The 57,671-nt window shown below is 65.8% G+C and carries 42 protein-coding genes, 1 other RNA gene and 1 pseudogene (2 of these 44 running past the window's edge); 17 read left to right on the forward strand and 27 right to left on the reverse strand.

What is annotated here, in order from left to right; all coding sequences use genetic code 11:
• The 3 genes from AC1POX_RS20845 to AC1POX_RS20855 form a co-directional block, all read left to right on the forward strand.
• Nucleotides 1-322, forward strand: the 3' end of a protein-coding gene (locus tag AC1POX_RS20845; protein ID WP_173427076.1) for a glycoside hydrolase family 43 protein. Its footprint begins 1,349 nt before the window's first position; only the last 322 of its 1,671 coding nucleotides appear in the window; its start codon lies beyond the left edge, outside the window; its stop codon occupies nt 320-322.
• Nucleotides 323-324: 2 nt separating this feature from the next.
• Nucleotides 325-3,033 (forward strand): glycoside hydrolase family 3 protein, encoded by a 2,709-nt coding sequence (locus tag AC1POX_RS20850; RefSeq protein WP_372356561.1) that lies wholly within the window; start codon nt 325-327, stop codon nt 3,031-3,033.
• Between the two features lie 148 nt (nt 3,034-3,181).
• The gene (locus tag AC1POX_RS20855) at nt 3,182-4,654 is read left to right on the forward strand and encodes a mannitol dehydrogenase family protein (protein WP_372356562.1); all 1,473 of its coding nucleotides are present in this window, start codon (nt 3,182-3,184) and stop codon (nt 4,652-4,654) included.
• An 81-nt stretch (nt 4,655-4,735) separates the two neighbouring features.
• On the opposite strand, the gene AC1POX_RS20860 is transcribed toward AC1POX_RS20855, so the two are convergent.
• On the reverse strand, nt 4,736-5,125 hold the full coding sequence (locus AC1POX_RS20860; protein ID WP_011349093.1) for a bleomycin resistance protein: 390 nt from the start codon (nt 5,123-5,125) through the stop codon (nt 4,736-4,738).
• A gap of 108 nt (nt 5,126-5,233) precedes the next feature.
• Nucleotides 5,234-5,644, reverse strand: a complete 411-nt coding sequence (locus AC1POX_RS20865) for a hypothetical protein (protein ID WP_065613382.1) — start codon at nt 5,642-5,644, stop codon at nt 5,234-5,236.
• A gap of 239 nt (nt 5,645-5,883) precedes the next feature.
• Between AC1POX_RS20865 and AC1POX_RS20870 the strand changes: the two genes are divergently transcribed.
• The 3 genes from AC1POX_RS20870 (at nt 5,884) to AC1POX_RS20880 (ending at nt 8,375) form a co-directional block, all read left to right on the forward strand.
• Nucleotides 5,884-6,042, forward strand: coding sequence for a DUF2256 domain-containing protein (locus AC1POX_RS20870; protein ID WP_011349095.1), 159 nt, complete (start codon nt 5,884-5,886; stop codon nt 6,040-6,042).
• A gap of 224 nt (nt 6,043-6,266) precedes the next feature.
• Nucleotides 6,267-6,800 carry a hypothetical protein gene (locus AC1POX_RS20875; protein WP_057682275.1) on the forward strand — a complete coding sequence of 178 codons (534 nt, stop codon included), beginning with the start codon at nt 6,267-6,269 and terminating at the stop codon, nt 6,798-6,800.
• A 552-nt stretch (nt 6,801-7,352) separates the two neighbouring features.
• Complete coding sequence (locus AC1POX_RS20880) at nt 7,353-8,375, forward strand: Kelch repeat-containing protein (protein WP_218557839.1); 1,023 nt, start codon at nt 7,353-7,355, stop codon at nt 8,373-8,375.
• A 132-nt stretch (nt 8,376-8,507) separates the two neighbouring features.
• Here the strand turns inward: AC1POX_RS20880 and AC1POX_RS20885 are convergent, their stop codons facing one another.
• The 16 genes from AC1POX_RS20885 to AC1POX_RS20960 form a co-directional block, all read right to left on the reverse strand.
• Nucleotides 8,508-9,254: a TetR/AcrR family transcriptional regulator gene (locus AC1POX_RS20885; protein WP_029820776.1), complete on the reverse strand. Its 747-nt coding sequence runs from the start codon at nt 9,252-9,254 to the stop codon at nt 8,508-8,510.
• A gap of 211 nt (nt 9,255-9,465) precedes the next feature.
• On the reverse strand, nt 9,466-10,902 hold the full coding sequence (locus AC1POX_RS20890) for an aldehyde dehydrogenase family protein (RefSeq protein WP_372356563.1): 1,437 nt from the start codon (nt 10,900-10,902) through the stop codon (nt 9,466-9,468).
• A 102-nt stretch (nt 10,903-11,004) separates the two neighbouring features.
• The gene (locus tag AC1POX_RS20895) at nt 11,005-12,144 is read right to left on the reverse strand and encodes an MFS transporter (protein ID WP_031424913.1); all 1,140 of its coding nucleotides are present in this window, start codon (nt 12,142-12,144) and stop codon (nt 11,005-11,007) included.
• 78 nt (nt 12,145-12,222) lie between these two features.
• Nucleotides 12,223-12,864: a hypothetical protein gene (locus AC1POX_RS20900; protein ID WP_031424914.1), complete on the reverse strand. Its 642-nt coding sequence runs from the start codon at nt 12,862-12,864 to the stop codon at nt 12,223-12,225.
• Between the two features lie 4 nt (nt 12,865-12,868).
• A complete protein-coding gene (locus AC1POX_RS20905) occupies nt 12,869-14,317 on the reverse strand; it encodes an aspartate aminotransferase family protein (RefSeq protein ID WP_031424915.1) in 1,449 nt (482 codons plus the stop codon).
• A gap of 11 nt (nt 14,318-14,328) precedes the next feature.
• On the reverse strand, nt 14,329-15,009 hold the full coding sequence (locus AC1POX_RS20910) for a class II aldolase/adducin family protein (protein WP_338334376.1): 681 nt from the start codon (nt 15,007-15,009) through the stop codon (nt 14,329-14,331).
• Complete coding sequence (locus AC1POX_RS20915) at nt 14,996-16,642, reverse strand: xylulokinase (protein ID WP_008573852.1); 1,647 nt, start codon at nt 16,640-16,642, stop codon at nt 14,996-14,998. Before AC1POX_RS20915 ends, AC1POX_RS20910 begins: the two co-directional genes overlap by 14 nt.
• Entirely contained in the window at nt 16,642-17,559 is a 918-nt protein-coding gene (locus AC1POX_RS20920; protein WP_372356564.1) for a TorF family putative porin, read from the reverse strand. The genes AC1POX_RS20915 and AC1POX_RS20920 overlap by 1 nt, the downstream gene beginning before the upstream one ends.
• 82 nt (nt 17,560-17,641) lie before the next feature.
• On the reverse strand, nt 17,642-18,088 hold the full coding sequence (locus tag AC1POX_RS20925) for a DUF2147 domain-containing protein (protein ID WP_008573850.1): 447 nt from the start codon (nt 18,086-18,088) through the stop codon (nt 17,642-17,644).
• 511 nt (nt 18,089-18,599) lie between these two features.
• Nucleotides 18,600-19,637, reverse strand: a complete 1,038-nt coding sequence (locus AC1POX_RS20930) for an SMP-30/gluconolactonase/LRE family protein (RefSeq protein ID WP_029820783.1) — start codon at nt 19,635-19,637, stop codon at nt 18,600-18,602.
• A gap of 211 nt (nt 19,638-19,848) precedes the next feature.
• Nucleotides 19,849-21,033, reverse strand: coding sequence for an endo-1,4-beta-xylanase (locus AC1POX_RS20935; RefSeq protein WP_014091488.1), 1,185 nt, complete (start codon nt 21,031-21,033; stop codon nt 19,849-19,851).
• 47 nt (nt 21,034-21,080) lie between these two features.
• Entirely contained in the window at nt 21,081-23,852 is a 2,772-nt protein-coding gene (gene galB, locus AC1POX_RS20940) for a beta-galactosidase GalB (protein WP_372356565.1), read from the reverse strand.
• Between the two features lie 84 nt (nt 23,853-23,936).
• Nucleotides 23,937-25,355: a glucuronate isomerase gene (uxaC, locus tag AC1POX_RS20945; protein WP_338334378.1), complete on the reverse strand. Its 1,419-nt coding sequence runs from the start codon at nt 25,353-25,355 to the stop codon at nt 23,937-23,939.
• Nucleotides 25,356-25,395: 40 nt separating this feature from the next.
• Nucleotides 25,396-26,373 (reverse strand): endo-1,4-beta-xylanase, encoded by a 978-nt coding sequence (locus tag AC1POX_RS20950; protein ID WP_008573839.1) that lies wholly within the window; start codon nt 26,371-26,373, stop codon nt 25,396-25,398.
• 477 nt (nt 26,374-26,850) lie between these two features.
• Nucleotides 26,851-27,843 carry an endo-1,4-beta-xylanase gene (locus AC1POX_RS20955; protein WP_338334379.1) on the reverse strand — a complete coding sequence of 331 codons (993 nt, stop codon included), beginning with the start codon at nt 27,841-27,843 and terminating at the stop codon, nt 26,851-26,853.
• Nucleotides 27,844-27,852: 9 nt separating this feature from the next.
• Entirely contained in the window at nt 27,853-29,166 is a 1,314-nt protein-coding gene (locus AC1POX_RS20960; RefSeq protein WP_011349110.1) for an MFS transporter, read from the reverse strand.
• A 460-nt stretch (nt 29,167-29,626) separates the two neighbouring features.
• On the opposite strand from AC1POX_RS20960, the gene AC1POX_RS20965 reads away from it, so the two are divergent.
• From AC1POX_RS20965 to AC1POX_RS20980, 4 genes are all read left to right on the forward strand, one after another.
• Nucleotides 29,627-32,560, forward strand: a complete 2,934-nt coding sequence (locus tag AC1POX_RS20965) for a TonB-dependent receptor (protein ID WP_031424923.1) — start codon at nt 29,627-29,629, stop codon at nt 32,558-32,560.
• 98 nt (nt 32,561-32,658) lie between these two features.
• Complete coding sequence (locus AC1POX_RS20970; protein ID WP_014091494.1) at nt 32,659-34,146, forward strand: MFS transporter; 1,488 nt, start codon at nt 32,659-32,661, stop codon at nt 34,144-34,146.
• A 32-nt stretch (nt 34,147-34,178) separates the two neighbouring features.
• Nucleotides 34,179-35,213 (forward strand): glycoside hydrolase family 43 protein, encoded by a 1,035-nt coding sequence (locus AC1POX_RS20975; protein WP_029820794.1) that lies wholly within the window; start codon nt 34,179-34,181, stop codon nt 35,211-35,213.
• Nucleotides 35,214-35,551: 338 nt separating this feature from the next.
• A complete protein-coding gene (locus tag AC1POX_RS20980) occupies nt 35,552-36,085 on the forward strand; it encodes a lipocalin family protein (RefSeq protein ID WP_184423226.1) in 534 nt (177 codons plus the stop codon).
• Between the two features lie 58 nt (nt 36,086-36,143).
• On the opposite strand, the gene AC1POX_RS20985 is transcribed toward AC1POX_RS20980, so the two are convergent.
• From AC1POX_RS20985 to AC1POX_RS20995, 3 genes are all read right to left on the reverse strand, one after another.
• Nucleotides 36,144-36,497 (reverse strand): ribonuclease E inhibitor RraB, encoded by a 354-nt coding sequence (locus AC1POX_RS20985; RefSeq protein WP_011349114.1) that lies wholly within the window; start codon nt 36,495-36,497, stop codon nt 36,144-36,146.
• Nucleotides 36,498-36,710: 213 nt separating this feature from the next.
• Entirely contained in the window at nt 36,711-37,109 is a 399-nt protein-coding gene (locus AC1POX_RS20990; protein WP_372356566.1) for a DUF5076 domain-containing protein, read from the reverse strand.
• A gap of 57 nt (nt 37,110-37,166) precedes the next feature.
• Complete coding sequence (locus tag AC1POX_RS20995; RefSeq protein WP_008573822.1) at nt 37,167-37,739, reverse strand: hypothetical protein; 573 nt, start codon at nt 37,737-37,739, stop codon at nt 37,167-37,169.
• 152 nt (nt 37,740-37,891) lie between these two features.
• On the opposite strand from AC1POX_RS20995, the gene AC1POX_RS21000 reads away from it, so the two are divergent.
• A complete protein-coding gene (locus AC1POX_RS21000) occupies nt 37,892-38,095 on the forward strand; it encodes a YdcH family protein (protein WP_008573820.1) in 204 nt (67 codons plus the stop codon).
• Nucleotides 38,096-38,721: 626 nt separating this feature from the next.
• Here AC1POX_RS21000 and AC1POX_RS21005 read toward each other — a convergent pair.
• A pseudogene (locus AC1POX_RS21005) lies at nt 38,722-39,703 on the reverse strand (zinc-binding dehydrogenase).
• Between the two features lie 259 nt (nt 39,704-39,962).
• On the opposite strand from AC1POX_RS21005, the gene AC1POX_RS21010 reads away from it, so the two are divergent.
• Nucleotides 39,963-40,038, forward strand: a non-coding RNA gene (locus AC1POX_RS21010) — sX9 sRNA.
• 4 nt (nt 40,039-40,042) lie between these two features.
• Here AC1POX_RS21010 and plsB read toward each other — a convergent pair.
• Both plsB and AC1POX_RS21020 read right to left on the reverse strand, forming a co-directional pair.
• Nucleotides 40,043-42,709 carry a glycerol-3-phosphate 1-O-acyltransferase PlsB gene (plsB, locus tag AC1POX_RS21015; protein ID WP_218492956.1) on the reverse strand — a complete coding sequence of 889 codons (2,667 nt, stop codon included), beginning with the start codon at nt 42,707-42,709 and terminating at the stop codon, nt 40,043-40,045.
• Complete coding sequence (locus AC1POX_RS21020) at nt 42,709-43,680, reverse strand: hypothetical protein (protein ID WP_031424928.1); 972 nt, start codon at nt 43,678-43,680, stop codon at nt 42,709-42,711. The genes plsB and AC1POX_RS21020 overlap by 1 nt, the downstream gene beginning before the upstream one ends.
• 411 nt (nt 43,681-44,091) lie before the next feature.
• Between AC1POX_RS21020 and AC1POX_RS21025 the strand changes: the two genes are divergently transcribed.
• The 4 genes from AC1POX_RS21025 to AC1POX_RS21040 all read left to right on the forward strand — a co-directional run bounded on the left by AC1POX_RS21025 (nt 44,092) and on the right by AC1POX_RS21040 (nt 53,327).
• Nucleotides 44,092-45,144, forward strand: coding sequence for a LacI family DNA-binding transcriptional regulator (locus tag AC1POX_RS21025; protein WP_209262057.1), 1,053 nt, complete (start codon nt 44,092-44,094; stop codon nt 45,142-45,144).
• Nucleotides 45,145-45,310: 166 nt separating this feature from the next.
• Nucleotides 45,311-48,349: a TonB-dependent receptor gene (locus AC1POX_RS21030; RefSeq protein WP_008571911.1), complete on the forward strand. Its 3,039-nt coding sequence runs from the start codon at nt 45,311-45,313 to the stop codon at nt 48,347-48,349.
• A gap of 316 nt (nt 48,350-48,665) precedes the next feature.
• Nucleotides 48,666-51,701: a TonB-dependent receptor domain-containing protein gene (locus tag AC1POX_RS21035; protein ID WP_008571912.1), complete on the forward strand. Its 3,036-nt coding sequence runs from the start codon at nt 48,666-48,668 to the stop codon at nt 51,699-51,701.
• A gap of 105 nt (nt 51,702-51,806) precedes the next feature.
• Nucleotides 51,807-53,327, forward strand: a complete 1,521-nt coding sequence (locus AC1POX_RS21040; protein WP_372356567.1) for a tryptophan halogenase family protein — start codon at nt 51,807-51,809, stop codon at nt 53,325-53,327.
• 408 nt (nt 53,328-53,735) lie between these two features.
• Here AC1POX_RS21040 and pyrF read toward each other — a convergent pair whose 3' ends face one another.
• Both pyrF and AC1POX_RS21050 read right to left on the reverse strand, forming a co-directional pair.
• Nucleotides 53,736-54,467 (reverse strand): orotidine-5'-phosphate decarboxylase, encoded by a 732-nt coding sequence (gene pyrF, locus AC1POX_RS21045; RefSeq protein WP_218197013.1) that lies wholly within the window; start codon nt 54,465-54,467, stop codon nt 53,736-53,738.
• Nucleotides 54,464-55,423, reverse strand: a complete 960-nt coding sequence (locus AC1POX_RS21050) for a 5'-nucleotidase, lipoprotein e(P4) family (RefSeq protein ID WP_039418441.1) — start codon at nt 55,421-55,423, stop codon at nt 54,464-54,466. Before AC1POX_RS21050 ends, pyrF begins: the two co-directional genes overlap by 4 nt.
• Before the next feature lie 331 nt (nt 55,424-55,754).
• Here AC1POX_RS21050 and AC1POX_RS21055 point away from each other — a divergent pair, with 331 nt between their 5' ends.
• Complete coding sequence (locus AC1POX_RS21055; RefSeq protein ID WP_014091506.1) at nt 55,755-56,423, forward strand: YceH family protein; 669 nt, start codon at nt 55,755-55,757, stop codon at nt 56,421-56,423.
• Nucleotides 56,424-56,700: 277 nt separating this feature from the next.
• On the opposite strand, the gene AC1POX_RS21060 is transcribed toward AC1POX_RS21055, so the two are convergent.
• Nucleotides 56,701-57,671, reverse strand: partial view of a DUF4272 domain-containing protein gene (locus AC1POX_RS21060; RefSeq protein ID WP_372356568.1) — the 3' portion only. It continues 64 nt past the right edge of the window; the window shows 971 of its 1,035 coding nt (coding positions 65-1,035); the start codon falls outside the window, past its right edge — the gene reads right to left on this strand; the stop codon is at nt 56,701-56,703.

Here is a 57,671-nt window from a genome sequence, read left to right on the forward strand (position 1 = left end):
ATTTCAGAATTCGACCGCGTGGTATGCACTCGGCGCCCGTCGCGATGGCGATGCCGTCCAGGTGTTTCTGGACAAGCGCGAGGGCGCGGCCACCACCACGCTGGCGCAGACCCGCATCCCGGCCACTGCACAGCTGCGGCTGCAGATCAGCGGCGATGGTGGTGCGTATAGCTTCGCCTTCGATGCCGATGGCCGCGGCTGGCAATGGCTACGCCGCAACGACGACGCCAGCTTTCTCAGCACCGAAAAGGCCGGCGGCTTCGTCGGCAGCGTGATCGGGCCATTCGCCCAATCGCATCCCGACCGCCCTTCACAGGACTGACCATGCCTTCGCATCCGCCCGCCCCGTTTCGTTCGCTCGCGCATGGTGTCCTGCTCGCACTGGCATGTACCGCAGGCGCTGCCCATGCAGCGACACCGCCGCCGTATCTGGATACCCAACGCAGTTTCGAACAACGCGCGGCCGATCTGGTGTCGCGCATGACGCTGGAAGAAAAGGCCGCGCAGATGCAGAACGCTGCGCCGGCGATTCCGCGCCTGGGGGTGCCGGCCTACGATTGGTGGAACGAGGCCCTGCATGGCGTGGCGCGCGCCGGCGGGGCGACGGTGTTCCCGCAGGCGATCGGCATGGCCGCCACCTTCGACCTGCCGCTGATGCACGAGGTGGCCACCGCCATCAGCGACGAGGCGCGTGCCAAGCATCATCAGTTCCTGCGCCAGAACCAGCACGCGCGCTATCAGGGGCTGACCTTCTGGTCGCCGAACATCAATATCTTCCGCGATCCACGCTGGGGCCGCGGGCAGGAGACCTACGGCGAGGATCCCTTCCTCACCGCGCGCATGGGCGTGACCTTCGTGCAGGGCCTGCAGGGCGAAGGCGCCGACGCACCGAAGAACGCGCAAGGTGAGCCGTACCGCAAGCTCGACGCCACCGCCAAGCATTTCGCCGTGCACAGCGGCCCGGAAGCCGACCGTCACCACTTCGATGCGCGCCCCTCCCAGCGCGACCTGTACGAGACCTACCTGCCGGCGTTCGAGGCACTGGTCAAGGACGGCAAGGTGGATGCGGTGATGGGTGCCTACAACCGCGTGTACGGCGAGTCGGCCAGTGCCAGCAAGTTCCTGCTGCAGGATGTGCTGCGCCAGCAATGGGGCTTCAAGGGCTACGTGGTGTCCGATTGCTGGGCAATCGTGGATATCTGGAAGCACCACAAGATCGTCGCCACCCGCGAACAAGCCGCCGCGCTGGCAGTCAAGCACGGCACCGAACTGGAATGCGGAGAGGAGTATTCCACCCTGCCGGCGGCGGTCCGCCAGGGTCTGATCGACGAGGCGCAGATCGACACCGCGTTGAAGACCTTGATGACCGCGCGCATGCGCCTGGGCATGTTCGATCCGCCCGGGCAGTTGCCGTGGTCGACGATTCCCGCCTCGGTCAACCAGTCGCCGGCGCACGATGCGCTGGCGCGGCGCACCGCGCGCGAATCGCTGGTGCTGCTGAAGAACGATGGCCTGTTGCCGTTGTCGCGGGCCAAGCTCAAGCGCATCGCGGTGATCGGCCCCACCGCCGATGACACCATGGCACTGCTCGGCAACTATTACGGCACGCCGGCCGCGCCGGTCACCGTACTGCAAGGCATCCGCGCCGCGGCCCCGAATGCGCAGGTGCTGTACGCGCGCGGCGCTGACCTGGTCGAGGGGCGCGACGACCCCGCCGCCACGCCGCTGATCGAACCGCAATACCTGCGGCCGTCGGCCAACTCGCCCGAACGCGGTTTGCGGGGCGAGTATTTTCGCAACCGCGATTTGTCCGGCACGCCGGCCCTGGTGCGCGTGGATGCGCAAATCGGCTTCAAATGGGACCGCGGTTCGCCGACCGACAATCTGCTGGCGCGTGGCGAGGCTGGCCCGAGCGAGGCGGTGCCGGCGGACAACTTCAGCATCCGCTGGAGCGGCCAGCTGGTTCCGCCGACCACCGGCACCTACCACCTGGAAGCAGCCGCCGACGACGGCGTGCGCCTGTACCTGGACGGCAAGCCGGTGATCGACCGTTGGAGCACCAGCGACCGCCTGCACGCCGATGGCGTCGACGTGCAGCTGCAGGCCGGCCGTGCCTACCAGGTGCGGCTGGAATACTTCGAAGGCGAGCGCGATGCCGCCGTGCGCCTGGCCTGGCGGCAACCCGGGGCCAAGCCGCCCTTGCAGGAGGCGCTGGACGTGGCGCGCAGCGCCGATGTGGTGGTCTTCGTCGGTGGCCTGACCGGCGATGTCGAAGGCGAAGAGATGAAGGTGAACTACCCCGGATTTGCCGGCGGCGACCGCACCGACCTGCGCCTGCCCAAGCCGCAGCGCGACCTGCTCGAAGCCTTGCAGGCCACCGGCAAGCCGGTGGTGGCGGTGCTGACCACCGGCTCGGCGCTGGCCATCGATTGGGCGCAGCAGCACCTGCCGGCGATCCTGCTGGCCTGGTATCCCGGCCAGCGCGGCGGCACCGCGGTGGCCGACACGCTGTTCGGCGATGCCAACCCGGGCGGCCGCTTGCCGGTGACGTTCTACAAGGAAAGCGAAACCCTGCCGGCGTTCGACGACTACGCCATGCGCGGCCGCACCTACCGCTACTTCGGCGGCACGCCGCTGTATCCGTTCGGCCACGGCCTGTCGTACACGCAGTTCGCCTATTCCGGCCTGCGCCTGGACCGCACCACCATCGCAGCCGATGGCTCGCTTACTGCCACCGTCACGGTGAAGAACACCGGCCAACGCGCAGGCGATGAGGTAGTGCAGCTGTATCTGCATCCGCTCACCCCGCAACGCGAACGTGCCGGCAAGGAATTGCACGGATTTCAACGTATCGCCCTGCAGCCGGGCGAGCAGCGCGCGTTGCATTTCACCCTCGACGCAAAGAACGCGCTGCGCATCTACGACGCGCAGCGCAAGGCGTATGCGGTGGACCCTGGCGCCTATGAAGTGCAGATCGGCGCCTCCAGTGCAGATATCCGCGCCAGGCAGCGCTTTACCGTGACCGACAAGTAACAGCCGCCCACACTCTCGCCATGCGGCCGTGGCAAGCAATCGCTTCGGCCGCGATTGCTGTAAATCCCCTTTCCTTGCGGGAAAGGGGTTGGGGGTGAGGGTTCGGCACAGCTCCTCCTCCAAGCACTCCTACCTCACAGGCGACACGATGCAAGCACCACGTCTTTCGCTCGACACCCTGGCCACATTGCCGCCGGTGGTTTCAAGGCCCAGCTATGACCTGGCAAGAACCACCATCGGCATCGTGCATCTCGGCGCAGGCGCCTTCCACCGTGCTCACCAGGCCGTCTATATCGACGACCTGCTTGCCGAAGACCCCAGCTGGGCCATCAGCGCCGTCTCGCTGCATCGCCCGCACGTGCGCGATGCCTTGCGCCCACAGCATGGTCTGTACACCCTCGCCCTGCTCGACGAACACCCGCAGCTGCGCGTCATCGGTGCCATCCGCGAAGTACTGTGCGCCGCAGACGAACACGCCGCCGTGCTCGCGCGCCTTGCAGACCCGGCAGTGCGCCTGGTCACGCTGACCATCACCGAGAAAGGCTATTGCCTGGCCGGCGACACGCTCGACCTCTCGCATCCGGACATCGCCCACGACATCGCCCATCCCGCGAGTCCACGCAGTGCCATCGGCTACCTCGTCGCCGGCCTGCAGCGGCGCAGGCACAACGGCACCGCGCCGTTCACTGCGTTGAGCTGCGACAACCTCACCGACAACGGCACGCTGCTGCAGCGCGCGGTCGTGCGGCTTGCAGAACAGACCGACCCCGCGCTTGCGCAATGGATCACGCGGCACGCAGCCTTCCCGCGCTCGATGGTCGACAGCATCACGCCCGCCACCGATGACGCGCTGCGCACGCGCGTACACGATCAGCTTGGCGTGCACGATGCCTGGCCGATCCAGCGCGAGCGCTACAGCCAGTGGGTGATCGAAGACCGCTTCAGCAATGGTCGCCCCGCATTCGAGCACGCCGGCGTCACCCTGAGCGAAGACATCGCCGGCTACGCGCGCGCCAAGCTGCGCCTGCTCAACGCGCCGCACTCGGCGCTGGCCTATCTCGGCAGCCTGCTGGACCTGGAAACCGTGGCCGACGCCATGCGTCACCGCGAACTTGCCGCGTACCTGGAAACGTTGATGCGCGCGGAGATCGCCCCCACCCTGCAGGCCATGCAGGGCTTTGATGCGCAACGCTACAGCGACGCCATCCTTGCCCGTTTTCGCAATCCCGCCATTGGTCACCTGCTCGCCCAGATCGCCTGGGACGGCTCGCAGAAACTCCCGGTGCGCCTGCTCGGCACGATCGGCGACGCACTCGCTACCGGCCGACCGATCCAGCGCCTATGCCTGGCCGTTGCGGCGTGGCTGCATTTCGTCCGCAGGCAGGCGCACAACGGCGTTCCGCTGACCGACCCGTTGAACGATGTCCTCAGCGCGCTTGGCCGCAACGCGACTGGCGATGCAGGTCATGATGTCGCTGATTTTCTGACATTGGAGGCGGTGTTCGGATCGTTGCCCGCAGACGCACGTTTTCGTGCGTCCTTGCAGGCGGCTTATGCAGCGCTCGGCATGGCCACCCCTGCTGAAGTGACACACGCCCTTGGGTCGATGGGTGACGTGTAAGACGGTGCACAGCACCATCTCATTGGCGAGCGGTGGAATCAGGCGGGGCGAGCAGTGCAGTCGCCTCGCCCACGCAATGCATCACCCGGACGCGATCACCTGCCCGATCCGCAGCAGATTGCCGCTCTCATCGACGATGGCGAACTCACGCATGCCCCAGGGCTTGTCGCCAACCGGGTCGAGCCGTGGAATGCCTTGCTCGGGCAAGGCGGCAAGCTTCATCGCTGCGTGGACGGCATCCACATCGCCTACCCTGATGTAACAGCCCGCATAACAGCCGGCCGGATCCAGGTCCGGATGCGCGAAGAAGTGCAGCTCCACATCGCCACGTCGCAGGATTGCGTAACCTGCATCATGCGGATGCGCATCGCCGACAAAGCCCAGCTGCCGATAGAACGCCACCGTCTGCGGAATCGAACGGCTCGGCAGGGTCGGGATGGTTTGCGTTTCTACATTGATGCTGGTGTCCATGACCAACCTCCGTGTATCCAAGCTTCAGAAGCGCTTATGTGAGCAGCTCGATGGAAGTGACAGGCTCGCTCCCCACGCGCCTCAAAAGTCCTGGCGGCGGTTACGGTATCAAACCGTATTCGGTCGCGTGACGCCACGCGTCTCCGACAGACGCATCAGCACCACGATCACCAGGACCAGAAAGCTCAGCTCCCATACGTAGAAGGCTGCGCCTACCCGGTCGATCATCACTTCGTGTCCGGCTTCGTTTTTCAGATAGCGGGTGGCACGAAAGGTATCCATGCCGATCAGGCATGCCGACAGCAGCAGGCCCAATGCCGTCCTATCAGATTTGAAGAGGTAACAGAGCCACGCACTGAAGAACAGCAGGTTGCCTAACCAGGCGACGCATTGGCCGTCGAGCACCTGGATCCAGCCGAACAGGAGCAGGACAACGCCGCTCACGTGCTCGGCACCACCATGCAGTGCAGGAAGGCAGAGTGCGGCAACGTACAAAAGGGCCGACGCGACCAGCAACAATGTTTTCACGCACGTCCTTGTTTGAGAATGTGAGCGTGCCGCCTTGCGATGTCCGAGACGTGCCGCCAAACCGCTTCCTGCTAACTATAACAAAGCGTGCGCGCCGGTCTCCCCGCCCATGTACTGCTGTGTTCTGGGCAGCTGCCTGCATGAAGTCCGAGACGGCATTTTGCAGTGGACCTCGCTATGACATGCTTTGCACCCCCCTGCACCGACACGTGTCCCAGTCCTTCCAGCCTATGGCAACACGCAAAAAACAGGATCTACCGGAGAAGGTCTGCGTGCAATGCGGGCGGCCGTTTCGTTGGCGCAAGAAGTGGGAGCGTGTGTGGGACCAGGTGAAGTACTGCTCGGACCGATGCCGGGGCGACAGCAAGCGCCACCGCTCCACGGCTTAGTCGGCACTGCCTCGGACCGGGGGCATGCCGACAAGAGACGGGCCTGTGCCGCCGCACCTCCGAGCGCAGCATGCACAAACGCGCGTTAACGATACCGCTATTTCTTCCCTGCACGCTGTTTCGTGCCGCCGGACTTGGCCGCACGCTTGCTCGTGCTGCGCTTGCTGGCGACGGCCATGTTGTCCACCAGATTCGGATATGGGCGGCCTGCGGCTTTTGCGCGCTTGCGGGCCTGGGTCTTCTGCGATGCAGACAGTGGCTTGGAGCGCGAAGCGCTCTTTGGGCTGGACGTGCTCCAGGGCGCGGACGTCTTGCCTGCACGCTGTTTCGCAGCTGTGGAGGTGCTCTTCTTCTTGGCCGCAGTGCGCCTTGATGGCGCTTTCTTGGTCGCGCCTTTCTTCTCAGCCGCGCTGCTCCTTGCTGCAGCTTTCTTGCTTGCCTTGCTTGCCTTGCGTGCGACCTTGGACGATGCAGTCTTTCTGGCAGAGGCGCTTGCGGCCGCCGTTTTTTTCGTGGTGCGCTTATTCGGTGCGGTCTTTTTTGCGACTGTCTTTTTTGCTGACTTCTTGGTCGCCGTTTTTTTGGCTGCGGCTTGCCTGGTTGCACTCTTCTTTGCTTTAACCTTCTTTACAGCAGTCTTTTTCGAGCCATTTCCGCTGCTGGCGCCCTTCGTCGCGCTTGCCTGGTGCAGGCGCGCGTACACACGCGCTGCCCAGCGCTGGCCTGCATCGCCGCCCCAGAGCAGCCAGGCGATGTAGCCGGCCGATGGCGCCTTGGCATCCGCCCAACCCTTGCCGCTCTTGTCCACGCTGTGTCGCGCGAAGTACGCATGCATGCGTCCAATGGTCTGTGCAGACAGCGACGTTTGTGCGGAGAGATCGCGCGCACGCGCCACACCAACGGCGGTACCGCCACGGCCGTGCTGCTCGCGCAGGCGCAGTCCACGCGCCGCCGCAGCGGCGACGCTCTTGGGCGGCGTTGTCGCCGAACGGGAAGTTGTCGGGGAACGCGTCACGCAGGTCTCCTGTCATTGCGGTCGCGGTAGTGTTTGCATACGCGGTGCTGTCGGACGTGAAGAGCCGGCGTCTCCCCGGGCACTTGCAAGCAGCAAAGGCGCTGGGCTTGTTGAAGTGCGCTGCGTATCCGGCTGCAACACCGCAATCAGATGATCGACCACTGCCATCGTCAAGCGTGGTGGCAGCGCTGAACTGTCGCGGTCGCTACGTGCGTCGCGGCTCTGTCCGCTTTCTGCTATGGCGGTGCGTCGACAGGTAAGTAGACTGGCCGCTCTTTGCAACCAAGGAACACCGATGCATCGCTTGGCAACGTCTTTCTGCGCGGTGTTCCTGCTCGTGGTGGCCGCAAGCATGCCTGTCAGCGGGCAGGCCAATGACCTCGAACCAGCCGGATCGACCAGCAAGCGGCAATGGCGCGCGGTGCAGGCGCAGGGCGAGCCGCACGCACGCCACGAAAACAGCATGGCCGCCATTGGCGAGCGCCTGTATTTGCTCGGCGGTCGCGGCGAACGCCCGCTGGATATCTTCGATACCCGCACCCGGCGCTGGTCGCGCGGCAGCGCACCGCCATTGGCCGTCAACCACGCCCAGGCGGCGGTCTGGGCAGGCAAGCTCTATCTGGTGGGCGGGTTTACCGGCGACTATCCCAACGAAGTGGCGTTGACGCATCTGCTGATCTACGACCCGGCCACCGACCGCTGGCAGACGGGCGCGGAGATTCCTGCCGATCGCCGCCGCGGTTCGGCCGGTACCGTCGCGCACGACGGAGTGCTGTATCTGGTGGGTGGCAATACGCGTGGCCACAACAGCGGCTATGTGCCCTGGCTGGACGCCTTCGACACGCGGACCCAGCGCTGGACGCGCCTGCCCGATGCGCCGCATGCGCGCGATCACTTCCAGGCCGTGGTGCTCGACGGCAAGCTCTACGCGGGCGGCGGGCGCCGGTCTTCGCACGACACCGGCGACACGCTGTCGCAAACAATTCCGCAGCTGGATATCTACGATCTGCGGCAGGCCACCTGGTCGGTGGCCGATGCCACGCTGCCCACCCCGCGCGCGGGCGCGGCAACCGTCGCGCATCACGGCCGGGTCATGCTGTTGGGCGGCGAAAGCACGGCCCAGGTCGCCGGCCACGCGGAGGTGGAGTCCTACGACCCGGCCACCGCGCGGTGGGAGACCGGTCCGGCCTTGCCGCGCGGCAGGCACGGCACGCAGGCGGCACAGGTGGGCGAGGATCTGTACATCGCCGCAGGCAGCGGCAACCGCGGCGGCGGACCGGAACTGCAGGATCTGCTCGTGCTGCCGTCATTGCCCTGAGCGTTGCATGCGGCGCAGGTGTGCTTGCGGCATTCAGCGCCTGCGAGCAGCCGCATTGCACCTGCCAGATGCCTCGGTGCAGGGAAGGCGCGTCCTTCGCAGGCTCTGACGACCGCGCCCGCTGCCGGCCCATCACCCAGCGCGGTTTGAACGCCGTGCCGGTGGCGAACCTCGCCGGCGCTCCACAGCGCTGCCTTTCGGCACATCGGCCGTTGCATCGCGCAACTGCTCGACGTGGCCGGCGATCATCGTGCCGACTGTCTCGGCCACCGCACGGCTGCTCAGTCGCACATCGAACAGCAGCTCCACGGTCGCATAGATCAGGTCCACCACGATGCGGCTGACCAGACGCAGTTGGCGCGGGTCTGCATCGGGAAAGAATTCGGCGAGCATGCGCACCTGCGCCTTGGTGACCTGCGCGTGCGAGTCCAGGCGCACCTGCTGCAAGGCCGGCACCGCACGCAGCGCGCGCAGGATCCAGACACCGCCCTCGGTGGCCTTGGTCACCCGGTAGGTCTCCAGCACCAGGCCGGTCAGCGCCTGCTGCACCTGTTCGCGCGAACCGGACATCGCCTGCGGCGTGATCCACTTGGGCACCAGCGCGTTCTGCCGCTGCATCAGGCGCGTGCCGAGCTCGGACAACAAGGCATATTTGTTGGGAAAGTAGCGGTACAGCGCCGGTGGCGTCAGTCCGGCATGCGCACAGACCAGATTGGTGGACAGCCGTTCCACGCCGACATCGCCGAGCAATTGCGCGGTCACCGCCAGGATATGTTCGTAGGTCTCGGTCGCGCGATGCTGGGCCGGGAGCTTGTTGCCGGTCAGCCTGGGCGCGGGCGCCTTGAGCGGCGCGCGCGGACGGGACTTGGTCGTGGACATGGGCGGGGGATTCCTCGAACACGGAGTGATGCGTCGGCCAGACCACCGCGACTGCACCTGCGCCGTTGCGTCGCTGCTGCATCGCGCCGGCCAGGCGGCGTCCATCGTCTGCAGTAGCGCCATGCCACCGCCAAGCCATGCGCCTGCACGGCCGGTGTTTGCCAGAGCCACATCATACGCGCTGCGTCGCGGGCGATCTGTGCCGCGCGCGTCATCGGCGGGCCAGCCAGGCGGTCAATGCGGTGGCCACGCGGTGCTGCCAGCCCCGATACGGCGGAAAGAAGGCCCGCGCGGTCAGCAGGCGGCCGCCGCGCAATACCGCACGTTCGTGCGAAAACGCCTTGAATCCATGCAGGCCATGCGCGCTGCCGATCCCCGACTGGCCAATGCCGCCGAACGGCAAGCCGGTGTGCATGAATTGCTGCAGGCAGTGATTGACCACCACGCTGCCGGAGCTGCTGCGCGCCAGCACGCGGGCGACCTGTGCGGCATCGTTGCTCCACAGATACAGCGCCAACGGCTTGGCGGCGGCGTCGAGTCCGGCGAGCACGGTGTCGAGATGGTCGAAGGTCACCACCGGCAGCACCGGCCCGAAGATTTCTTCCTGCGCGATGCGCGCGTGTTCCGGAACATCGGCCAATACCGTCGGGGCGATGAAACGCTGCGCCACGTCATGCTCGCCGCCGGCCACCAGCTCGGCACCGGCAGCGCGCGCTTCATCGATCAGGGCCGCCAGGCGCGCCGCATGGCCGACATGGATCATGCGCGCCAGGTCGGGGCTGGCAGCCACCGCCGCCGCGCTGCTGCCGTAGCGCTGCGCCAGCAGTTCGCGGCACCGCTGCAGCAGTGCCGTGCGGACCTCGCGATGCACGAACAGCGTATCGGGCGCGATGCAGGTCTGCCCGGCATTGACCAGCTTGCCCCACACCAGCACCTGCGCGGCGCGTTCCAGGTTGGCGCTGCGGTCGACGATGGCCGGCGATTTGCCGCCCAGCTCCAGCGTCACCGAGGCCAGCTGGGCGGCAGCGGCGGCCATGACCTGCCGCCCCACTGCCGGTGAGCCGGTGAAGAACACATGGTCGAACGGGCAGGCCAGCAAGCGCTGCGCAGTGGCCACCCCGCCCTGCACCATCGCCACTTCGGAAGGGTCGAACGCCTCGGCCAGCAGCTCGCGCAGCACCGCGTTGACCTGCGGGGTGAATTCGGACGGCTTGAGGATGGCGGTGTTGCCTGCCGCCAGCGCCGAGACCAGCGGCCCCAGCACGGTGGCAACCGGATAATTCCATGGGCCGATGATCAGGCAGCGGCCCTTGGGCTGATAGCCGATCTGCGCGTGCGTGCCCAGCGTCAGCAAGGTGGGCGACACCTTGCGCGGGCGCATCCAGCGCGGCAGCCTGGCGATGGCGGCGGCGATTTCGTCGACCACCGGCAACAGCTCGCTCAGCTCCACTTCCAGTGCCGGCTTGCCGAAGTCGCCGGCAAAGGCGGCATACAGGGCCTGCCGCCGCGCCAGCAGCGCGCTGCGCAACGCGCGCAGGCGCTCGCGCCGCTGCGCGGCGGTGGAACTGCGCCAGGCCGCGGCCACCGGCTGCTGGGCGGCGAACACTGCCGCGATGTCCTCGGCGCAGACGTCCAGGTCAGCGTGCATGACGCGCACGCCCCTGCTGCAAGCGCAAACGCTGCAAACGCATCCGCGACCGGCGCGTTGGACACGCCGGCACGCTGCAGCCCATTCCGCACACGCTGTCGCTCATCGATCCCCCCTGTTCGGCTGCGCTCCGGCCGGCGCCCCGCGGCGCTGGTCGCGGCCGGCTGCCGCCGCCAGGACCGCCGCCAGCAGTGCGGCGGCCAGACTGAACGCCGGTACCGGAGCCGGATCATCGTGCTGCAGCAGCAGCGAAGCGAGCAAGGGGCCGGCTGCCGATCCCAGCAACTGCACCGCCGGCACCAGCACCGCCACCCGGCCATGCGCGTCGGCACCGAACGCCAGGCCCACGTGGAAGGGCATCAGGAACATCCAGACCAGGCCGAAGCCCACGCAGGCAACCGTGAACGCGGCAGTGCCGGCCGGCGCCGCACGCGCCATGATGGCCGCCACCGCTGCCAGCACCAGGCTGCCGACCACCAGGGTGCGCGCGTGACCGAGCCGGCGCACCCACCAGATCGCCGCCAGCGCGCCGACGATCTGCATCGCCAGCACCAGCGAGGTGTGCGCCTGCACCGCCCCGGCATCCAGGCCCGCGCGCAACCCCAACGGTTCCAGGTACGCCCACAGCGCGCCGGTCGCGGCCATCTGCACGAAGGCAATCAGCAAGGGCAACAGGGTTGTCGGCGACCAGCGCACGCGGCTGGCCGGCGCGGTTGCGCTCACCGCAGACAGGGTCGCCGGCAGCAACGGTGTCAGCAGGGCCGCGCACAGCGTCACCGCGCCCAGCGCCACGAAACCGCCTTTCCAGCCGGTGGACGGCAGCACCCACAATGCCAGCAGGTTCGCCAGTGCGATCTGCGCCACCGCCTGGGTCAGCATGAACACCGCGGTGACCCGATCCGGCTTGGCCGCGCGCACGATGGTCAGGGTCGCCACCCACAACAGCAGCCCCTCCGCCAGGCCGGCAGCTGCGCGTACCAGCACGAATGCGGTGTCGCCGACCGCCTGGGTGGTGGCCAGGTCCAGCAGTGCCGCCAACAGCGCCGCCAGCACGGCGACCTGGCGCTGCCAGCGGTGCGGCAACAGCGCATCGCCCAGCGCCACGCCCAGGCCCAGCGCGACGATCTCCCCCATTGCCACGATGCCCACGCCGGAGAGCGTGATCAGCTTCTGCTCGACCAATGTTCCCAGCAGGATCGGCTGTACGCCCAGGATGAGCAGGGCGATCGAACCGATCAACAAACCGGACGGCAACCCCTGCGAGGCGGGAACGGCCACGGCGGACAACGCGGATGGATGACTGCTGCGCATGAGATGCCCTCAGTAGGCCGTGCTTTCGGTGGGCAGGGCGCCATTGGCGAATGCGGCGCTCGCACGTACCTGGTCCTTGCGCAGACGCCCGTTGGCGATGCGACGCACCCACCACGGCAGCTGCCGGGTGGGTCCTCCGGTGGCCGCCGCCAGCACATACGCCTTGGCGCACTTTTCGAACAACGCGATGTTCAGCGCCAGGCGACGCGCACTGGTGCCCAGGCACAGCGGCCGCCGTGCCACCAGCACGGCATTGCCGATCGCCCCGGCCAGCGTGGCCGCCGCGTCGGCCGCGCGCACCGGCGGCGGCATCGGCCCCAGATGCCGCGCCTGTTCGTCGAACACCTGCGGCAACGCGCCGCCGCAGTCGGCCAGGCAGTGGCCGAAGGCACCGGCCGACCACGCCACCGCCCCCACATCGCCACGCTGCGCATAGACCTGCGCATGCAGGCGCTGCGCCGCATCCAGCGCGGCATCCTCGCGCCAGTCCAGCAGCAGCGGCGTTGACGCGGTGGCGCTGCCGATCCATATCTGCGTGGCGCCCGGGCAACGCAACGACAAGGCCGCGTCATCGTCGCCGAGCAAGTGGGAGGCCTGCAGCCGTTCGCGGGTCTGCAGCCAGGTGTCGCGCAGGGCATCGGTGGCGTTCATCGGCTCAGACCAGTGCAAAGACATCGTCGAAACGGTTCAGGGCCTCGTCGATCACCGCATCGGTGTCGGCCATGCTGGTGTAGATGCGGCTACCGGCCAGGGTGATCAGGCCATGCGCCGAATACGCCGCGCCCATCTCTTCCATCATGTGCTTGCGCGCCTTGGCTTCGTTGCGCACGCGCCAGAGTTTGTAGAGGTTGCCGGTGTCCAGCAGCAGCACGCCGGAGGTCTGCAGGTGCACGATCGAGCCCATGTTGTAGACCACGTACGGCAATCCGCGGCGCTGGATGATCGTCTCCAGACCCGCACGCAGGCGATCGCCGGCGCGACCGGCGCGGCCGGCGGCATCGTTCTGCTGCGCTTCCAGCAACGCGTAGTAGCCGGCCACGCAGGACAGCGGATTGGCCGAGAGCGTGCCGCCGACAAAGGCGCGCCGCGCGGTCGTGCCGATGCCGCCCACCAGGCTCATCATGACCTCGCGGCGGCCACCGATCGCCCCGGCCATCGGATAGCCGCCGGCCAGGCACTTGCCCAGCACGGTGATGTCCGGCGCAACGCCGAAGTAGCCTTGCGCACCGCCGGGGCCCAACCGGAAACCGGTGACCACTTCGTCGAAGATCAGCAGCGCCCCGAACTCGTCGCACAGCGCGCGCACCTGGCGGTTGTAGTCCGCATGCACCGGGCGGGTGCCGCTCTCCGGCCCCAGCGGTTCCAGCAGCACCGCCGCGGTGCCGCCGCGCAGGCGATTGAATTGCAGCTTGCGGCGCAACGCGTCCAGATCGTTGGGCAGGCATTCCTGGGTATGCGCGGTCGCCCCACGCGGAATGCCGATCGCTTCCATGCGGCCGGTGCCGGGCAGGCGCAGGCCGTACACCAACTGGTCGCTCCAGCCGTGATACGCACCGCCGATCTTGATGATCCAGCGCTTGCGGGTATACGCGCGCGCCAGGCGCACCGCGCCCATCACCGCCTCGGTTCCCGAACCGAGCAGGCGCACCATCTCCACCGCCGGCATGCTGGCGCAGACCAGCTCGGCCAGTTTGACCTCGTATTCGTGCAGCAGTCCGGTCACCGGTCCGCACTGGTCCAGCACCTCGTTGACGCGTGCGCGCAACGCCGGCGGGTTGGAGCCGAGCAAGGTCGGTCCGCCAGCCTGCAGGAAATCGATGTAGCGGTTGTCGTCGACGTCGGTCAGGTAGGCGCCCTCGGCGCTGCGCATCGCCAGCGAGAACGGGTAATTGAAGGCCAGGTTGTGCTGCACGCCGCCGGGAATCACCCGCTGCGCGGCGTCGCCCAACTGCTTGGAGCCTTGGCAGCGCTGCTCGAAGTAGCGCATCACCTTGTCCATGCCTTCGCGCCGGACCGGCCGCATCGGCTGTTTGACCAACGCATCGAAGCGGCGATACAGCTGGTCCACATCGGGCCATTGCGAAATCGCGGAAGTCACGCTCATTGTCGGTGCCATCATGTCTGGGAAAGGGAGGACGCGCCGGACGTGTGCCGGCTGGAATCCAGCGCCGTCAGCACCCGCTGCAGGCCGGCAGCGAGGTCGGGCTCGCGCGCCGTACGCGCCTGGATCTGCGTCTGCAGGTGGCTGCGCGCGACCAGCTCCAACGCCTCGACCACGGTGACGGCCGCCTCCAGGTTGGTGCCGCAACAGACCACGCCGTGATTGCGCAGCAGATAGGCGTTGACGGTGGGCTGCAGCTGCCGGGCCAGCAGGCGGGCCAGCAGACCGGTACCCGACGGCATGTAGCCGGCGATCGGAATCCGTGCGCCGAGCAGCCGGCGCAACGCCGGTTGCGTCACCTCCAGCGGCGCGCCCAGCAGGGTGCAGGCGCTGGCGACCGGCTGGTGGGTGTGGATGCTGCAGCCCACGTCCGGGCGCCGCCGCATCACCTGCGCATGCAGGCCGGTTTCGACCGACGGCGTGCGCGTGCCGTCGAGCTGGTGCAGGTCCTTGGTGCGGACGATGCAGATATCCTCGGCCTGCATGCTCAGGTAGTCGATCGCCGAAGGGGTGACCGCGAAACACTCCGCATCGATACGCAGGGCGACATTGCCGCCGGTGCCGGCCAGATAGCCGCGGCGCGACAGTTCGATGCACAGCGCCACCACGCGCTGGCGTTGTTCATGGGCAAACATGCGCGGCGACCTCCGGGGCGGCGGCAGGCGTGGAGGGATTGAGCCGTCGGTAGATCGGCGCCAACGTACGCTGCAGGTCCTTGAATACCGCGTAGCGGTCGTCGTACAGCGCACGCGTGCCCGCATCCGGCTCGTAGACCCGCCGGGGGCGCTGCAGTGCCGCCAGATCGCCGAAGCCGAGCCGGCCCAGGCCGACCCCGGCGATAAAGGCCGCGCCGACCGCATTGGCCTGGATCGGATTGTGCAATTGCCGGATCGGCCGGCCGCTGACATCGGCGATGATCTGGCACCACAGATCCGACTGCGCGCCGCCACCGACCGCGGCAATCGTGCCTGGGTCGCAGCCGAGCAGGCGCGCGAACGGCTCCATCATCCAGCGCGTGTTGAACGCCACCCCTTCCATCACCGCGCGGATCATGTCTTCGCGGCTGTGCATCAACGAGAGATTGATCAGACCCGCACGCAGGCTCGGGTCTTCCACCGGCGTGCGTTCGCCGAACAGCCAGGGCATGTAGATCAACCCGTTGGACCCTGCGGGCACGCGTGCGGCGATGCGATTGAGCACTTCATAGACGTCCGGGCGCTGCTCGTCGCTGAGCAGTTCGTCGGCATGGAACAGGATGCGGTCGCGCAGAAAGGACAGGTTGGCACCGGCGGTGGTCTGCAGGGCGATCGCCAGATAGCGCCCTTCCACCGCGCACGGCACCGCGGCGATCGTACTGCGCACGTCGGTTTTCATGCGCGGCACATGCGCGCCCAACCACGACGAGGTGCCCAGGTACAGGTGCGCGGCGTGGTCTTCCACCGCCGCGGCGACCGCCACGGCCGACGTGTCGATCGCGCCGGCCACCACAACGGTCTGCGGCGACAGGCCCAGCGCCTGGGCCACCTGCGGCAGCAGCGGACCCAGCACGGCAGTGGAAGGCACCAGGTCCGGCAACTTGTCGCGCTCCACGCCGACCATGTCCAGCAGGCCCGCGTCGTAGCGAATATGGTGCGGGTCGCGATTGTCGGTGACCCAGGTGGTCAGCATCGAATCGGGAGTGGCACAGAACCGGCCGGTCAGGCGCAGGTTCATGTAATCGAGCACGTTGAGAAACTTGTGCGTGCGCTGGTAACGCACGGGCTGGTGATCGCGCAGATAGGCGATGTGGCCGGCGCAATCCTTGCCGCTGCGCGCAGGCGCGCCACCGCTCAGGCGCAACCATCGCCACAGGCGCAGGGGATCGTAGCCGCGCACATTGAGCCAACGCCCCTGCAGACGGCGGGCGATGGCCGCCTGGCCGCGCATGTCCAGCCACAGCATGGCGCGCCCGAGCGCCTGGCCGTTATGGTCCACGCAGACGGTGCCTTCGCCCTGGGTCGAGCAACACACGGCCACCACGCGTCGGCGCAGCGCCGCATCGCCCTGCACCACGGCAGCGGCGGTGGCGCTGAACGCGTCCCACCACGCGTGCGGGTCTTGTTCGGCAGCGACGCCCTGCACGTGCAGTTGCACCGGTTCGAACGCCCAGGCGAGCACCTTGCCGTCCAGCGTCACCAACGCGCATTTGCAGCCTGAGGTTCCCAGGTCCACCGCCAGCACCAGCGGCGCATTGCCGCCGGTGTCGTCTGCGAGCGTTTGGGTGCGCATCAGAACGTGTAGCCGATCGAGAACACCAGCGCATCGCCGTCGGTCTTGCGGATACGCTCGCCGTCCTGCACCCAGTACAACTGGTGCGCGTTGGTGTTGGTGGTCAGCCAGTCCAGGTTCCAGTCCAGGCCCCAACGCCGATGGGTGATGCCGATCTGGTAATCGGCGAAGTTGCCTTCGCGAAAGTTGGCCAGTTTCTGGTAGCCGGCATGCAGGCGCAGCGTCGTGGACGGCAGCAGCGAGGGCAGCAACGGCAACTGGGTATTGAGGTCGGCCAACACGGTGCCACGCGAATCCTGTTCGCCGCGCGCGTAGCACTGCAATGCGGCGGTCGGATCGATCGAGAAGCGCAGGATCTGCCCGCACACGCCGCCAGTATCGGCACCGCGGTAGGTCTTGGACACCACATACAACACGCGCCCTTCGACGATGCCGTAGCCCAGCTCCATCACGGCGAAGTCGCTGTTGTAGTTGGTCGTGCGCACGTCGCTCGGCGTGCCGGTTTCCAGGTCGATGCTGTGCGGCGCCATGAAGCGTGCGCCCGGGAATCGCTCGGTGGCCAAGCCCACGCCAGCGTGCCAGCGGTCCGGATTGCCGAAGCGATAACCGCCCGCCAGGGTGACGCCCAGGCCGTCGCCATTGACGAACTGCTTCTTGCTGACCCCGGCCACTTCCAGCAAGGCGACCAGCCCGCTGGCATGCACGAACTGGGTGCTCCACTTGGCCGAGGGCCGCATCAACGAATCGGAGATGCCGCGCGTGCGCTGTTCGCTCATCAGCTTGACCGGGTTGTCGAACTGATAGGTGGCCACGCTGCCCTCGCTGGCCGGGTCGGCTTGCTGGGCCTGCGCCGGCAGGCAAGCCGCACCTTGCAGCAACGCACACGCGACAACCGCGCCGACATGGATCTTCGCCATCTGGATTCCCCCGGTGGATGTGAGTGAGAACCGCCGCGATCGCGGCGGCCGGTGCTGCGCGCGCATGTGGCGCTGGCCGCAGCTAGTGGCTGGCGCACACCGGCGTGGATGGCAGGGCCTGCACGCGGGTGAACAGCATGTTTTCGCCGAGCACTTCGGCGCCGATGAACGCGCGCAGGGTCAGGCTGTCGCCCTTGCTCCGCAGCGTGGCCTTGTAGCGCTTGCCGCTGCGCGGATCGAATGCCCAACCCTCGCGCCAGGTGCCGTTGTCGTCGCGCTCCAGGCGCGCGATCTGCACACCGCAGGTGTCCTTCGGCGTGCCGGCGTCCTTGTCCCACACCACCTTTCCGCACATCGCGCTGGCGGCATCGGTACACGGCGCAAATGCGATGACGGCGTCCTTGGCCGCAGTCAGCCACAGGCCCTGTACCGGCGAGGACGCTGCCGCCAGCGCAGGCATCAGCGGCAGCGCCGCTACGACAACGCACGCCAGGGTGCGCAGCAACCGGGAAACGCAAGCTTCGTTCATTGCCGCAACCCCGCGGGCAACCCGCTCATGACAGTAGTGAAAACTACCGTATAGCGATGATTACCTTTTTGCAACAGGCTCAAGCGTGGCGATTGCCTGGACAGCTGCACGCCTTGGCACAGCAGGCGTTGCGCGGTGCAAGAGCGATTCGGTGCACGCCTGTTTTGACGCGCCGCACCACGGTTGCGGTCGCCAACGTTGGTGCGGCGAGCCAGGTAAAAGGCCTGGCTCGCAGGCGCTGCGGCCGGCGGTCGGAGGTGCGGGCACCACGCTGCTCGGTAAGACCGGCAGCGGTGGCGCTACGGGCGAGGACGCGTCGTGCGGGCGCGCGTCATGGCCGCTGGCCTTGTCTGCAAGCAAGCGGCCTGTGGCGGCTGGACGATTGACCGAGGCAGTACACAAGGCAGCCGATACGGCGGCAGCACCAGGCGATTGGCGCTGCGGTCAGACACGCATGCGGCCAGACGTGCGTGTCCATCGCGAGGCGATGCAGCGGCATCGCCGCGATCGTCTAGCGCACGAACTGCAGGCCCAGCGACTTCACGCGCACGCGCGCCAGCATCGCGTGCGAGGTCATGTACAGCGTGTGGCCATCGTTGCCGAAGGCGCAGTTGGAGACGGCCTCGCCGGTGGCGATGCGACCCAGGCGTTGGCCGGCGGGATCGAAAACGATCACCCCGCCGGGGCCGGTGGCAAACAACGTACCGTCGGCGGCAACCGCCATGCCGTCGGGCAGGCCGGGAACATCCTTGGCGATCAGGTCGGACGCATCGGCGAACACGCGCTTGCCGGTGACGGCGCCCTGCGCATCCAGTGCATACGCCATCCAGATCGGCCGTTGCGGATCGGAGTTGGAGACGTACAAGGTGCGCGCATCCGGCGACAGGGCAATGCCGTTGGGAAAGCTCAGGCCATCGTCCAGCAGATGCACGCTGCCATCGGTGTCCAGGCGATAGACGCCATTGAAGCGCAGCTCCTTGACCGGCGATTTATCCAGATCCTTCAACCCGTACGGCGGGTCGGTGAAGAACACCACGCCATCGCTGCGCCGCACGACATCGTTGGGGCTGTTGAAGCGGTGGCCCTCGAAGGCAGTCGCAAGCGGTGTCTTCTTGCGCGTGACCGGATCGAGCCTGGCCAGGATGCGCGTGCCGGAATCGGCCAGCAGCACCGTGCCGTCGGGCTCGGCGTACAGACCATTGGCGCCGGCTTCGCGCAGCGTGGGCAGTTCCGGGCCGGTGTAGCCGGAGGGCGAGAGCAGGACCGACAGGCCGGCCTGTTCGGACCAGCGATACAGCTTGTTTTCCGGCACATCCGTAAACAACAGATAGCCTCCCTTGCGTACCCATGCCGGGCCTTCGGACCAGGTGAAGCCTTCGGTGAGCTTCTCGATGCGCGCATCGCTTGCCACCACATCACCGAAGCGGCGGTCGAATGTCTGCAGCTGGCCGATGGCCGCAAAACGCGGCGTCGGTGGAGTCTGCTTGGTGCAGGCAGCAAGCACCGCCAGCAACGGCACGGCCAACAGCAGATAAGACGGCAAGCGCATCGGTCAGTCCTGTCTCATGGTTGGGGGCATGATGCCATCATGCGTGTGCAGGCGACTGCGCATAGCGGCCACCAATGCATCGCGCGCATGCATCTATGAGGTGCACGGCACGCAGGAATGCGGTGTTTCGAGCCATCCATGCCGCACCGAACATCGGCCGTGCTCGCCTGTGCCCGGGCGTGGTGGTCAGCAGCTCTTGGGCCGGCAGCCGCTAGCGTGCAGCGGTTGCGGTGGGCACGGCCAACACCGCATCCAACGCCGGCTTGGGTTGATGATTGCGATCGAACAGCAGCGGATAGTTGGTGCGCCCAGGTACCGGGTAATCGTTTTTCCACGACATGTCATCGCTGACGCCCCACACGCTGACGCGCGCAATCTTGTCGCGCTTGCGCCAGAACAGCGCGAACAGCTCGGCATACCGGTCGCGCAATTGCGCCTGCACGTCGGCAGGCAAACCATCGCGATAGGGGTCGAGAAAGCGCTTGAATTCCGGCAGCTGAAACTGCTTGTGCGCCATGCCGGTGCCGATGATCTGGCCTTCCTTGGTGAGCGGCAACACATCGATGTCCAGCTCGGTGATCATGACCTTGACGCCAAGCGCAGCGTACGCATCGATCGCGTCCTCGATGTCGCGCAAGCTGGGGTAGTTCAGCCCCCAATGGCCTTGCATGCCCACGCCATCGATACGGACACCAGCCTGCTGCAGCATCTTGACCATGCGCACGATGCCATCACGCTTGGCCGGCCGCCATGCATTGAAATCGTTGTAGTAGAGCTGCGCATCCGGTGCATAGCGCTGTGCGAAGGTGAAGGCATTGCGGACCACCGTGTCGCCGTCGCCCACGCGCTGTACCCAGTTGGTCGAACGGTAACTGCCGTCTTCGTCGATGATTTCGTTGACCACATCCCAGGCTTGCACCTTGCCCGTGTAACGCCCGGCCACCGCCGCGATATGCGCACGCATGCGTTCCAGCTGCTGTGCCGGCGTATTGGGCCGACCATCGGCGGTAGTGAAGAACCACTCCGGTGTCTGGTTGTGCCAGACCAGGGTGTGACCGACCACGAACTGCCGATTGCGCTGTGCGTAGGCCACGAATGCATCGGCTGCACTGAAATCCTGCACCCCACGACGCGGCGCCACCACTTCGGCCTTCATCACGTTTTCCGCGGTCACCGCATTGAAGTGACAGGCCGCCAACGCAGCGGAGGCTGCGTCCTTGCCGGAGACGATATCGGCATTGACGGCAGTCCCCAGCAGAAACCCTTGCGCATACGCCTGCTTGAGCGAGGTGCCGGGCGTCCCGCACGCGGCCAGGGCCTGCAGCGTGCACACTGCACTGAGGCCGGCGATCAGCAATCCCAGGCGTTTGGTGAGGTTGGCGCGGTTGATGTGCATGAGCAGGTCCGTTGAGAGGTCACAGGTTTCGATTGCACTGGATCGCATCACTGCACCGCCACCTGGGTCTGTGCGGCTTGCAACGTGTCCGATTCCACATGCACGGTGATCGTGCCACGCGCCCCGGCCTTGGCACGCACGATCGCCAGGCACAGCCCATTGAAGGCATGACGTTGCGACGCAGCGAACGTTTCCAGATTGGTGGGGTCGCCGTTGTCGGTGGCCACCAACTCGCCAGGGCCTTCGATGCGTAAGCGCAGGCGGTCGCCCGCGGTCGGTGCGGGACGTCCGTCGCGATCGAGCAGGCGCACGGTGATGAAGCTCAGGTCTTGTCCGTCGCCGCGGATACTGCCCCGATCCGGCGTCAGCTGCATGCGCGCGGCGCGGCCTGCCGTCTGCACGCGCTCGCTGGCCCACGGCTTGCCGTCCTTGTACGCCTGCACCCGCAATTCGCCCGGCTGGTACACCACCGCGTCCCAGCGTAGCCGGTACTGCCGTGGCGCCTTGCGCTTGCGCCCCTGCGAAACGCCGTTGACGAAGAGTTCGGCCTCGTCGCCGGAGGTGAACACATGCACGGGCGTGACCTGTCCTTCGCGCCCTGGCCAGCTCCAATGCGGCAGCAGATGCGCCACCGGCAGTTCCGGACGCCAGCGCGACTGATAGAGCCAGTAACGGTCCTTCGGGAAGCCGGCCAGATCGAAGATGCCCGAGTAGGAACTGCGCGAGCTGTAATACGGGGTGGGCTCGCCCAGGTAATCGAACCCGGTCCAGACGAACTCACCGGCCACGTAAGGGTGTTGATCCAACGCAGCGAACACCTTGTCCGCGCTGGAGCCAAAGTCCACCGCATGCAGTTCGTACGCGCTGACCTGATGCGCCACCGAATCGCCGCCACGGCCATCGCGTACCGGTGCGCTGTTGTCCGCAGTGACCGGAAACAGGTACACGCCACGACTGCTCAGTGCCGAGGCAGTCTCGCTGCTGACAATGGCCTTGTGTGGAAACCGTGCATGGAACGCGGGGTATTGCGGCGGTTTACGGATGCGCTCGGTACCCTCGAACTCGGCTGCATCGCGGATGCCTTCGCCCTGGTAATTGAGGCTGACGACATCCAGCGCAGCGGGCAGCGGCATCTCGGGCGAGGCGTAGTTCATCGCCACCGTGGCCGGGCGCGTCGGGTCTTCTGCATGCACGATGGCGCGCAGCGTGCGCGCAATCGCCGCGCCCTGTTGGCCGGTGTATTGCTCGCCAACCTCGTTGCCCACGCTCCACAGCATCACCGAGGGGTGGTTGCGGTCGCGGCGCAGCATCGCGCGCAGATCGGCGGCATGCCACTGCGGAAACACCAGATGAAAGTCCAGCGGGGTCTTCTTCATCTCCCAACTGTCGAACACCTCATCCACCACCAGCAGACCCATGCGGTCGGTCAGATCGAGCAATTCGGGCGCAGGCGGGTTATGGCTCATGCGGATGGCGTTGGCGCCCATCTGCTGCAGCAATTGCAACTGTCGCTCGGCGGCGCGCCTGTTGAACGCTGCACCGAGCGCGCCCAGGTCGTGATGATTGTTCACCCCGCGGATCGGCACGTGCTCGCCGTTGACCAGTAGGCCCTTGTCGGCGTCGAACACGATGCTGCGAATGCCGAAGCGGGTTTCGTAGCGGTCCACCACGCGTCCCTGTTGGTCGACCTCGGTGACGGCCACATAGCGATGCGGGTGCTGCGTGGGTGGAGGCCCCCACAGGCGCGGGGCATCGATCCGGGTGCTGCCTTGCACCTGCGCCGTGCCGCCGGCAGGGACGCTGATGGGCTGCGCGGGAATGCGCGCGACCGCTTCGCCACTGGGCCGGTCGCTTGCATCGTCGAGCAGATAAATCGCTGTGCGCACCTGCGCCTGGGTTGCGCTGCGGGCGGCGTTGTCCAAGGTGACGGTCAGCTGCACCTGCGCCGCATCGGCCGAGACGTACGGCGTGGTCAGCTGCGTGCCCCAGTGCGCGATATGCAACGGCGCCGCTTTGGTCAGCCACACGTTGCGATACAGCCCACCGCCTGGATACCAACGCGCCGACTCGGGCGGGTTATCCAGGCGAATGACCAGCTGATTGCGCTTGCCTGCAATCGCATACGGCGTCAGATCCACGCGCCAGGAGCTGTAACCGTACGGCCAGCCGCCGACAAGCTTGCCGTTGAGCCAGACCGTGGCGTAAGACATCGCACCATCGAGATCCAGAAACATCGCGCGGCCGCGATCGCTGGCCGGGATGTCCAGGCTCTTGCGATACCAGCTGATGCCCCAGCTCGGCAACCGACCCATGCCACCGTAAGACCCATCTGCCAGGAACGGCCCGGCAATGGCCCAGTCATGCGGCAGGTCCACGGTTTCCCATGCGCTGTCGTCGAAGTGCGGCTGCACATACGCCACCGTGCTGCCCGGATTGCCTGGAGGGCGTATGTGCCGTTGGGCCGGGTCTGCGATCAAACCGTTGGCGGTGGGCAGGATCCACGGCTTGAGCACGCGCACGGCGGGCGCATCGATGAGCTGCGCTTGTTCCGGCTGCGCATCGGCCACCTTGCCATCGCTGCTGCGCACCACCTGCGGGCGCACATCGTAGTCCAGGATTTCCTGGTTTGCGGGCGGGTCGCCACGATGAAAGCGCCACTGCGCATCCAGCGAAATACGTTCGCGCGAGGCGTCGCTGGCCGCGTGCGGTGCTGCGATGATGGGCCATGCACTGCAGAGCCAGAAAAGCCCCGTGCAGGCACGTACTGCATAACCTGCGCGCAGCGCTCGTGTGACGTTGTGCTTGGCGTGTGCACGCATCAGTTCACCGATCCTGCCGCTGCGCAGGATGCAGTGGCGCCGCGTGCGCACGCCTCGGCACTGCCGCCCTCCGTTTACGCCACCTCACAAGTTGTACGCTTGCTTGGGTAGGCGGTAGGCCAGGTCGATTGCCACCTCGGTTGCCTCGTCCTCTTCCAGCCGGTGCTCGGCAACGAGTTTGGCCAGGAAGGCGCTGTCCACGCGCCGCGCCACATCGTGCCGCGCGGGAATGGACAGGAATGCGCGGGTATCGTCGTTGAAGCCCACGGTGTTGTAGAAGCCGGCGCTGGTCAGGGTCTGCTCGCGAAAGCGCCACATGCCCTCCGGCGCATCATGGAACCACCACGCCGGGCCGAGCAGCAGGGAGGGGTAATGCCCGGCCAATGGCGCCAGCTCGCGGCTGTAGCTGGTTTCGTCCAGGGTGAACACGATCAGGCGCAGGCGCGGGTCGTTGCCATGCCGATCCAGCAGGGGCTTCAACGCATGCACGTAGTCGGTGCGCATCGGAATGTCGGCGCCCTTGTCGCGTCCGTACTGCCCGAACAGCTGCCGATTGTGATTGCGGAAGCAGCCCGGATGCAGCTGCATCACCAGGCCGTCGTCAAGGCTCATCGCCGCCATTTCGGTCAGCACCTGCGCGCGAAACAGTTCGGCCTGCTCCGGCGTGGCCGCACCGCGCACCACCGTATCGAACAGGCGCTGCGCTTCGGCTGGTGACAGATCGGCGGTCGCGGCGCTGGGGTGCCCGTGATCGGTCGAGGTGGCGCCATGCGCGGCAAAGAACGCACGCCGTTGCCGATGCGCACGCAGGTAGCCATCCCAGGTGAGCACGTCCTCACCGGTGAGCGCGCCGAACTGCTGCAGCGCGCCGGCAAACTGCTCGTGCTCCGGGTCCACGACCGGGTCAGGGCGATACGCCGTCACCACCCGTCCCTGCCAACCGCTGGCGGCAATGGCCGCATGGTGCTGCAGCCGATCCAGCGGCGATTCGGTGGTGGCGATCACCTCGATATTGAAGCGCTCGAACAGCGCACGCGGCAGGAATGCCGGCGTTCGCAGCGCGGCGGTGATGTGGTCGTAATAGTGATCGGCGGTGCCGGCATCGAGACGGATACGCAAATCGAAGACATCATGGAACACATGATTGAGCCATAGCGCCGACGGCGTGCCGCGCAACAACGTGTAGTGCTCGGCAAACACGCGCCATGCCGCACGCGGGTCGACTGCTGCGCGGGTTCCATCTGCGCGCGGGATGCCCAGGGCATCGAGGTCGATGCCCTGGCTGTACAACATGCGGAATACATAATGGTCCGGCACCAACAACAGTTCGGTGGCGTTGGCAAACGGTGCATTGGTGGCGAACCAGGCCGGGTCGGTGTGGCCATGCGGGCTGATGATCGGCAGCGTTGCAACCTGTGCGTACAGGCGGCGGGCGATCGCGCGCGTGCCGGGATCGGCCGGCAGCAAACGATCGGGATGCAAGGACAACACGGAAGAACGCATGATCGATATCAGCCCTATGGACAATGAGAAGGAAGCCCGGTCAGGGCCTGCTGGCAACGTAGCTGCGTAGCCAGGTCAAGGCCGGGCGTTCGCTGCCGTCGTAATTGATCAGATACGCACCTTCATTTTCACGCCATAGACCGTGACGGAAACCCCACACGTTCACGCCACGCACGGCCGGATGCTCCCAGAACATCGGGAAGAAACGCTGCCAGGCTGCCAACTGCTGAGCGTCGGTACGCCCATCCAGGTCGAACTCGGTGATGTAGATCGGCAGTCCGGTGGACGCCAACAGGTCGAGGTTGGCGCGCTGCACCGAAACTGAGGGGCCGTTGCTCGACAGGTGCCCCTGGATGCCGATCGCATCGATCAGGTGTTCTTGCTGCAGCAGCTGGATGGTGTGCAGATACTGCCTGGCTTGGTCGTTGTACTCGGTGACGTTGTAGTCGTTGATCATCAACTTGGTATGGGGGAAATACTTGCGTGCCAGGCGGAATGCCTCAAGCACCCAGTCCACGCCGGTCGCCCCGGTGCCGCCCAGTGCCCGCAGATAGTTGCCCGTATCGCTGCGGCGATTGTCCGGCTGGTTGTGACCCGGCAGCGTCTCGTTGGCCACCTGCATCAAGTCGATGTCGGGGTAGCGCTGCGCAATCGCGGCAAACCAGTGCTCGATCGCCGCAAGCTGCTCGTTCGGCGGCAGGTTGCGCACCCACGTCGGCTGCTGGGCACCCCAGAGCCCGACATGGAACTGGAATTGCATGTGGTTGCGCTTGGCCAACTGGTAAGCCTCGTCGAGCGGGCCCCAGTTCATCTGGCCGCGCACGGGCTCGACGCTGCCCCATTTGCCCGCATTTTCGGGCACGTCGGCGTTCCAGTAGTTGGTGAAGCCCTGCGCTTGCTGCGGGCTGTAGGCGCTGCCCAGGACGCGCTGCTTGCCGGCAGCGATGGGCCCGGCAACAGCGGACGCATACGCGCCCAGCAACAGCACAAGCGTGAGCGGATAACGGAGTTTCAACATGTTGGCATCCTCGATAAGTGAGCAAGGCAGCTACGGAAAGGAGCAGGTGCGCTGACGTGCGTCGGATCGACGCCAAGTGCGCAGACACCTGGAACCGCTTCTAGGCCGGTTGCTCCACTCGCGCCGGCTGCGTCGTGGCACCAGGCGGTGCACCACCGCCAGCGCCCGACTGTAGGCCGCACCCACCGTAAAAAAATATCGAAATGTAGCTGCCGATGGCCTGCAAAACGAAACCAATGAGCGGTGCGAGCACCATGGTGCCGAGGCCGGCGACTGTTGCAACTGCGTGACAGGCAGGCAGGTCAGCAAGCAGCGTAGAAAAACTCCTCCACCCGCCTTGATGTGCGGCAGTGGCCAGCACGATCAGCGCGGCTACTTGCCACTTGGTGCATGCAGCCAACACGATGACGTGCGGGCATCGGCATAAGGTCAGGACACCAGACAAAGGTCTGTGAGCGCGGCGCGCATCAATAATTGTCATGGCGCAGGTGCACCGGGATGGGCTGCAACGTAGTCGCGCAGCCACGCGAGCGCCGGACGTTCGGTGCGGTCGGCGCGGATCAGGTAGGCAGCTTCCTTGTCGCGCCACAAGCCGGGCCGAAAGCCCCACAGGGTGAGGCCATGCACTGCCGGGTGGTCCCAGAACACCGGAAACACACGCTTATAGTCGGCCAGCTGCTGCGCATCGGTCGGCCCGTCCAGATCGAACTCGGTGATGTAGATCGGTAGGCCCGTGGCGGCCAATGCATCCAGATTGTCGCGATGCACCGACATCGCCACCTCCGGCGTGGTCTCGAAGGCATGCTCCTGCACCCCGATCGCATCGACCAGGTGCTCACGCTGCAGCAGCCGCACGATCTGCAAATACTTCTGCGTGGCCTGCGCGCTGTTGGTAATGCTGTAGTCGTTGATCATCAACTTGGTGTTGGGAAAATGCTGGCGCGCAAGCCGAAACGATTGCAGTACCCATTCCCAGCCGCTGTCGCCGTTACCCCCCAGCGCCTGCAGATAATTGCCGCCGCCGGTATCGGCCTTGCTGGGCGGGTCGTTGAGTGGCTCATTCACCACCTCCAGCAGCGCGATCTCCGGGTAGCGCTGCGCAACGGCGGCAAACCATTGCTCGATCTCGCGGCGCTGCTCGGCCGGCCGCAAGGTCTTGATCCATTCCGGCTGCTGGTTGCCCCACACCATGACATGCATCTGGAATGGCATCTGATTGGCCTGGGCAAACCGGTATGCCGCATCCAGCGTGCTCCAGTCCATCTGGTCGCGCACCGCCTCCACACTGCCCCATTTGCCGCCGTTTTCCGGGGTGAGCTTGTTCCAGTACTGCGCAAACCCCGGCGCCTGCTGCGCGCCGTACGCACTTCCAAGGAATTTGGACGCCGCCGCTGCCAGCGGTGCCGCGTGGGTTGGCGCGGCCATGCCGGCCACCATCAATAACCCCAGTGCTACTGCGCGCTTGTGCATAGGCTCACCTCAGGACGATGTCGGCGCTGGATCGGCAGGCAACTGCGCCGGCTCCAGCCGCGGCACCAGCGTGTGCACGACGGCCAAGGCCAGCAAATAGGCAGAGCCTGCCATCAGAAACACCGGCACATAGCTGCCGGTGGCTTGCAACAGAAAGCCGATGAAGGTGGCGATCAGCATGCCGCCCACCGCACCGGCAAAACCGCCGATGCCCACCACCGTGGCAACCGCGTGGCGCGGAAACATGTCCGAAGGCAGCGTAAACAGATTCGCCGACCAGCCCTGATGGGCGGCAGTGGCCAGCCCGATCAGCGCGACCGCCAGCCACAGGTTGTCGGCGCGTGCGGCAAAGACGATGGGCACGACGGAAATCGCGCAGATCAGCATCGCGGTCTTGCGTGCGCGGTTGACGCTCCAGCCACGTGCGATGAAACGCCCGGCCACCCAACCACCGGCAATGCTGCCGATGTCGGCCAGCACGAAGATCACGATCAAGGGCACGCCCAATTGCAGCAGACTCAGGCCATATTCGGCGTGCAGGAACTTCGGCAGCCAGAACAGGAAGAACCACCAGATCGGGTCGGTGATGAACTTGCCCAACACAAACGCCCAGGCTTGCCGATGCCGAAGCACCTGTAACCACGACAGGCGGCGCTGCACCGGCTCATGCGCATCGCTGCGGATGTGCGCCAGTTCTGCAGCAGACAACCGGGGTTGCTGCTCGGGCGGGTGATAGCTGAACCACCACACCGCCAACCAGGTTGCACTGAGCACGCCGGTGAACAGGAATGCCGCCTGCCAGCCCCAGGCGGTGGCAATCAACGGCACCAACAATGGGGCAACAATGGCCCCGATATTGGAGCCGGAATTGAAGATGCCGGTGGCCAGCGCGCGCTCACGGCGCGGGAACCATTCGGCCACCGTCTTGAGCGCTGCAGGAAAATTGCCCGATTCGCCAAGGCCCAGGAAAAACCGCGCAATCGCAAACCCCACCACGCTGGTGGCCAAGGCATGCCCCATCGCCGCCAGGCTCCACAGGCCGATCGCCAGCGCATAGCCGAGCCGAGTGCCGAAGCGGTCGATTACCGCACCGCTGCACAGCAAGCCCAGCGCATACGCCGCCTGGAATGCGGTGACGATATAGCCGTACTGGATTTCGTTCCAACCGATCTGCGTCTGCAGAAACGGCGCCAGCACGCCCAGTACCTGGCGGTCCACATAGTTGATGGTGGTGGCCGCGAGCAGCAGGGCGCAGACCCGCCAGCGCACCCGGCCGAGCCTTGCCGTTGCGGCCCCCGGGGCCGCGGCGGGCACCTCGCTCATGCGCGTGGCCTATGCGGGCGCGCCAGCGCGCCAGCTTCCTGCGCGGATTGCCCGACGTGGTGCAAGCGTGCACCCATCAGGTGCCGGCCGGGACCGTCGCTGCCGTGTTCTTCGGTTCGATTCATCGACCACTGCACCTGCACGAAGGTGGCCTTGCGCCACGGATGATAGCGCTACCATTACCACGGCATCGCGATAAATCCATCGCGCAGTGCAACACTGCGCCCCCGTACGCAAGCGCGTCCGGCGCGACGGCGTGGGTTGGCCGGCGGCCTGCCGGCGCGTGCACGCATCTATGCTGCCCTGCAGCGTGATGTTCCGATTTTGTTAGCGCTAACATCAAATGCACTGATCGTCCGTCTCCCCCATCGCACCATCGTCGCGCCGCGCAACGGCAGCGGCACTCCCTGCGCAGGGGCGATGCGTGGGACATCTGCTACCTGTTAGGGAAGGGATTACGGTGAAGAACAGCTACGCACGAACCGCGTTGTCCTGCGCGTTGGGATCCATCCTGCTGGGCATGTCCAGCACCGCCGCCTGGGCACAGTCCGCCGATGCCCAGAGCACGGCGCAAACCCCGCCAACCACTGCCGGCAATAACGATGCGGTGACCCAGCTGGATACCGTCACCGTGTCCGGCTACCGACGCAGCATCCAGTTCTCCACCGACGCCAAGCGCGATTCGGTCGGCTTTGCCGACACGGTGTTTGCCGAAGACATCGGCAAGTTTCCGGACATGAATATCGCCGAGTCGCTCAACCGCATTCCCGGCGTGCAGCTGGCGCGCGACGTCAACGGCGAAGGTCTCAATATCGCCATCCGCGGCCTGGGCACCAGCTTCACCAAGACCACGCTCAACGGCGCCAGCATCGCTACCGCCTCGATCGGCCTGAATGCGCAGAACCAGAACCGCGAAGTCGATCTGAATCTGTTCCCCACCGAATTCTTCACCCAGCTCACGGTGAGCAAGACACCCACCGCGAGCATGCTCGAAGGCGGCGTTTCCGGTGTGGTGGACATGCGCAGCGCGCGCCCGTTCGACCGCCCCGGCGTGCACTTCACCTATCAGGCGCAGGCCGACTGGAACAGCACCAGCGAAAAAACCACCCCACGCGGCGCTTTCATGGGCAGCTGGACCAATGAAGCAGGCACCTTCGGTGCACTGTTCGGCGTGGCGTCGGTCCGCAGCAAACTCGGCGTGCGCGGTTTCGAGAGCGTGGGCTGGACCAACCCCGGCCTCACCTACACCCAGTGCGGTCTCGCGCCGCCGGCAGGAACGCCAGCCACCAACCAACCGGCGGCGTGCAACGTCAATGGCGGCGGCAACTGGCGCATTCCAGACACTGTGCCCGCCACTGCCGGCAGCGGCCTCACCACCGGCGAGACCATCGACGCCGCCTGGCTGCTGGCGCGCAACCCGGGCCTGAGCATCGGCCAGATCAGCGACGCGCTGATCCCGCGTCTGGGCCGCAGCGTCTACATGAGTGGCGATCGCGACCGCGATGCATCGGTGATGTCGCTGGAATGGCGCCCTTCCGACAGCATGCATTTTTACCTGGACACGCTGTACTCCGAAGCCGAGCGCACCACCGAGCGGATCAGCATGAATCTGATCGGCCGCAACGGCAACATGATTCCGCTCGGCATGCAGCTGGATCAGAACAACGTGGTGACCAGCGCCACCTTCGCCAACGCGCAGTACTTTTTGGAAGCGCGCCCGTACCACGAAAACGTCAAGTTCTGGAGCGTCAATCCCGGTGCGGAACTACTGTTTGGCGCCGAGCAGGACATCAAGCTCAATGTGCAGGCCAATGCCACCCGTAGCTGGCTCGCACGCGAATCGCCCAGCATCCTGGTCACCTCGCCGTTCACCACCGTGGACTACCGCAACGAAGGCGGCGACCGCCCCAGCATCACCAGCCCGCTCGATCTCAACGACCCCAACCTGGGCTGGGGCTGGACGGGTGGCCGGGTCAATATCCAGAACGAAAAGCGCCAGACCGAAACGCGCGGCGCGCGCGCCGATCTGCAGTTCGGTGAGGACAAGCGCAACGTCAAGATCGGCGCGTCCTACGACATGGCCGAGCGCACCATCCGTGGCTTCGACAACAGCACCGCCTGGGAACAGGTGGTGTGTCGCGGCAATGGCGGCAACGTGTGCAACGGCGGCGCCGGCTCGGCAATCCCGAACGCGGCCCTGGCCAGCTATCTGAAACCCGGCCCAGGCGGTTTCATCACGGCCGACTTCTCCCGCTTCCTGGCCGACACCAACTACTACGCGCTGCGCGATGCCGCACCGGAGAGCAACTCGGCCAACACCGGCGCTTCGACCGGCGGCATCCGCGAAAAAAATCTGGGCTTCTACATCGAGACCAATGCGGAAGCCGATGTCTGGAACCGCACCATGCGCTTCAACGCCGGCGTGCGCTATGTGACCACCGACCAGACCATTACCGGCCCGGTCACCATCAATGGCGTGCGCAGCGTGCAGGTGCTGGATTCGGATTACAAGGAAACCCTACCCTCGTTCAACGTGGCATGGGACGTGGCCGACAAGGTAGTCATGCGCCTGTCCAGCTCGCGCACGCTGACCCGCCCCGATCCCAGCGCGATGCTGCCCAACACCAACTTCAGCGACCCTTCCGCGCAGACCGCCACGCAGGGCAATCCGAACCTCAAGCCGTATCTGTCGACCAATGTGGATTTCGGCGGCGAGTGGTACACCGGCGGCGAAGGCTATGTGGGCCTGACCCTGTTCAACAAGCGCATCACCGGCTTCACCGTCAACGGCATCCGCCGCATTCCGTTCAACGACCTGGGCGTGAACTACGACACGCTATTGCCGATCCAGCAGGCCGGCCTGGCCCAGCGCGGCGGCCCCAATGCGGCCACCGTGGATGTGCAGACGCAGGTCAATGCCGATGGTGTGCTCAATATCCGCGGCACCGAGGCCATCTGGGTGCAGCCGCTGGACAAGCTGTTCGACGGCCTGGGCTTCAGCCTCAACTACACCCACGTCAACCAGCAGTCCGAAGGCGAAGGCGTGCCGGCGGTGGCCGTCGGTGTCGCACCCAACCTCTGGAACGGCACCGTCTACTGGGAAAAGGACGCAGCCTCGATCCGCCTGTCCTACACCTGGAACGACGACATGGTGATCTCCGGCGCAAACCAGAACGGCATTCCGTATGCGCGCCTCAACGCCGATGCGCGCGGCCAGCTCGATATGTCGGCGAGCTACGCACTGGATTGGCTGCCGTCCAAGCCGCAGATCACGCTCAACGTCACCAATATCACCAACGAACCGTTGCGCACGACCTTCGCCTGGCCCAACGCCACCTACGACCTGTATGAGCCCGGGCGCACCGTCATGCTCGGCATCCGCGGTACCTTTTGAGTGTTGTCGTCATCGGTCGCCGTTCCTCCCAGCGGCGACCGATGGCGCAATGCGCGCCGCGGCGTTTTCCGCAGCATTCTTCGAGTCCGTCCCATCTCATGAACGATCGGTCACAGCAGCTCTCCTTGCGCGAAAAGATCGGCTATAGCCTGGGCGACCTGGCCGCCAATCTGATCTTCCAGACGCTGGTCACTTTCCTGGCGTTCTTCTACACCGATGTGTTCCGCATACCTGCCAGCGTGGCAGCGACGCTGATCTTTGTGGTCGGCATGCTGGGCGCGTTCGTGTTTACGCCGGTCATCGGTATCTTGGCCGATCGCACGCGCACCCGCTGGGGCAAGTTCCGCCCGTGGATCCTGTGGACCGCACTGCCATTCGGGGCGTTGTCGCTGGCCGCCTTCAATACGCCCACGCTCGGCGAGCAGGGCAAGATCGCCTACGCCTTTGCCACCTACACCTTGCTGATGCTGGTGTACGTCGCCAACAACCTGCCGTACTCGGCCTTGAGCGGCGTGCTCACTGGCAGCATGGAGCAGCGCAACAGCTTGTCGGCGTATCGCTTTCTGGCGGTGACCTTTGCGCAGTTCATCATCCAGGTGCTGTTGCTGCCGTTGGTCTTGATTCTGGGCAATGGCGACAAGGCGCAGGGCTTTCGCAACACCATGGCGCTGTTCGCGGCGATCGGCACGCTGTGCTTTCTGATCACCTTCTTCACCACGCGCGAGCGGGTGCTGCCGATCAGCGAACAACGCAACAGCGTGCGCCAGGACCTGACCGATCTGGTCCGCAACAAGCCCTGGCTGGTGATGCTGGCGCTCACCATCCTGGTCTTCATCAATCTGGCGATGAAGGGCGGGATGTACATCTACTACTTCAAGTACTACCTCGACGCGAATGCGTTGACGCAGTTTCTCGACCACGCCGGGTTCAACCGCTTCATCGCCGGCATCAACAGCGTCCTGACTGGCGCCGGCATGAGCGCGCTGCAGTGGCCACAGGACGCACCGACTTCCGCATTTAGCGTGTTCAGCGCCGGCGGCATCCTGGCGATGATCGTGGGCATCGGTTTTTCAAAACGCCTGGCCGACCGCTTTGGCAAGCGCAATGTCTTCGGCGGCGCGCTGCTGATCTCCACGCTGTTCCTGCTGGCGTTCTATCTGTATCCACCGAATGCGATCGGCTGGGTGTTCGCTTCCTACGTCCTGCATGGGTATTTCTACGGCATCACCATCCCGTTGCTGTGGGCCATGATCGCCGATGTGGCCGATTACTCGGAGTGGAAGAACCACCGCCGCGCCACCGCCATCATCTTCTCGGCGATGTTGTGCGGCTTGAAGATCGGACTGAGCGTAGGCGGCGCACTGGTCGCCGGCATCCTGGCGTTTTATGGCTATGACGCAGCACTGCCGCAGCAAGGCGCGGCCGTCACCAACGGCATCCGCCTGGCCATCAGCGTGTACGCCTCGCTTCCGTTCCTGCTCGGCACTGCATTGCTGGCGCTGTACGAAATCGACAAGGCGCTGGAAACCCGCATCGAGCACGAACTGGGCATGCGCCGCCAGGCCGCACCGCTCGCCACTGTCTGACCTCCCCTCCCACTTCATGCACAGGTACGCGCATGTCCGATGAACTGCAAGCCGCTAATCTGCAGGCGCTGGCGCGCACCGCCATTTCCGCACCGCTGGTCACGCACCTCTACACCGCCGACCCGTCCGCACATGTATTCGACGGTGCGCTGTATATCTATCCCTCGCACGACCTCGATGCCGGCGTGGCCTTCAGCGACGACGGCTCGCATTTCGACATGGCCGACTACCACGTGTTGCGCATGGCGCATCCGGGTGCGGCGGTGGAAGACCTCGGGCAAGTGCTGCATGTGCGCGATGTGCCCTGGGCGCAGCGGCAGATGTGGGCACCGGATGCGGCACAACGCAACGGCAAGACCTATCTGTACTTCCCCGCAAAACGCGCCGACGGCATGTTCCAGATCGGCGTGGCGGTGGGCGATCGCCCCGAAGGCCCGTTCGTCGCCGAGCCGCAGCCCATCGCCGGAACCTACTCGATTGACCCGGCCGTACTCGCCGCCGACGACGGCGCGCATTACCTGTACTTCGGCGGCATCTGGGGCGGCCAGCTGCAGCACTACCGCGATAATGTCTACGCGCAGACGCATCAGGAACCGGTGGGCGAGGCACCCGCACTTGGCCCGCGCGTGGCGCGCCTGCACGCGCACATGACCGAACTGGCCGAACCCAGCCGCGAAGTCGTCATCCTCGACGAACACGGCGCCCCGCTGCGCGCAGACGACCACGCCCGCCGCTTCTTCGAAGGTCCCTGGGTCCACCAACATGCAGGTCGGTACTACCTGTCGTATTCCACCGGCGACACCCACCAGATCTGCTACGCCACCAGCGACTCACCCTACGGCCCGTTCAACTACCAGGGCGTGCTGCTCGCACCGGTGGTCGGCTGGACCACGCATCACTCCATCTGTTTGTTCCAGGAGCAGTGGTATCTGTTCTATCACGACAGCATGCTTTCGGGCGGCCAGACGCATCTGCGCAGCATCAAGATGGCACCGCTGGAACATGCTGCAGATGGAACGATCGCGACGATTTATCCGTATGGGGAAGACGCGGTATCGCCTTGGTGAGTGCCGTTGGGCAACCGCCCGCCGGGATCCATCGAGTCGGTGATCGCTGGGCAGCTGACGGTGGAAGAAACGTCCTTTCAGCTCGATGCTTCAGCGCACCTTGTCGTCATCACGGCGGCTGAGGGTTGAACAATACTCACGGCATAAATTGGGCGTTTCCGGCGTTTGAGTGGCTCTTTATTTGGCTCTTGAACGCAGGTGACTCGGCAAACGGCACCGGCATGTCGCACGCACCAACACCAGTCTTGTCCCCAGGCTGGAACTACATCGCATGGGCTCGCATCCAGACGTAGCGCAGCTACGTATTGCTGACACGTGCCATCTTAGGTAGAAGTGCCATGCGACGTAGTTCGATGCTGTTGTTACTCACGCTCGCGGTCCACGGCAGTGCTGGCGCAAGCGATTCACGCGCTGCCCTGCCCCGCGCAGACACCGTCGATGTGCCGCGCTTCATGGGCGACTGGTATGTGATTGCGCATATTCCGACCCGGCCCGAGCGCAGCGCCTACGACGCGGTGGAGAGCTACGCGCTGCGACCGGATGGTCGCATCCAGACCACCTTCACCTTTCGCAAGGGCAGCTTCCAGGCGCCGCTCAAATCGATGCATCCGATCGGCCAGGTGGCGAAGGAAGGCAATGGCGCGCTCTGGCGCATGCAGTTCTTCTGGCCGTTCAAGGCCGAGTACGTGATCGCCTGGCGGGACGCAGCCTATACGCAGACCATCGTGGCGCGCAGCAAGCGCGACTACGTCTGGTACATGGCGCGTACCCCGCAGGTCTCCGATGCCGACTATCAGCAAGCGGTCGAGCGTATCGCGGCGATGGGCTACGACGTGTCGCGGCTGCGACGCGTGCCGCAGTCTGCGCGCTGATGCGAAAGCGCTGATAGGAGGATCTGCACGCCGTGCAGTCCTCGAACCGGTCGAGCGCTCAGGCGTCCTTCGCGTCCCCGAAGAATTCCCATCCATCGTTCAAGCCGTCCAAGGGCTTGGCCTCGGCTGCCAGGTCTTCCTCGAACGCCGAAATCGCCTTGTACGACGGCACCATGGTCGGATACACCGTCACATCCATGGGAAACGCCGTATTTTCCGGGTAATGACAGCAGCGGACTTTCTGCTCGAAGCGAAGCATCTTCACCGAGAACTCCAGCGCCGATTCCTTGCTGGGGAAGACCACCGAAAAAGCGATTTCCCGCGGCTTTGAAAGGTCGACACCTTGCTGTGCGATATGCCAGAGCGTGTCGCCGTTATCGTCTTTGGGATACAGAATCAGATCTCGCTGCATGACACTCTCATCAGGACGCTCTCATCAGGTGTTGGTCGGGAAGGCCAGTGACGCCAGGATCTTTGCCCTTGGGCGAGAAAGCCAGCGTCGATGGTATCCAAAAGGCAGCACGGCGATGCGTCCGTGCCCGGCGCACTGCTAACCGAGTCATCGCAGTCAATAGAGGCTTGCCCGGGACGCGCGATCGCGCAACAAGGGCCTTGCACGGCGCCGCTAGTGCTCGACTGGCAGCGCTCCCTCTTGCCGACCGCTCGGGTCGGCAACGCGTCGCAAGAAGTCATCCAGCATCAGCGTGCGACATTGCGCGAGCGGCATGCCATCGCGCTGTGCGTACATCCGCGAAACATGCTCGAACAGATCCGCAAGCAGTTCGCCGAAGTCCTCTGCACCGCCACCCAGATCGCGATTGATGCTCACGTGCAGCTGTTCATTCGCGGCCCATAGACGCAGCAGTTCGAAGGCCTCCGGATCGGCCAGTGCGTCGGGCGGGATAATCAATTCACCATCGTGCATGTCTTCCCTCGTCGGGGTCGCACGTTCAATGAACCCGCGCGGTGTCGTCGATGCCTTGCATTCGCCAGCGCGCACGCACGCGACATCAGTGATCAGCAACCGTGGGGCGATGACAGGTGCCGGCTCACGCCGGCGCCTGTTGCTCCGCTGAGTGCCTCACGGCACCCAGATCAAATTCATCACCTGCGGATCGGCGGTGACCTTGACCAGCTTGCCGCTGGGGCCGAACTGCACCTGGTACTCGGAGAAGCTGTCGCGCCAGTAGCGCCACAGCGAGGCGTCCAGGTTGGGGTTTTCGCTGCTGATCGGGTAGCCGACCGCCATCAGCACCTGTTCGCGGGTCATGCCGCCGGTGAGCTTGCCATCGTTGATCGCCTGGCGAATCTTGGGCGGGAAGGTAGCGAGCTTGAGCTTGGGGTCGGTGGTGACGACATACCGGGCGGCAAAGGCGGTGTTGTCCAGGTCGCGGCTGTAATCGTTGCCGATGGACTGCTTTTCGCCGGCGATCTTGAGGTTGACGCGGTTGCGGCCGAAGCCGGTGACGCTGACCGGGGTGCCGACCGGGAGCATGCGCTTGCCGTCTTCGGCGTAGTTGCTGTCGCTGATCCAGCTGCCGTCGGTGCGCAGGTTGCAGCACAGAAAGCCGTCGTACTTGGCGACATCGGCGGCGCTGGCCAGGTTGGCGGCGGCGAACAGGCCCAGGGCCAGCAGGGAAGGATGCAGACGCATCGAAAGACTCCTTTCTCGACGGCCGTAGCCGCGCGGCAATGATGGACGGGGCGCGCCGCCGTTTCCCCGCGGCGCGCGGGCATTGTCGCAGCCCCGGGCCGCTTGGCAAGCGTGGGTGACGCGCGCAGCCCGGGGTTGTGTATGCTCGGGGGGTGGAAACCCTGTCAACCGCCGAGATCGTCGAACAGATCGCCGAGTTGCGACGCGCCCACCGCGCGTTGGACGAGGAGATCCAGCGCGTGCCCGCGAACCTGGACGACGAGCTGCAGATGAAGCGCTTGAAGAAGCGCAAGCTGCACATCAAGGACTGCATCACGCGGCTGGAGATGGAGTTGGTGCCCGACGAGCCGGCGTGATGGCTGGTTGGCGGTAGCTTGCGTCAGCTGCAGAAACGGTCCCTCAACCAGAGCCCGTGCTTGCGACGCGGGCACCCGAAGGCACGAGCGCCAGGGGCGCACCAGCCATGCGTTCTCGCCCCGACGTGAGGAAAGGCTTTGATCTGTGCTGGTGGGATGACGCTCTGTAAAGCGCTGGTTCGCGGCTTCCTTATTTCGCCGAAGCAGGCTCTAGCGCTTCGCGTCGAGACATTCCTTCTCGTACCTGGAGAAGCTCACTGCATCGCAGCCGGAACTGCACGTCTCCTGCATCGAACCGGCTAAACCCATCGCGCCGATAAGCTCCCTTCTCCCACCGGGAGAAGGTGCCCCGAAGGGGCGGATGAGGGTACGAGTGCTGAACGTTGTCAACGGCCAAGTCGCTCTACTCTGATTGCGCAGCGCTAACTGCGAAAGACCGCTGGCTGCAACGGATCAATACCCACATCGGCCACACGACACATACAACCGCGCGGCGCACGAAAGATCAGTGCTCGCTAGGAGCCGCTCTGAGAGTTCCACCGCGCAAGCGACACTGCCATCCAGCCAGCGCGGGCGACCTGCCACTCCGTCCCCGCGCTGGCGCTGTTTCGATCGGCGCACCCCGCTCAACCGGCGCGCAGCAGGATCTTGCCACCTCGCCCCGGTTCGGGCACTGGCCGCTGCCGCCTTGGCCGCGTCTTCCAGATCGAACACCGCTTCCACCGGCAGCGCCAGGCTGCCGTCGAGCGCGGCCTTCAACAGCTCGCCGATCATGCGGCGCTTGTCCTCGGACTTGGTGGCGGCCATGACCTTGCTGCCCCAGAAGCCGCGCACGGTGGCCTGCTTGAAGATCACATCGCCGCTGGCAATCTCCAGCGGTTCGCCGGTCATCGAGCCGAACGAGATCAACTCGCCGCCCTCGGCGAGCAGCCCCATCAGCTCGCCTGCCGCCTTGCCGGCCACCGAGTCGATCGCGCGCACGATCGGTGCATCGCCGGCCAGCGCGCGCACGCGGTCTTGCCAACCGTCCTGCGCGGTCGACACCGCATTCCCGATCCCCAGTGCCTTGAGTTCGTCCACGCCGGCATCGCGACGCACCAGATTGATCACGTTGATGCCGCGTGCCGCAGCCAGCATGGCCACAGTCTTGCCGACCGCGCCGTTGGCGGTGTTCTGCACAATCCAGTCGCCTTTGTCGACATTCAGGAACTCGATCAGCATCAACGCGCTCAGCGGCATGGCGATGAGCTGGCAGCCGCGGTCGTCATCCAGTGCGTCGGGCAGCGGGACCACGCCGGTTGCGTCGGCCAGAAAGTAGTCGGCCCAGCTCTCGTGCACGCCGGCGGCGACGACACGCTGGCCGACCTGCAGGCCCTGCACGCCTTCGCCCAGCGCATCGATCACGCCAGACCCTTCGCTGCCGCCGATCGCCGGCAGCGTGGGCTTGTAGCCGTAGTTGCCGCGCACCGTCCACAGGTCATGGTTGTGGATGGGCGAACGCCGCATCGCGATGCGGACCTGGCCCTTGCCGGGTTGCGGTGTGGGCCGTTCGCCGAGTTCGAGCACCTTGGCCGGGTCGCCGAACTGTGTGTGGATGGCTGCGCGCATGCAAGTCTCCTGTCGGCGACGCCCGTGGTGCAACGCAGCCGATCACAGTGAAAGGTGCTGCGATGCTAACGGGAACGCTGCAAGCGCCCGATGAAGCGAACGGAACCGCTGTGTGAAAGCCGCCGGCGCTCGCCTACCGCCACCTCGCCACGCGCCCGACGCGCCCTGCAAGACGTGAAGGCATTCGCCAACGGCCTAGAGCATCCAACAAAACGACTGTGCAGCCGCCAGGCGGGCGCGGCCGGTGCCCGGTATCGGCATATACCACGCGTACGCTCCGGTTCCTGCCCGCCGTCCACACCCACCTGACGACTGCTCGCCACGTCTTGTCAGTCGCTTTTACTGCGGCGGCACAGCCACGTCCGGCTTGGCCGCTGCCGGGCTGACGCGTTCGATGGTATGGCGCAGTTCGCGGCCGAGAATGAACTTGGCGTCCTTGGCCCAGGCATCCAGGCGCTCGTCGAACATCAGCTTGCTGTTGTCGTCCGGCCACACCAGGCGCAACTCGCGCAATTTCTGGATGAAGCCGCGGAACAGGGTCTTGTCGAAGAACTCCGGCGCGGCCGGTGCATACAGCAGGCTCAGACGCTGCGCGGCCTGCTGGCACAGGCTTTCCAGTTCGCCGGCACCGAGCACGCCCGGGCCGTTCTTCACCAGCACCGAAATGGCGATGTAATAGCGCTCGAACGCTTGTTGCAGCGAATGGCCGATCGCGCGCAGGCGGAACACTTCGTCGGTCTGCCCGGTGTTGCGGGTCAGGATGCCGCCGTCGTCGTCGGTGACGTTGAGCAGCAGGCCTTCGCGCACGAACATGTCGATGGTCTGTTCGATGCGTTCGGCAAAGCGGTCTTCGCTCCACGGCAGGAATAACTCGGCCTGCAGGAACGGATACACCGTGCGGCCCAGGCGCAACAGACCGGCGCGGCTCATGCGGCGGTTGTTCTGGAAGCAGCACGCCACCCACGAAGAAGCGGTGAACAGGTGCAGCACGTTGTTGCGGAAGTAGCTCAGCAGCACCGCGGTATCGCCGCTGACGCTGAGCACATCGCCCAGCGGGTGCGACACGCGCGTGAGCACGTTGATCTCTTCGGCGTGGGTGATGATGCGCGCCGGCGTATGCGGGGTGACGGTGACGCGGTCCGAGTACGGCATCTCGGCCAGCAGCTTCTTGCACAACTCGATCTGCGCGATCAGGTCGGCCTCGCCCATCGCGTGCTTGGGCGTGGACAGCAGGGCCAGCGCCAGCAGGTTGATCGGATTGACGTCGGCGGCGCAGTTGATGCGGGTCTGGATCTGCGTAGACAGCATGTCCACCGCGGGCGCCAGCCAGGTGGGTTTTTCGTCTTCCGGCAGCGGCTGGCCGTCCCAATCGGGCGCGTGCTTGGCCAGCACGTCGTTGAGCGCGATCGGCTCGCCGAAGTTCACCACCACCTGGCCGTAGTTCTGCTTGAGCACCTTGGGGATGGACCACAGCAGGCCCCAGATGGATTCCTTTTCCTTCGGCCGGCCGGTGAGCTCGTCCAGGTAGCTGTTGCCTTCCATCAACTTTTCGTAGCCGATGTATACCGGCTGGAACAGCACCGGCTTGCGCGGCTGGCGCAGATACGCGCGCAGCGTCATCGCGATCATGCCGCCCTTGGGCTGCAGCAGACGCCCGGTGCGCGAACGCCCGCCTTCGACGAAATATTCGATGGAATAGCCGCCGGCCACCAGTTGGGCGACGTATTCGCTGAGCACGGCCGAATACAGCGCATTGCCCTTGATCGAGCGGCGGATGAAGAACGCGCCGCCCTTGCGCAGCAACGTGCCGACCACCGGCAGGTTGAGGTTGATGCCGGCCACGATGTGCGGCGGCACGATGCCGCGTTCGTACAGCAGGTAGCTCAGCAACAGGTAGTCCATGTGGCTGCGGTGGCTGGGTACGTACACCACTTCATGCCCGGGCGCGGCCTGCTTGAGCTTATCCAGGTGATGCACCAGCACGCCGGCGTAAATGCGGTTCCACACGTGGGTCAGCAGGAAGCTGGCCGAGCGGACCACCGGGCTGGAATAGTCGGCGGCGATTTCCCACGCATAGGCATGCGCCTTGCGCCAGGCATCGACCGGCTTGGAATTGTCGCGCTTGGCCTGGATGGCGATGGCTTCGCGTACCGACTCGGCGGCCAGCACCTGGTCCACCAGCAAACGGCGGGTAGACAAGTCCGGGCCGATCACCGCTTCGCGGATGCGCCGGAAGTGCGTGCGCAACACGCGCTGCAACTTGCGCAAGGTGCGCTCGGGCGGCAGCCCCTCGGCCATGGTCTGGCGCAACGAAATCGGCGGGGCGAAACGCACGATGGTGGTGCGGCCGTTGAGCAAGACCGACAGCAGGCGGCGGAAGCGGCCGACCAGCGCCCAGTTTTCCGAGAACAGCACCGCAAACCAGCCGCTCTGCTTGTCCGGCGCGCGGCCGACGAAGATCGATACCGGCACCAGATGCACGTCCAGGTCGGCGCGCACGCGGTGCGCCTGCAGCAACTTGGCCAGCGAATCGGAGTGGGTCTTGCCGCCGCGCTGCTCGGGAATCAGCGAATTGCTGCTGCTGCGCCGTGAGAGCGCCAGGTAGGCCCGCTTGCGCTCCAGCGGGTCGCCCGGCAACGGCACCAGCGGCGACGGCAGGCCGACTTCGCGACAGGCCTTGTCCAAAATCAGCGCATTGGACATGCCGTAGTCTTCCAGCACGTACACCACCGGGCGGCCGTCGTCGTAGCGACCGGGTTGGTCCGGCTCGATGGTCAGGCTCAGCCAGGGGTCGGCCAGGCGGCCGAGCAGGCGCGCCCACCACGGGCGCTTGGCGCTGCGCGCAGCGGCAACGCCGGGGGCGATCGATGGCGCAACCGCCGGCGGCACCGGCTCGGCGAGCGGCAAGGCCGCCGTCGTGGCGCCGGTGTCGGCTGCGGCAGTGCTGGGCGGGCTGGGCTGGCCGTCCGGGAACGGCAGGGGATTCTGTTCTGGCATCACGGTCATTATCGCCCAGCCGGGCGTTGCCCGGTGTCGGCAGCCTTCGCCGGCGCGACCGCTGCGGTGTCGGGCACTGCAGTGGCGCTGGGTAAGGGCGCGGCCTGGGCATCGAGCAGCGCCTGCACTTCGTTCTGGGTCTGCAGCTGGTACCAGTGGCCCTCGCGCTTGATCAGCGCGACGTTCAGATCGATATCGTGGGCGGCCAGCGGATAGCGCAGCCGTACCTGGGCGGTGTCGGCATCCTGCTTGATCAAGCCGGTCCGCAGCGCGTCCAGGCTGCCGTCGATCGACAGGTCGTAGCGCTCCAGCACCTTCTTGCAGGTTTCCCAGAACGGCCCGAGCCGGCGCAGGCTTTCTTCCATGCCCAGCCGCTGCAGGTCGGCATCGGAGGTGATGCCGGTGGCACGGGCGGCGGTCACCAGGTCGGCGATGCTGGCCTTGGCGCGGGGGCGATCGGCCAGCGGCGCAGTGGCGGCCCACGCGCTCAAGGCGTCGACCAACTGCACGTAATGGGCGCGCTGCTCGGGCTGGTAGTCGTTGCGGCTACGCAGGTATTGCACGCCGAACTGGCCCAGCGATTGCGCCGCCTGCGCGATGCCCTGGGCCTGGCCGGCCAGCTGCGCATCGAAGGCCTGCTGCAGGCGGCGTTCGGCATCGGGCGCCGACAACGACCCGAGCAGCGCGCCGACTTCATTGGGCAGCGGCAGTTCGGTCAGCGGCCAACGGCTGGCACCGCTGCGCCACGCCGCCTCCAGCTGGGTGTATTGCGCAGGCGTCACCCGGATACGCGCATACGCCACCAGATCATTGCGCCGCAGCGGCAGGGTCATCGCCTGCATCGCCGCGGCCGGCTCGGCCTTGGCGCCGGGCAGTGCGGGCGCGGTCTGGTTGCGCTGGCAGCCGCTCACGCACAGCGCGGCCAGCAGCAGCCACGCGGCGAAGTGGAACCGCCCTGCACGGACGGTAGGTAGCGACATGCGCACGATGTTCCCCCTGATCGATCGGCGCATCTTGCTGTCTGGAGGCATTGGCGGCAAGGCGGGCGCAAACCGTGCGCCACGGTATGGTAGGTAGATGTTACGTTTTCGTAGTTCCTGGCACGTTGTCGACCAGTGTCCGACATTGGCTGCTGATGTCTTATTCGGACAAACTTGTCCAGCGATCGGGCTTCAGCCCTTGCGCCACTTGCGTTTAGCCCAATGCTGCGGCGCATCATGTAAGCGCTTGCAGTTCCTGCTAGCGTGCGCTGCATCTCGCTTGGGGGGTCTCCATCAGATGGGGCTGATGTCATTCATGTGCCTGTGTGACACGGGCGCTCGGTGCCAGCAGGCCGTGCGCCTCCCCCTGGCGCGCGGTGCCACGCGCGTTGACCTGGAGAACGCCACAGCATGAGTCGGCCACGGTCCGAAGGCGGCAGCGTCACCATCAAGGACGTCGCGCGCGAAGCGCAGGTGTCGGTGGCGACGGTCTCGCGCACCATGAACGGGCATCAGCACGTGGCCGAGTCGGTACGCGAGCGGGTCTTGCAGGTGGCGCGTGCGCTCAATTACATCCCGCACCACGCCGCGCGCAGCCTGAGCAGCCGGCGCACCCACACCATCGGGGTGGTACTGCCGGACCTGCATGGCGAGTTCTTTTCCGAATTGATCCGCGGCATCGACCAGGTGGCGCGCGAGCAGGGCTATCACCTGCTGGTGTCCAGCTCGCACGGCGACCCGCAGGCGCAGCGCCGAGCACTGGAGCGCCTGCCCGGGCGCGTGGACGGCGTGGTGGTGATGTCGCCGTCGCTGGGCGATTCGGGCGTGCATGAAGACGCGCTGCCCGGTGGCCTGCCGGCGGTGCTTCTCAACTGCGCCGGCAGCGCCAGCCAGCGCCCGGTGCTCAATGTGGACAACTACGGCGGCGCGCGGGTCATGACCCGGCATCTGCGCGATAGCGGCCACCGCCGCATCGCCTTCATCGCCGGGCCGGACGACAACTTCGATGCGCATGAGCGCCTGCGCGGGTATCGCGACGAACTGGCGCTGGACCCGGCCGCGCAGCCCTGGATCTTGCCCGGCAATTTCGACGAAGAATCCGGTTACCGCGCCGGCCAGGCGCTGGCCCGGGACACGCGGCCCGACGCCGTGTTCGCCGCCAACGACATGATGGCCTTGGGCTGCCTGTTCGCGCTCGGCCACGCCGGGCTCAAGGTGCCGCAGGACATTGCGCTGGCCGGATTCGACGATGTGCCGATGGCGCGCTACGTGCTGCCTGCGCTGACCACGATGCGGGTGGATATCGCCGGCCTGGGCGCGCGCGCGTTGCAGTTGTTGCTGGGCCAGCAGTTGGTCGATGCGCCTGCACCGCCTGCCGACGCTGCACCGCCTGCGTTTTCGCAGATGGTTCCGGAACTGATCGTGCGTGCGTCCAGCGCCGCCCGCGGCACACCGGGCCATTGACGTCTATGCACCCTGTCGCATCTTCACGAATTCTTTACGGTTTCTTATGTTTTTTATAACTCTATCGTTGCCGCTACCGCTGCTCGTTCGTCCTTGAAACAACGCGTCACCCTGCGCCACGCCGACCACGCTGCCGGTACGCGCCTGACCCCTGGGAGGGGAAGTCATGAAGACCTACCGTACCGTCTCCACCCTGCCGGCGCGCAGCCTGCTGTGCTGCGCCCTTGCCGCTTCGTTGCTGGCCGCCAGCCCGGCCATGGCCCAGTCCAGCAATGCCACCCTGCGCGGGCAAGTCGCCGCGTCCCAGGCAGGCACCACGGTGACCGCCACCAATGTCGCCACGGGCACCACGCGACGCGTGGCGACCGGGCCGGACGGCAGCTATGCCCTGGTTGGCCTGCCGCCGGGCACCTACAAGGTGGATGCCGGCCCGGGTACCGAGAAGACGGTGACCTTGTCGGTGGCCTCGTCGGTGAGCCTGAATCTGGGCAGTGGCGGCGAGGCGACGACGCCCGCCGATGGCACCGCCACTACCCTGGACACGGTCAAGGTCACCGCCACCTCGCTGCAGGAGGTCAAGACCTCCGAAGTGGGCACCAATGTGTCGCTCAAGCAGATCAACACGGTGCCGCAGCTGACGCGCAACTTCCTGGAGTTCGCCGACACCGTGCCCGGCATGCAGTTCGAGACCGACCCCAACGGCAACAGCCGCATCCGCGGTGGCGCGCAGGCCAGCTCGGCGGTCAACGTCTACATCGACGGCGTGGGCCAGAAGAGCTATCTGTTCGGCGGCGTCTCCGGCCAGGAGCAGAGCGCGGGCAACCCGTTCCCGCAGCTGGCGATCGGCGAATACAAGGTCATCACCTCCAACTACAAGGCCGAGTTCGACCAGGTGGGGTCGGCGGCGATCGTGGCCTCCACCAAGTCTGGCGGCAACGAGTTCCACGGTGAGATCTTCGGGCGCACCACCAATACCGACTTCCGCGCGCGTCAGGCCGACGAGCGCGCCGGTGCGCCCAATGCCGACGGCAGCAAGCGCCAGACCCACCAGGACGAATACGGCATGGCCTTCAGCGGGCCGATCGTCAAGGACAAGGCGCATTTCTTCGTCAGCTACGAAGGCAAGGGCTTCGAGGTGTCGGCCAACCCGGTCTCGGTGCCGGACAGCTTCAGCGCCCTCAGCGACGACCTGCCGGCCGGCGTGCAGAGCCGCCTGGGTTCGGTCACCCGTCCGTTCAAGGAAGATCTGTACTTCGGCAAGATCGACTGGGACGTGGGCGAGAACGATCGCCTGGAGTTGACCGCCAAGTACCGCGACGAAAAGAGCCGCGACGACGTGGGCGACCGCAACACCGCCATCGCCGGCAAGAACAACCTCAACACCGAAGAGCGCTATGACCTGCGCTGGCAGCATTTCGGCGAACGTTACGTCAACGAGGCGCGTGTCTCCTACGAGGACGTGCTGTTCAACCCCAATGCCTTCACCCTGGGCAACCAGAACATCTATACCCGCGGCGTTGCCGAAGACGATGTGCTGATCCGCGACAACGCCACCAGCGGCCTGGCGATCCAGCGCAAGGGACAGAAAGGCCCGAGCTTCCAGAACGACCTGACCTTCAACAGCATCGACTGGCACGGCAGCCACGTCATCAAGATGGGCGTGAAGTACAAGGAGGTGGAGCTGACCCAGAGCGAAAACTCGACGGTCAATCCTTCGTTCTATTACGCGGTGGCCGATGGCCTGGGAACCTCGGCAATTCCGTACCAGGTGAAGTTCAACCTGCCGTTTGCCGGTGCGGCGCCCTCGGTGACGACCAAGAGCAAGCAGCTGGGCCTGTACATCCAGGACGATTGGGACGTCAACGACAAGCTGCAATTGAACCTGGGCGTGCGCTGGGATGGCGAGAAGATTCCATCCTACCTGGACAACGTGACCCCGCCGGAAGTGGTGGCGGCCTTGAACGGCCCCGGCACCGACCCGACGGTGAGCGCCACCTACGCCGAGCAACTGGCCAAGGGCGGCGTCAACATCAACGACTACATCAGCACCGGCAATAACCGCAAGCAGGACAACAACAACTTCGCGCCGCGCCTGGGCTTTTCTTACGATTTCCGTGGCGACGAATCGCTGGTGTTGTTCGGCGGTGCCGGACGCAGCTACGACCGCAACCTGTTCGACATCCTGGGGCTGGAGCAGGTCAAGTCGGCGCTGGCGCAGTACACGCTCCGCTTCGCCGAGGCCGCGCCCGGCTGCACGCCGGCGCCGGGTACCTGCGTCAACTGGAACCCGGCCTACCTCAGCGACCCGGCAAGCCTCGGCGGTCTGGTCAATTCGGGTGTGCGCAACGGTGAGATCGACCTGCTCAACAACGATCTGAAGACGCCTTATTCCGACCAGTATTCGCTGGGCCTGCGCACGCGGCTGGGCGAGTGGAACACCTCGGCCACGGTGTCCTACATCCACAGCAAGGACGGTCTGATCCTGACCTTGGGCAACCGCTATCCCAATGGCGATTTCTTCCAGAATGGCGGCCAGCCGTGGAACGAGAATCCGCCGGGCTTCGGTTCGCTGCTGATCGGCAATAACGGCGTGGAAACCAAGACCGGACAGCTGCTGCTGTCGGCCGACAAGCCCTATACCCAGGAAAGCGGCTGGGGGCTGACGGCGGCCTACACGTTCTCGCGCGCACGCGGCAACCGCGGCAACGACGAGCGCTACGGGTTCGATGCGGCCACCATCGCCGACTACCCGTTCCTGGATCTGAACGCAGTGCCGCGCCACCGCCTGGTGCTGACCGGCATCTACGATTTGTTCTGGGGCATCAGCGCCTCGGCCAAGCTGACCCTGGCTACGGTGCCGCCGCGCAATGAGGCGGTGTCCTACGACCAGTACGGCGGCCAGCCGTCGGAGAACATCCGCATCGTTTCGGTGGATGCACCGGGCGGCAAGTTCATCGCCGGCGGCGACATCTTCGGCACGCGCCAGCTGGATCTGTCGCTGTCCAAGGACATGCATGTCACCGAGGCGTTGACCGTGCAGGTGCGCGGGGATCTGATCAATGCGCTCAACTTCCGCAACTACGATCAGTACGCCATCGACTGGGGCCAGGACGGCGTCTACAACCCGCGTGCCAGCATCAACCAGTATGGGGCGCTGTCCACCTCGCCGCGGACCCTGTTCCTGAGCGCACGCATCATCTGGTAAGTCGCTAGCACCGCCGCAGTCGCCAGCACAGGGGTGCCGCCTGTGCTGGCCATCGTGCACGGCACGCACCCTGGTGCATCGTTGGTCTTGCATTGCCCGGTGATTGCCACGGCACTGCATTGTCCACGCGTCGCCATTGCCTCACCCGTCTCGACCCGTGCCTGAAGGAGCAAGCACCCGTCACCGCAGACCCTTGTCGTTCTTGCAGCCCTTGCGGCTGCTGTTGCCTGTTGTCCCTGTGTTCCACACCAAAGCACCAACCCAACGCGCCAGTCACTGCACTGCGTCGCGCTTTACCCCTGGGAGGGGGAAAGTCATGAAGAATCACCGCACCGTCTCCACCCTGCCGGCGCGCAGCCTGTTGTGCTGCGCCCTGGCCGCCTCGTTGTTCGCCACCACTCCGGCCATGGCCCAGTCCAGCAACGCCACCTTGCGCGGCCAGGTCGCTTCCGCGCAGAGCGGCAGCGAAGTCGTCGTCACCAACCTCGCCACCGGCTCGGTGCGACGCGCGCCGGTCAATGCGAACGGCAACTACACCATCGTCGGGCTGCAGCCGGGCACCTACAAGGTCGAATCCAACGGCATCAGCCGCACGGTGACCCTGTCGGTGGCCTCCAGCGCCATCGTCGATCTGGGCACCGAGACGGCCGCGGCGCCTGCCGGTGATGCGACCACGCTGGATACGGTGACGGTCAGCGCGCCGATGATTCGCGACGTCAAGACCTCGGAAGTGGGCAACACCATCAGCGCGCGCCAGATCCAGCAGTTGCCGCAGGCCACGCGTAACTTCCTGGAGTTTGCCGATACCGTGCCGGGCATGGTGTTTCAGGTCGATGGCAACGGCAACACCAAGCTGCGCGGCGGTGCATCCAATGCCAGCGCCGGCAATCTGTATATCGACGGCGTAGGCCAGAAGAGCTACGTGCGTAGCGGCGGCGTCGCCGGTCAAAGCGATACGCAGGGCAACCCGTTCCCGCAGCTGGCGATCGGCGAATACAAGGTCATTACCTCCAACTACAAGGCCGAGTACGGCCAGATCAGCGGCGCGGCGATCACCGCGGCCACCAAGTCCGGCACCAACGAATTCCACGGCGAAGCGTTCTATCGCTATACCGATCAGGACCTGCGCGACAAGCGGCCCGACGAAGAAGCCAATGGCAAGATCGACTCGCAGACCAAGGAATACGGCTTCGCACTTGGCGGGCCGATCATCCAGGACCGCATGCATTTCTTCGTTGCCTACGAAGGCAAGGAAAACGTGGCGCCCAAGAGCGTGCAGCCGAGCTCGGAGGCGGCGGCCTTCGTCAGCCAGTTGCCGGCCAACCTGGCCAGCCAATATGGCCCGGCCAACATGCCGTTCGAAGAAGACCTGTTGTTCGGCAAGATCGACTTCGAGCCCACCGATCGCGATCGCATCGAATTGAGCACGATCTACCGCGACGAGACGCAGACTGCCAACGTCGGCGGTACCAACACGCTCGCGCAGGCTACCGACAAGATCAACAAGGACAAGCGCACCAACCTGCGTTGGCAGCACAGTGCCGACAACTGGTTCAACGAAGTCATCGTCGGCACCGAAAATTCGGAGAACAACCCGACCCCGCGCACCCTGGGCAATGGCATCGTCTACACCTATTTCCAGCCACGTGCCGGCTCCACCGATATCGATGAGCGCACGTTCCTCACCACCGGTTCGGCTGGCGGCAAGAACGCGCAGCGCAAGAGCCAGAAAGGCTGGTTCATCCAGAACGATCTGACCTTCACCAGCTTCCAGTGGCATGGCGAACACACCATCAAGATGGGTGTGAACTACAAGGACATCGAGCTCACCTCGCAGGATGCGGCGGCGTTGAATCCGCAGTTCAGCTATCGCGTCAGCAATGGCAGCATTGACTCAACGCCGTACCGCGTGGACTTCATTGCGCCCTACACCACGCCAGGCCAGCGCGCCACGGTGGTCTCGCCGTCCAAGCAGTACGGTATCTATCTGCAGGACGACTGGGCCGCCACCGACAAGTTGATGATCAACATCGGTGTGCGCTGGGATTACGAAGACACCCCGGCCTACACCAACTTCGTCACCTCGCAGGCGTTCGTCGATGCGCTGTATGCCAACGACGCAGAAAATCCCGGCCAGCCGTGGGCAAACCGTCTGCTGCCCAGCGGCATCAACGTGGCCGACTACATCAGCACCGGCAACAACCGCAAGAACTTCAAGGATGCCTGGGCGCCGCGCTTCGGTTTTTCGTATGACATCTTCGGCGACGAAGCCGCCATTGTGCATGGCGGTGCCGCGCGCTCGTACGACCGCAACCTGTTCGAACAGTTGGCGCTGGAAACCAGCAAGGCGGCGCTGTCGCCGGTGGCGGTGTATTTCGAAAACCCGGCCACCGGCACGTGCTATCGCGCCGACCGCACCTGCGTAGCGTTCGACCCGCGCTATCTCAACGGCATCGATCAGCTCAACACCATTCCCGGTGTCGCCGGCAGCGCCGAGCTCTTCATGTTCAACAACAAGCTCAAGACGCCGTACAGCGACCAGTACAGCATCGGTATCACCAACCAGGTGGGCGACTGGCTGACCGATGTGACCTTCCAGCGCATCCTGAGCTACGACGGTTTCGCGATGGGCTTGATCAACCGCTATCCGGATGGCTCCTACTTCCAGAACGGCAACGTGCCGTGGGGCGAGCCGGTGCCGGGCTATCAGAACACCATCCTGGGCAGCAACGGCCTGGAGCAGCGCAACAGCCAGGTGCTGTTGTCGGCCGACAAGCCGTACACCAAGGAATCCGGTTGGGGCCTGACCTTGTCCTACACCCACACCAGCGCGCGCCAGAACCGCAACATCGACGAGCCTTACGGCTTCGATAAGGCCACCATCCGCGGCTATCCGTTCGTGAAGTCCGATGCCGTGGCCGCACATCGCTTTGTCGCTTCCGGTTCGATCGATGGTCCGTGGGGCGTGACCTTCGGTGCCAAGCTGGTGTTGGCCACGCCCGAGCCGATCAACACGATCGCCTGCTTCGGCTTCACCGATCCCGATGGCGCCACCTGCCAGCAGGTCGGCGTCACCCCGCCGGGTAGCGGTAAGTTCCTGGTCGGCGGCGATATCTGGGGCTACCGCACGGTGGACTTCCAGGCCACCAAGGAGTTCACCGTGGCCGGCGACTTCAAGCTCAACGCACGTGTGAACCTGCTCAACGCGTTCAACTTCAAGAACTACAGCGCTTACGCCTACAACGGCTTCGGCAGCAATGGTCAGTTCGCTCCGGACATCGCCATCAACACCAGTGGCGAGATCAACTATGTGCCACGCAGCGTCGTGCTGGAGATCGGCGCCAAGTTCTGATGCGCGCATTGCCACATGCGCCGGCACGGGCATGTGGTATTTCGAACGGGGCCAGCTGGCCCCGTTCGTGTGTCCGTCCGCTGTCTTGCTCAGGAATGCATCGACATGATTCCCGCTCCACTTCGCAACATCGTCATTGTCGGCGGCGGCACCGCCGGCTGGATGGCGGCCGCCGCGTTTGCGCGCGTGCTCGGGCCCACTTTCAAGGTGCAGCTGATCGAGTCCGAACAGCTGGGCACCGTCGGTGTGGGCGAAGCCACCGTGCCGCACATCAAGGCCTTCAACAACCTGCTCGGCATCGAGGAGGCCGAGTTCGTGCGCCAGACCCAGGGCAGCTTCAAACTCGGTATCGAGTTCGTCGACTGGCAACGCCCGGGAACCGCGTACATGCATGGCTTCGGCACCCAGATCGGGCACCCGCTGGGGCTATTGCCGTTTCACCAATACTGGATCAAGCAACACGCACGCGGCAGAGCGCAGCCGTTGGGGGCGTACACGCTCAATACCGTGGCGGCTGCGCGCGGCAAGTTCATGACCTCCGCCGGCGATGTGCCGGCCAACTCGCCGCTGGCCAACATCGCCTACGCGTACCACTTCGATGCCACGCAGTACGCGCACTTTCTGCGCCGGTATTCGCAGCAGCGCGGCGTGACCCGCATCGAAGGGCTGGTCGAGCAGGTGCAGCTGCATCCGGAAAGCGGCCATGTGCAATCGCTGCAGCTGGCGTCCGGACAGACGGTGCACGGCGACTTGTTCATCGATTGCTCCGGCTTCCGTGGGCTTTTGATCGAAGAGGCGCTGCACACCGGCTATCACGACTTCACCCACTGGCTGCCCTGCGATCGCGCGCTGGCAGTGCCCTGCGAAAAGGTGGGCCCGCCCACGCCATACACGCGCTCCACCGCGCGCGCAGCCGGCTGGCAATGGCGCATTCCGCTGCAGCACCGCACCGGCAACGGCTATGTGTACTGCAGCGCGCACATCAGCGACGACGAAGCGGCCGCCACGTTGCTGGCCAATCTGGACGGCAAGCCGCTGGCCGACCCGCGCCCGCTGCGCTTCACCACCGGGCGGCGCAAGCAGTGCTGGAACCGCAATGTCGTCGCACTGGGCCTGGCCAGCGGATTTCTGGAGCCACTGGAATCGACCAGCATCCATCTGATCCAGTCCGGCATTTCCAAGTTGCTGGAGCTGTTTCCGCGCGAGGGCGTCAGCCCGGTGCTGGTGCAGCGCTACAACGACCGGCTGGCATTCGAGTTCGACCGCATCCGCGATTTTCTGCTGCTGCACTACCACGCCACCGAGCGCGACGACAGCGCGTTCTGGCGGCATTGCCGCCACATGCCGATCACCCCGGAGCTGCAGACCACGCTGGACCTGTTCCGCGACAGCGGGCGCTTCTATCGCAATGCCGAAGAAATGTTCGCCGAGATCAGCTGGGTCCAGGTACTGGTGGGCCAGGGCATCCTGCCGCAGGGATATCACCCGCTGGTGGACCAGGTGCCGGATACCGACGCCGAGGGCTTCCTGGCCAGCGTGGCGCAGACCATCAGCCACTGCGTGGACGTGATGCCAAGCCACCAGCAATTCATCGACCGCTATTGCAAGGCGGCTGCGTTACCGTAAGTGCCTTGGTTTGCACTGCGGCTGGAACTGATGCTGAAGGTGGTGGCAGTTGCGCATGACCGATAACGAACGCAGGGATCCAAGCGTGCGCTAACGCCGCGCTTCGCACGTGCGTCCAGGCGATGCATGCTCGCCTGGTGCAGCGGGTAACGCGCGATCTATGCCACCACGCAGCCAGCCACTGATGTCGGTCGCCACGACACGCGAACGTGACGGCAAAAAAAAGGATCGGACACAAGGCCCGATCCCTTCGAAAACCGGGACAAGCCCGGTGGACAATGAGTGGCACAGCTTCCGACTGACATCGGACGCCGGCATGTTAACGAGACTTTCACATTAAAGCAATGCTTTAATTGTTGACGCCTAAACTATTGATTTATTTGGAAGCTGGCCGCTGTTTCGGCCCGATCAGTTTCCGTTCTGCGGCAGTGCCGCGCGGATCTCCGCCTGGATGGCGTCAGCCGCCGCTGCAGGGTCGCTCGCCAGGCGGATCGGGCGGCCAACGACGATCGCGTCGGCGCCGTCGGTAAATGCCTGCGCCACGCCGACCGTGCGTTGCTGGTCGTCGCCGACCGGGCCGCCGGGGCGGATGCCGGGGCAGACGATCGAAAAGTCCGGGCCAGTAGCGCGGCGGATCGGGCCGGCTTCCTGCCCCGAAGCGATCACGCCATCGATCCCGGCGGCCTGCGCAGCCAGCGCGCGTTCCACCACCACGTCCACCGGTTCACGGTCGATGCCCATTGCCGCCAAGTCCAGGCGGCCCATCGACGTCAGTACCGTGACCGCCAGCAGGCGCATGTCGCCGTGATTGGCCTCGGCGGCGGCCTGCAGCATGCCGGCGTGCCAGCCGTGCACCGTGCAATAACTCACCGGCCACTGCGCCAGGCGGCGAATCGTGCCGGCCACGGTGGCGGGAATGTCGAAGAACTTGAGGTCCACGAACACGCGCTTGTCGCGCTTGGCCAGCGCATCGAGCACGCGGAAGTACTCGCCCGATGCCAGCAGCTCCATGCCGATCTTGTAGAACGACACCGAATCGCCGAGCCGGTCCACCCAGGCGATCGCTTCATCGTGGCCGGGCACATCCAGCGCGAAGATCAGCCGCTCATGCGCGGCCAGCGGCAAGGGCGCGCGGCTCATCGGGCCACCTCCAGCGCAGCGCGCTTGGCGTCGTGGCGCTTTTGCCAGGGTTGCGCGTAGTCGTTGTTGAACTGCGCCGGCTCCCAGCCGCCGTAGCTGGGGTTGGGCAGCATCCACCAGCGTTCGCCGAACCAGTCGTGGTACTGCTGCAGCAAGGCGCCACGCGCCTGGCCGGTGTTGGCGGTGACCTGCACGAAGTCGCCCAGCTGGTCGCCGAACTGCATCAGCACGCGGTACTTCTGTCCGGCCAGCTGGCGGCGGCAGTTCTTTTCGCTGCCGTTCTGCTCGCAGCCGGGCACCACCGTGCCCAGGCCGAGAAAGACGCTGTCATCGGCCACCGGCAGGCCCACGCTGCGCAGATTGGCCAAGGTGGCGTCCTTCAGGTGCACCGCGCGGTTGGAAATGTAGATCAGGGTGATGCCGCGGGCATTGGCGGCCTTGGCGAAATCCACCACGCCGGGAATGGCAGTGGCCTTCTTCTCGGCCACCCACTGGTCCCAGCTCAGCTCGTCGTATTCCTTGCCATCGCGCAGCAGCCGCGCCTGGTAGGGCGAGTTGTCAAGCACAGTCTCGTCCACATCCAGCACCACCGCCGGCTTCAGGCCGGTGGCGGCATTGCCGCGTTCCTCCGGCACCAACGCGTCCCAGTTGGATTGCTTGAGTGCAGCGTCCAGTTTGTCGGCCGCAGCGCGATAGGTCTGCTCGGCCACGGCACGGTATTCCTCCGAGCGCTGCATCCACAGCACCGCATTGAGGTTGTCGTCGCCGGCCGGTGCAGTGGTGGACGACGTTGCGGCCTTGCTGGCCGCAGCGCTGGCGTCGGCATCGGCAGTTGCGGTGGCTTCCTGCGCGTGCGGGGCTGGCTGCGTGTCGGCGGGCTTGCAGGCGCCCAGGGCCAGCGCGGTGCAGGCGATGAAGGACAACGGAGCGTAAAGCGAGGGGCGCATGGCATCCACCGGGACAGGGTCGACAATAAAGCGTGCGATTTTAGCCGGTTCGCGCCGTACCGCTCGCGCTGGCCGATGGCGCCGCCATCGAAATGACAGGGGCGCACGGACGACGGTCGCCGCAATACCGGTCGTCCAACCGCGTGGCTGCATCGGTCTTCCACACGATGGCGAATATGTGCCGTGCCCGTTCCTGGATGCCCACGCCCGTTGCCGGCGCACGACGCTGACATGCGCGACACCGTCGATGGCGTCGGCCACCTTGCATCGCGTCGCAGCGGAAGAACGCCGGCAGCGGATCGGCATATCCTTGTGCGCTGATCGCCTCCCGGAGTCATCCATGACAGAGACCTCGCCCCCGCCCGTCCTCGATACCGCCCAGGCCCGCGTGCTGGGATGCCTGATCGAAAAGGAGGCCACCACGCCGGACGCGTACCCGCTCACCGTCAACGCCGCGCAGGTGGCCGCCAACCAGAAAACCGCACGCGAGCCGGTGCTGAATCTGCAGACTGGCGTGGTGCACCACGCGCTGCGCCAGCTGGAAACCCTGGGCCTGGTGCGCCAGCAGTTTTCTTCGCGTGCCGAGCGTTACGAGCACCGCCTGGGCAGCGTGCTGGATCTGACCCGCCAGCAAGTCGCACTGATCGGCCTGCTGCTGTTACGCGGCCCGCAGACGCTGGGCGAGCTGTACGCACGTAGCGAGCGCCTGGCGCGTTTCAACGATGCCGACGACGTGCGCCATCACCTGGAGCGGCTGATCCAGCGCGGCCTGGCCGCACAACTGCCGCGCGCCAGCGGTCAGCGCGAAGACCGTTACATGCATCTGCTCAGCGGCGAGCTGGATGTGGAGGCGCTGCAGGCCGCTGCCGCGCGTGCGGCACCGAGCGCGCGCAGTGGCAGCGACAGCAGCGACCTGGACGCGCGGATGCAGGCGCTGGAAGCAACGGTCGCCGAACTGCAGGAGGCGCTTGCCGCGGTACAGGCGCGGCTGGACGCAGCTGGCGCCTGATCTGTGCGCGGCACCCACCGACGGCCGTAGCGGCAGCGCGGCAGGTGTGCGGCAGCATCGACGTCAGCTGCCTTGGGTGACCCGGCAGTTGCCGGATCGCCCGATACGCACCACGGCACGCAGAGGCATGCGGCATCGCCTGCAAGACCCGCACGGTCTTGTCGCCCGGCCGCACGATGTCAGTGTGTGCGCGTGTTGGATGGATGCACCGGCCAGTCCTGCCGCGTCGGTGCAAGCGCTGCCCGCGCACGAACGTCGGGGTCGGGGCACGCCAGCGTCAGGTCGGCGTGTCCACCTCGTCCCATTCGGCATCTTCGAAGTGCAGTAGCCAATTGAGCGCGTAATGCCGCTCATACACCACGCCCGGCACGATGCCGGCGGGGACCGGCTGACCGGATTGGCCGGCCTGGCGGACCGCCCAGTGCAGGCGCAGGTGGCGGTCCAGCGTGTCCAGCAGCTCGGCGAGCGGGCGTCGCGCCGGCGTCGGGCGCTCGGCGGCTTGTGCGTTGTCCAGCGCGCGCTGTGCAACCAGGGGTACATCGCACAGCGCGTTGGGGTCCGGCAGCGTGTCGGCCAGCCCCAAGGCCCATTGCAGCACGGCCAGGCTTTCGTAACGCCAGCCGAAGTTGGCCAGCGCCTGCGGATCCGGCGCTGGCTGGGCGAAGAAGGCGCGCTCCTGCGGCGACAGCGCATCTGCCACGCCGGGAAGACGCGTCTCCACCTCGTCCAGCGACGGCGGCGTATCGCCAGCGGCCAGGATCTCTGCACGCAGCGCCACCGCAAACAACGCCAGCATGCGTCGACTGACGACTGCCGCATCGCGCACGCGCGCTTCGGCCTCGCCGGGCACCGGCGGCAGGCTGGGCTGCACGCGGATGCCTTGCGCGGCCAGCACGGAAAGTTGCTGCGCGCGCCGCTGCAACGCATCGGGCGGATACGGTACCTGCGCATCGTCGTCGATGGCCGGCTCGCCCTGGCTGATCAGCACCCGCCCCTGCGGGTCGCGCACGCTGCCATCGGCCAGGAAACACACCGCATTGGCGTGCTCGGCCCACTGCGCCAGCGCGCCGAAGTCCGCATCGTCCACCTCGAAGCTGAAGTGCTGCCGCACCCGCTGCACATGCCGCATCAGGTGATAGCGCGCCTGGGTCATCTGGCCATCGCCGGCCTGATTCACATAGCCGACAAAGCCGTGCAGATGCGCGGCCAGTTCCGGGTCGGCGTGGTCGCGACGCTGCACGGCAGCCT

It is taken from the genome of Xanthomonas sp. NCPPB 3442 (genome assembly GCF_056725145.1).

Bases quoted from the DNA above. Each gene is read 5' to 3' on its own strand.
- AC1POX_RS20915 (WP_008573852.1), bottom strand. From the start codon at position 16,642: ATGCGCACCCAAACGCTCGCAGACGACACCGGCGGCAATGCGCCGCTG.
- AC1POX_RS20970 (WP_014091494.1), top strand. From the start codon at position 32,659: ATGAACGATCGGTCACAGCAGCTCTCCTTGCGCGAAAAGATCGGCTAT.
- AC1POX_RS20860 (WP_011349093.1), bottom strand. From the start codon at position 5,125: ATGGACACCAGCATCAATGTAGAAACGCAAACCATCCCGACCCTGCCG.
- pyrF (WP_218197013.1), bottom strand. From the start codon at position 54,467: ATGAGCCGCGCGCCCTTGCCGCTGGCCGCGCATGAGCGGCTGATCTTC.
- AC1POX_RS20870 (WP_011349095.1), top strand. From the start codon at position 5,884: ATGGCAACACGCAAAAAACAGGATCTACCGGAGAAGGTCTGCGTGCAA.
- galB (WP_372356565.1), bottom strand. From the start codon at position 23,852: ATGCGTGCACACGCCAAGCACAACGTCACACGAGCGCTGCGCGCAGGT.
- AC1POX_RS21020 (WP_031424928.1), bottom strand. From the start codon at position 43,680: ATGTCGCTACCTACCGTCCGTGCAGGGCGGTTCCACTTCGCCGCGTGG.
- AC1POX_RS20890 (WP_372356563.1), bottom strand. From the start codon at position 10,902: ATGCACGCTGACCTGGACGTCTGCGCCGAGGACATCGCGGCAGTGTTC.
- AC1POX_RS20930 (WP_029820783.1), bottom strand. From the start codon at position 19,637: ATGCGCTTGCCGTCTTATCTGCTGTTGGCCGTGCCGTTGCTGGCGGTG.
- AC1POX_RS21040 (WP_372356567.1), top strand. From the start codon at position 51,807: ATGATTCCCGCTCCACTTCGCAACATCGTCATTGTCGGCGGCGGCACC.
- AC1POX_RS20985 (WP_011349114.1), bottom strand. From the start codon at position 36,497: ATGCAGCGAGATCTGATTCTGTATCCCAAAGACGATAACGGCGACACG.
- AC1POX_RS21025 (WP_209262057.1), top strand. From the start codon at position 44,092: ATGAGTCGGCCACGGTCCGAAGGCGGCAGCGTCACCATCAAGGACGTC.
- AC1POX_RS20980 (WP_184423226.1), top strand. From the start codon at position 35,552: ATGCGACGTAGTTCGATGCTGTTGTTACTCACGCTCGCGGTCCACGGC.
- uxaC (WP_338334378.1), bottom strand. From the start codon at position 25,355: ATGCGTTCTTCCGTGTTGTCCTTGCATCCCGATCGTTTGCTGCCGGCC.
- AC1POX_RS21030 (WP_008571911.1), top strand. From the start codon at position 45,311: ATGAAGACCTACCGTACCGTCTCCACCCTGCCGGCGCGCAGCCTGCTG.
- AC1POX_RS20920 (WP_372356564.1), bottom strand. From the start codon at position 17,559: ATGGCGAAGATCCATGTCGGCGCGGTTGTCGCGTGTGCGTTGCTGCAA.
- plsB (WP_218492956.1), bottom strand. From the start codon at position 42,709: ATGACCGTGATGCCAGAACAGAATCCCCTGCCGTTCCCGGACGGCCAG.
- AC1POX_RS20950 (WP_008573839.1), bottom strand. From the start codon at position 26,373: ATGTTGAAACTCCGTTATCCGCTCACGCTTGTGCTGTTGCTGGGCGCG.
- AC1POX_RS21035 (WP_008571912.1), top strand. From the start codon at position 48,666: ATGAAGAATCACCGCACCGTCTCCACCCTGCCGGCGCGCAGCCTGTTG.
- AC1POX_RS20900 (WP_031424914.1), bottom strand. From the start codon at position 12,864: ATGAACGCCACCGATGCCCTGCGCGACACCTGGCTGCAGACCCGCGAA.
- AC1POX_RS20910 (WP_338334376.1), bottom strand. From the start codon at position 15,009: ATGTTTGCCCATGAACAACGCCAGCGCGTGGTGGCGCTGTGCATCGAA.
- AC1POX_RS20960 (WP_011349110.1), bottom strand. From the start codon at position 29,166: ATGAGCGAGGTGCCCGCCGCGGCCCCGGGGGCCGCAACGGCAAGGCTC.
- AC1POX_RS20995 (WP_008573822.1), bottom strand. From the start codon at position 37,739: ATGCGTCTGCATCCTTCCCTGCTGGCCCTGGGCCTGTTCGCCGCCGCC.
- AC1POX_RS20905 (WP_031424915.1), bottom strand. From the start codon at position 14,317: ATGAGCGTGACTTCCGCGATTTCGCAATGGCCCGATGTGGACCAGCTG.
- AC1POX_RS20880 (WP_218557839.1), top strand. From the start codon at position 7,353: ATGCATCGCTTGGCAACGTCTTTCTGCGCGGTGTTCCTGCTCGTGGTG.
- AC1POX_RS20850 (WP_372356561.1), top strand. From the start codon at position 325: ATGCCTTCGCATCCGCCCGCCCCGTTTCGTTCGCTCGCGCATGGTGTC.
- AC1POX_RS20925 (WP_008573850.1), bottom strand. From the start codon at position 18,088: ATGAACGAAGCTTGCGTTTCCCGGTTGCTGCGCACCCTGGCGTGCGTT.
- AC1POX_RS20855 (WP_372356562.1), top strand. From the start codon at position 3,182: ATGCAAGCACCACGTCTTTCGCTCGACACCCTGGCCACATTGCCGCCG.
- AC1POX_RS20975 (WP_029820794.1), top strand. From the start codon at position 34,179: ATGTCCGATGAACTGCAAGCCGCTAATCTGCAGGCGCTGGCGCGCACC.
- AC1POX_RS20955 (WP_338334379.1), bottom strand. From the start codon at position 27,843: ATGCACAAGCGCGCAGTAGCACTGGGGTTATTGATGGTGGCCGGCATG.
- AC1POX_RS20885 (WP_029820776.1), bottom strand. From the start codon at position 9,254: ATGTCCACGACCAAGTCCCGTCCGCGCGCGCCGCTCAAGGCGCCCGCG.
- AC1POX_RS21055 (WP_014091506.1), top strand. From the start codon at position 55,755: ATGACAGAGACCTCGCCCCCGCCCGTCCTCGATACCGCCCAGGCCCGC.
- AC1POX_RS20935 (WP_014091488.1), bottom strand. From the start codon at position 21,033: ATGCACATCAACCGCGCCAACCTCACCAAACGCCTGGGATTGCTGATC.